This window comes from Janthinobacterium sp. HH106, assembly GCF_001758725.1.
Classification (GTDB): domain Bacteria; phylum Pseudomonadota; class Gammaproteobacteria; order Burkholderiales; family Burkholderiaceae_D; genus Janthinobacterium.
The window spans coordinates 1-52,881 of the sequence record NZ_LRIC01000014.1; the positions used below are offsets into that span (position 1 = coordinate 1).

At 62.9% G+C, this 52,881-nt stretch carries 57 protein-coding genes and 1 pseudogene; 14 read left to right on the forward strand and 44 right to left on the reverse strand.

The features are described from left to right. From JAB8_RS28905 to flgB, 13 genes and pseudogenes are all read right to left on the reverse strand, one after another. Nucleotides 1-111 (reverse strand): annotated as a pseudogene (locus JAB8_RS28905) (IS1595 family transposase); the annotation flags it as partial. Nucleotides 112-281: 170 nt separating this feature from the next. Further along, nucleotides 282-1,325 carry a hypothetical protein gene (locus JAB8_RS07320; RefSeq protein ID WP_070219884.1) on the reverse strand — a complete coding sequence of 348 codons (1,044 nt, stop codon included), beginning with the start codon at nt 1,323-1,325 and terminating at the stop codon, nt 282-284. 5 nt (nt 1,326-1,330) lie between these two features. After that, the gene (gene flgL, locus JAB8_RS07325) at nt 1,331-2,242 is read right to left on the reverse strand and encodes a flagellar hook-associated protein FlgL (protein ID WP_070219886.1); all 912 of its coding nucleotides are present in this window, start codon (nt 2,240-2,242) and stop codon (nt 1,331-1,333) included. Between the two features lie 10 nt (nt 2,243-2,252). Further along, nucleotides 2,253-3,614, reverse strand: coding sequence for a flagellar hook-associated protein FlgK (flgK, locus tag JAB8_RS07330; RefSeq protein WP_070289067.1), 1,362 nt, complete (start codon nt 3,612-3,614; stop codon nt 2,253-2,255). Between the two features lie 81 nt (nt 3,615-3,695). Then, the gene (locus tag JAB8_RS07335; protein ID WP_070219914.1) at nt 3,696-4,085 is read right to left on the reverse strand and encodes a rod-binding protein; all 390 of its coding nucleotides are present in this window, start codon (nt 4,083-4,085) and stop codon (nt 3,696-3,698) included. Beyond that, nucleotides 4,085-5,197 (reverse strand): flagellar basal body P-ring protein FlgI, encoded by a 1,113-nt coding sequence (locus JAB8_RS07340; RefSeq protein ID WP_070219890.1) that lies wholly within the window; start codon nt 5,195-5,197, stop codon nt 4,085-4,087. The genes JAB8_RS07335 and JAB8_RS07340 overlap by 1 nt, the downstream gene beginning before the upstream one ends. 9 nt (nt 5,198-5,206) lie before the next feature. Next, nucleotides 5,207-5,869 carry a flagellar basal body L-ring protein FlgH gene (gene flgH, locus JAB8_RS07345; RefSeq protein WP_046685514.1) on the reverse strand — a complete coding sequence of 221 codons (663 nt, stop codon included), beginning with the start codon at nt 5,867-5,869 and terminating at the stop codon, nt 5,207-5,209. Between the two features lie 11 nt (nt 5,870-5,880). Further along, nucleotides 5,881-6,669 carry a flagellar basal-body rod protein FlgG gene (flgG, locus tag JAB8_RS07350; protein WP_170909686.1) on the reverse strand — a complete coding sequence of 263 codons (789 nt, stop codon included), beginning with the start codon at nt 6,667-6,669 and terminating at the stop codon, nt 5,881-5,883. 32 nt (nt 6,670-6,701) lie between these two features. Continuing rightward, a complete protein-coding gene (locus JAB8_RS07355) occupies nt 6,702-7,430 on the reverse strand; it encodes a flagellar basal body rod protein FlgF (protein WP_070219896.1) in 729 nt (242 codons plus the stop codon). 26 nt (nt 7,431-7,456) lie between these two features. Further along, nucleotides 7,457-8,635, reverse strand: coding sequence for a flagellar hook-basal body complex protein (locus JAB8_RS07360; protein ID WP_070219903.1), 1,179 nt, complete (start codon nt 8,633-8,635; stop codon nt 7,457-7,459). Nucleotides 8,636-8,693: 58 nt separating this feature from the next. Beyond that, on the reverse strand, nt 8,694-9,344 hold the full coding sequence (locus tag JAB8_RS07365) for a flagellar hook capping FlgD N-terminal domain-containing protein (protein WP_070289068.1): 651 nt from the start codon (nt 9,342-9,344) through the stop codon (nt 8,694-8,696). 3 nt (nt 9,345-9,347) lie between these two features. Then, nucleotides 9,348-9,764: a flagellar basal body rod protein FlgC gene (gene flgC / locus JAB8_RS07370; RefSeq protein ID WP_034757795.1), complete on the reverse strand. Its 417-nt coding sequence runs from the start codon at nt 9,762-9,764 to the stop codon at nt 9,348-9,350. Nucleotides 9,765-9,772: 8 nt separating this feature from the next. Further along, a complete protein-coding gene (gene flgB / locus JAB8_RS07375; protein WP_034758109.1) occupies nt 9,773-10,135 on the reverse strand; it encodes a flagellar basal body rod protein FlgB in 363 nt (120 codons plus the stop codon). Between the two features lie 281 nt (nt 10,136-10,416). On the opposite strand from flgB, the gene flgA reads away from it, so the two are divergent. Further along, complete coding sequence (gene flgA / locus JAB8_RS07380; RefSeq protein ID WP_227742151.1) at nt 10,417-11,037, forward strand: flagellar basal body P-ring formation chaperone FlgA; 621 nt, start codon at nt 10,417-10,419, stop codon at nt 11,035-11,037. Between the two features lie 7 nt (nt 11,038-11,044). Here the strand turns inward: flgA and JAB8_RS07385 are convergent, their stop codons facing one another. The 17 genes from JAB8_RS07385 to JAB8_RS07465 form a co-directional block, all read right to left on the reverse strand. Next, entirely contained in the window at nt 11,045-11,797 is a 753-nt protein-coding gene (locus JAB8_RS07385) for a glucosaminidase domain-containing protein (protein ID WP_070219908.1), read from the reverse strand. Further along, complete coding sequence (gene flgN / locus JAB8_RS07390; protein WP_083287147.1) at nt 11,784-12,224, reverse strand: flagellar export chaperone FlgN; 441 nt, start codon at nt 12,222-12,224, stop codon at nt 11,784-11,786. Before flgN ends, JAB8_RS07385 begins: the two co-directional genes overlap by 14 nt. Continuing rightward, the gene (gene flgM / locus JAB8_RS07395; protein WP_034757812.1) at nt 12,221-12,511 is read right to left on the reverse strand and encodes a flagellar biosynthesis anti-sigma factor FlgM; all 291 of its coding nucleotides are present in this window, start codon (nt 12,509-12,511) and stop codon (nt 12,221-12,223) included. Before flgM ends, flgN begins: the two co-directional genes overlap by 4 nt. Before the next feature lie 16 nt (nt 12,512-12,527). Further along, the gene (locus JAB8_RS07400; protein ID WP_070219910.1) at nt 12,528-13,589 is read right to left on the reverse strand and encodes a flagellar motor protein MotB; all 1,062 of its coding nucleotides are present in this window, start codon (nt 13,587-13,589) and stop codon (nt 12,528-12,530) included. Beyond that, nucleotides 13,516-14,430 (reverse strand): flagellar motor stator protein MotA, encoded by a 915-nt coding sequence (motA, locus tag JAB8_RS07405; RefSeq protein ID WP_034757817.1) that lies wholly within the window; start codon nt 14,428-14,430, stop codon nt 13,516-13,518. The genes JAB8_RS07400 and motA overlap by 74 nt, the downstream gene beginning before the upstream one ends. Nucleotides 14,431-14,486: 56 nt before the next feature. After that, nucleotides 14,487-15,230: a FliA/WhiG family RNA polymerase sigma factor gene (locus JAB8_RS07410; protein ID WP_046684903.1), complete on the reverse strand. Its 744-nt coding sequence runs from the start codon at nt 15,228-15,230 to the stop codon at nt 14,487-14,489. Between the two features lie 33 nt (nt 15,231-15,263). Next, on the reverse strand, nt 15,264-15,728 hold the full coding sequence (locus tag JAB8_RS07415; protein ID WP_306798497.1) for a flagellar basal body-associated FliL family protein: 465 nt from the start codon (nt 15,726-15,728) through the stop codon (nt 15,264-15,266). Between the two features lie 11 nt (nt 15,729-15,739). Next, a complete protein-coding gene (locus JAB8_RS07420; RefSeq protein WP_070289070.1) occupies nt 15,740-16,903 on the reverse strand; it encodes a flagellar hook-length control protein FliK in 1,164 nt (387 codons plus the stop codon). After that, nucleotides 16,900-17,142 carry a hypothetical protein gene (locus JAB8_RS07425; protein ID WP_254679470.1) on the reverse strand — a complete coding sequence of 81 codons (243 nt, stop codon included), beginning with the start codon at nt 17,140-17,142 and terminating at the stop codon, nt 16,900-16,902. The genes JAB8_RS07420 and JAB8_RS07425 overlap by 4 nt, the downstream gene beginning before the upstream one ends. Nucleotides 17,143-17,209: 67 nt before the next feature. Next, nucleotides 17,210-17,599: a flagellar export chaperone FliS gene (gene fliS, locus JAB8_RS07430; protein WP_070219791.1), complete on the reverse strand. Its 390-nt coding sequence runs from the start codon at nt 17,597-17,599 to the stop codon at nt 17,210-17,212. A 51-nt stretch (nt 17,600-17,650) separates the two neighbouring features. Next, the gene (gene fliD, locus JAB8_RS07435) at nt 17,651-19,078 is read right to left on the reverse strand and encodes a flagellar filament capping protein FliD (protein WP_070219793.1); all 1,428 of its coding nucleotides are present in this window, start codon (nt 19,076-19,078) and stop codon (nt 17,651-17,653) included. An 89-nt stretch (nt 19,079-19,167) separates the two neighbouring features. Continuing rightward, nucleotides 19,168-19,605 (reverse strand): flagellar export protein FliJ, encoded by a 438-nt coding sequence (locus JAB8_RS07440; protein WP_070289072.1) that lies wholly within the window; start codon nt 19,603-19,605, stop codon nt 19,168-19,170. 8 nt (nt 19,606-19,613) lie between these two features. Then, the gene (fliI, locus tag JAB8_RS07445; RefSeq protein ID WP_070219797.1) at nt 19,614-20,924 is read right to left on the reverse strand and encodes a flagellar protein export ATPase FliI; all 1,311 of its coding nucleotides are present in this window, start codon (nt 20,922-20,924) and stop codon (nt 19,614-19,616) included. Next, a complete protein-coding gene (gene fliH / locus JAB8_RS07450) occupies nt 20,921-21,610 on the reverse strand; it encodes a flagellar assembly protein FliH (RefSeq protein ID WP_070219799.1) in 690 nt (229 codons plus the stop codon). Before fliH ends, fliI begins: the two co-directional genes overlap by 4 nt. Next, nucleotides 21,607-22,647, reverse strand: a complete 1,041-nt coding sequence (locus JAB8_RS07455; protein WP_070289073.1) for a flagellar motor switch protein FliG — start codon at nt 22,645-22,647, stop codon at nt 21,607-21,609. Before JAB8_RS07455 ends, fliH begins: the two co-directional genes overlap by 4 nt. After that, nucleotides 22,625-24,361: a flagellar basal-body MS-ring/collar protein FliF gene (gene fliF / locus JAB8_RS07460; protein ID WP_139142969.1), complete on the reverse strand. Its 1,737-nt coding sequence runs from the start codon at nt 24,359-24,361 to the stop codon at nt 22,625-22,627. The genes JAB8_RS07455 and fliF overlap by 23 nt, the downstream gene beginning before the upstream one ends. A gap of 60 nt (nt 24,362-24,421) precedes the next feature. Beyond that, nucleotides 24,422-24,760 carry a flagellar hook-basal body complex protein FliE gene (locus JAB8_RS07465; protein WP_070289075.1) on the reverse strand — a complete coding sequence of 113 codons (339 nt, stop codon included), beginning with the start codon at nt 24,758-24,760 and terminating at the stop codon, nt 24,422-24,424. 554 nt (nt 24,761-25,314) lie between these two features. Here JAB8_RS07465 and JAB8_RS07470 point away from each other — a divergent pair. The 7 genes from JAB8_RS07470 (at nt 25,315) to JAB8_RS07500 (ending at nt 31,773) form a co-directional block, all read left to right on the forward strand. Further along, nucleotides 25,315-26,193 carry a FliM/FliN family flagellar motor switch protein gene (locus JAB8_RS07470; RefSeq protein WP_070289076.1) on the forward strand — a complete coding sequence of 293 codons (879 nt, stop codon included), beginning with the start codon at nt 25,315-25,317 and terminating at the stop codon, nt 26,191-26,193. A gap of 1 nt (nt 26,194) precedes the next feature. Next, nucleotides 26,195-26,560: a FliM/FliN family flagellar motor switch protein gene (locus JAB8_RS07475; RefSeq protein ID WP_070220030.1), complete on the forward strand. Its 366-nt coding sequence runs from the start codon at nt 26,195-26,197 to the stop codon at nt 26,558-26,560. Continuing rightward, nucleotides 26,557-27,327, forward strand: coding sequence for a flagellar type III secretion system pore protein FliP (gene fliP, locus JAB8_RS07480; protein ID WP_070289077.1), 771 nt, complete (start codon nt 26,557-26,559; stop codon nt 27,325-27,327). The genes JAB8_RS07475 and fliP overlap by 4 nt, the downstream gene beginning before the upstream one ends. Nucleotides 27,328-27,330: 3 nt before the next feature. After that, nucleotides 27,331-27,603 carry a flagellar biosynthetic protein FliQ gene (locus JAB8_RS07485; RefSeq protein WP_034757874.1) on the forward strand — a complete coding sequence of 91 codons (273 nt, stop codon included), beginning with the start codon at nt 27,331-27,333 and terminating at the stop codon, nt 27,601-27,603. 11 nt (nt 27,604-27,614) lie between these two features. Next, the gene (locus tag JAB8_RS07490) at nt 27,615-28,412 is read left to right on the forward strand and encodes a flagellar biosynthetic protein FliR (protein ID WP_070220034.1); all 798 of its coding nucleotides are present in this window, start codon (nt 27,615-27,617) and stop codon (nt 28,410-28,412) included. A 137-nt stretch (nt 28,413-28,549) separates the two neighbouring features. Beyond that, nucleotides 28,550-29,689 (forward strand): flagellar type III secretion system protein FlhB, encoded by a 1,140-nt coding sequence (locus tag JAB8_RS07495; protein ID WP_070289078.1) that lies wholly within the window; start codon nt 28,550-28,552, stop codon nt 29,687-29,689. After that, nucleotides 29,686-31,773: a flagellar biosynthesis protein FlhA gene (locus JAB8_RS07500; RefSeq protein WP_070220038.1), complete on the forward strand. Its 2,088-nt coding sequence runs from the start codon at nt 29,686-29,688 to the stop codon at nt 31,771-31,773. Before JAB8_RS07495 ends, JAB8_RS07500 begins: the two co-directional genes overlap by 4 nt. Before the next feature lie 53 nt (nt 31,774-31,826). Here the strand turns inward: JAB8_RS07500 and JAB8_RS07505 are convergent, their stop codons facing one another. From JAB8_RS07505 to JAB8_RS07560, 12 genes are all read right to left on the reverse strand, one after another. Then, a complete protein-coding gene (locus tag JAB8_RS07505; RefSeq protein ID WP_070289079.1) occupies nt 31,827-32,921 on the reverse strand; it encodes a hypothetical protein in 1,095 nt (364 codons plus the stop codon). A 40-nt stretch (nt 32,922-32,961) separates the two neighbouring features. Next, a complete protein-coding gene (locus JAB8_RS07510) occupies nt 32,962-33,816 on the reverse strand; it encodes a flagellin (protein WP_070289080.1) in 855 nt (284 codons plus the stop codon). A 191-nt stretch (nt 33,817-34,007) separates the two neighbouring features. Continuing rightward, entirely contained in the window at nt 34,008-34,859 is an 852-nt protein-coding gene (locus tag JAB8_RS07515) for a flagellin (RefSeq protein WP_070220045.1), read from the reverse strand. Between the two features lie 164 nt (nt 34,860-35,023). Next, on the reverse strand, nt 35,024-36,043 hold the full coding sequence (locus JAB8_RS07520) for a Rieske 2Fe-2S domain-containing protein (RefSeq protein ID WP_070289081.1): 1,020 nt from the start codon (nt 36,041-36,043) through the stop codon (nt 35,024-35,026). Continuing rightward, complete coding sequence (locus JAB8_RS07525; protein WP_070289082.1) at nt 36,040-36,672, reverse strand: NeuD/PglB/VioB family sugar acetyltransferase; 633 nt, start codon at nt 36,670-36,672, stop codon at nt 36,040-36,042. Before JAB8_RS07525 ends, JAB8_RS07520 begins: the two co-directional genes overlap by 4 nt. Nucleotides 36,673-36,680: 8 nt before the next feature. Continuing rightward, complete coding sequence (locus JAB8_RS07530; RefSeq protein WP_070289083.1) at nt 36,681-37,439, reverse strand: SDR family oxidoreductase; 759 nt, start codon at nt 37,437-37,439, stop codon at nt 36,681-36,683. Nucleotides 37,440-37,442: 3 nt separating this feature from the next. Then, nucleotides 37,443-38,498 (reverse strand): ketoacyl-ACP synthase III, encoded by a 1,056-nt coding sequence (locus tag JAB8_RS07535; RefSeq protein ID WP_070289084.1) that lies wholly within the window; start codon nt 38,496-38,498, stop codon nt 37,443-37,445. A gap of 2 nt (nt 38,499-38,500) precedes the next feature. After that, nucleotides 38,501-38,719, reverse strand: a complete 219-nt coding sequence (locus tag JAB8_RS07540; RefSeq protein ID WP_070221569.1) for a phosphopantetheine-binding protein — start codon at nt 38,717-38,719, stop codon at nt 38,501-38,503. A 44-nt stretch (nt 38,720-38,763) separates the two neighbouring features. Beyond that, nucleotides 38,764-39,780: a ketoacyl-ACP synthase III gene (locus tag JAB8_RS07545; protein WP_070221568.1), complete on the reverse strand. Its 1,017-nt coding sequence runs from the start codon at nt 39,778-39,780 to the stop codon at nt 38,764-38,766. Nucleotides 39,781-39,823: 43 nt separating this feature from the next. Beyond that, nucleotides 39,824-40,939, reverse strand: a complete 1,116-nt coding sequence (locus JAB8_RS07550) for a DegT/DnrJ/EryC1/StrS family aminotransferase (RefSeq protein WP_070289085.1) — start codon at nt 40,937-40,939, stop codon at nt 39,824-39,826. Then, nucleotides 40,936-44,148 carry a tetratricopeptide repeat protein gene (locus JAB8_RS07555; RefSeq protein ID WP_070289086.1) on the reverse strand — a complete coding sequence of 1,071 codons (3,213 nt, stop codon included), beginning with the start codon at nt 44,146-44,148 and terminating at the stop codon, nt 40,936-40,938. The genes JAB8_RS07550 and JAB8_RS07555 overlap by 4 nt, the downstream gene beginning before the upstream one ends. Before the next feature lie 319 nt (nt 44,149-44,467). Next, complete coding sequence (locus tag JAB8_RS07560) at nt 44,468-46,144, reverse strand: electron transfer flavoprotein-ubiquinone oxidoreductase (RefSeq protein WP_175445164.1); 1,677 nt, start codon at nt 46,142-46,144, stop codon at nt 44,468-44,470. Nucleotides 46,145-46,408: 264 nt separating this feature from the next. On the opposite strand from JAB8_RS07560, the gene JAB8_RS07565 reads away from it, so the two are divergent. From JAB8_RS07565 to JAB8_RS07575, 3 genes are all read left to right on the forward strand, one after another. Next, entirely contained in the window at nt 46,409-47,185 is a 777-nt protein-coding gene (locus tag JAB8_RS07565; protein WP_070221564.1) for an SDR family oxidoreductase, read from the forward strand. Nucleotides 47,186-47,288: 103 nt separating this feature from the next. Then, a complete protein-coding gene (locus tag JAB8_RS07570) occupies nt 47,289-47,867 on the forward strand; it encodes a methyltransferase domain-containing protein (RefSeq protein ID WP_070221563.1) in 579 nt (192 codons plus the stop codon). Between the two features lie 8 nt (nt 47,868-47,875). Continuing rightward, a complete protein-coding gene (locus tag JAB8_RS07575; RefSeq protein WP_070289088.1) occupies nt 47,876-48,691 on the forward strand; it encodes a phytanoyl-CoA dioxygenase family protein in 816 nt (271 codons plus the stop codon). 9 nt (nt 48,692-48,700) lie between these two features. Here JAB8_RS07575 and JAB8_RS07580 read toward each other — a convergent pair whose 3' ends face one another. Next, entirely contained in the window at nt 48,701-49,267 is a 567-nt protein-coding gene (locus JAB8_RS07580; RefSeq protein ID WP_070221561.1) for a LuxR C-terminal-related transcriptional regulator, read from the reverse strand. Nucleotides 49,268-49,414: 147 nt separating this feature from the next. On the opposite strand from JAB8_RS07580, the gene JAB8_RS07585 reads away from it, so the two are divergent. From JAB8_RS07585 to JAB8_RS07595, 3 genes are all read left to right on the forward strand, one after another. Further along, nucleotides 49,415-50,113 (forward strand): CoA transferase subunit A, encoded by a 699-nt coding sequence (locus JAB8_RS07585; protein ID WP_070289089.1) that lies wholly within the window; start codon nt 49,415-49,417, stop codon nt 50,111-50,113. 21 nt (nt 50,114-50,134) lie between these two features. After that, nucleotides 50,135-50,785 carry a CoA transferase subunit B gene (locus JAB8_RS07590; RefSeq protein WP_070221586.1) on the forward strand — a complete coding sequence of 217 codons (651 nt, stop codon included), beginning with the start codon at nt 50,135-50,137 and terminating at the stop codon, nt 50,783-50,785. Nucleotides 50,786-50,991: 206 nt separating this feature from the next. Continuing rightward, nucleotides 50,992-52,149: a DUF2235 domain-containing protein gene (locus tag JAB8_RS07595; protein ID WP_175445165.1), complete on the forward strand. Its 1,158-nt coding sequence runs from the start codon at nt 50,992-50,994 to the stop codon at nt 52,147-52,149. Between the two features lie 9 nt (nt 52,150-52,158). Here the strand turns inward: JAB8_RS07595 and JAB8_RS07600 are convergent, their stop codons facing one another. Then, nucleotides 52,159-52,572 (reverse strand): DoxX family protein, encoded by a 414-nt coding sequence (locus tag JAB8_RS07600; RefSeq protein WP_070221585.1) that lies wholly within the window; start codon nt 52,570-52,572, stop codon nt 52,159-52,161. Nucleotides 52,573-52,881: the final 309 nt, after the last annotated feature.

Here is a 52,881-nt window from a genome sequence, read left to right on the forward strand (position 1 = left end):
GGCGGCGTTCTGCGATCCTGCCCCGCGCAGCAGAGCAGTGCTCGCCAAACGCTGGCGACGGCTCAGTGCGGCAAACTGGGTGATGAAGGTTTTCCATTCGGCTGGCTGCATGGATGGCTCCCGTTTGTCTGCGATGCACAGTCAGACAGCCGGGCCTGGGGAAGATTCCTTGAGTTCCCCTATTTGTCGGGGACAGAGCCTACGGATTTCCACCGTCCTGAGCTAGGGGGCGTGCCCCATTATTGCCGCGTGCGCCAGGGCGGCGCACGCGCGGGGAGCGATTATTCGAGGCCCAGCAGGGCGACGACTCTCTCGCGGCTGATGCCGACCAATGCCGAGCTGATCGCCAGCAGCGATTCATAGCCGGGCTCGCTGGCCTTTTGCGTGAAGTTTTCCGCCAGGGTATCCATGCTGACGTGCACCTGCACCGGTTGCGCGCGGGCAACTCGTCCCGTCGCTTGCGCCAGGGCCAGACTGACGGAGCTGCGCGCCGCCTGCAACTGCGCCAGCGCCTGCACCACTTGCTGCAAGGTGGCGCGCAGGGCTTCCACGTCGCCGGTATGCCATTCTTCCGGGGCGATGGCGGCCGGCTCCGCATCCGTGCGCACGCGGCTCATCTGGCCGGTCGGATAGCGGATGCCGCTGCCGCGCACGGACAGGCTGTCGCGCACGTTGGCCCAGGCCGCTTCCGACGTGCTGAACACCAGTTCGCCATTCTCGCCCAGTTTGACGCCGATACCCGATGGCATCAAGGCGCGGTCGAAGCGCGAGACGATTTCGTTCGCGCTCAGGCCAGGTTCGATATTGACCGAGCGCAATGCCTGGTTCGCGCCGCCGACGGAAAACGCCAGCACTTCCTGCGGGCCTTCCTGCAGGCTGGCCATGGTCAGGCCGCGGATGCTGAAGTTTTGCTGTGCCGCGCGCGGGCTGGTATAGCTGAGTTGTGCGTCGAGCGTGCCGCCCGAGGCGCTGGCGCGCTGGCGCCAGGTATTGCTGAACTGGCGTACTCTCGCTTCGACTTGCCCTTCGCGGCCTTGGCGCGCGGCCAGCTTGGCCGCCAGCTCGCTTTTCAGCGCTTGCAACTGGCTGCTGCTGCGTTCCAGGTAGTCGAGCGTTTGCTGCGCGTTGGAAATCTCCCCCTGCAGCTGGTGATCCCAGTTGCTCAGGCCGCGTTGCAGGCTCGCCGTCGACCTCTTCGCCGCCGGCGCATCGCTGCGCGCGCTGGCGCTGCCGTTGATGGCGGCGGACGCGTCATCAACGACGCGGGCTGTGCCGGCGCCTTTGGCATTGACGCCGGAAGAGGAGGGAGTCTGAACGATTTGCATGATGGTCAGAGAAGATCAAACAGGGAAATGGTGCCAACCTTGGCGTATGCCTTGTATGTTGCCTGCAGGGCTGTCTGGTAGCCGGTCAGTTCGATGGCCGCCGCGCCCATGTCGGTCTTTTTCAGGTCCAGCAGGGCCGAATCGTTCGACAGCGAGACATTGGCCAGGTTGCCGGACAAGGTGGACAGAATGTTCTGCGCGCCGCCGAAGATGGCGATCTTGCCCGAGAGCAGATCCATGCCGTCATCCGTGCCATTCAGACCTGCGCCCACCACGGCCCGCACGGCCGGGTCATTCGGGCTGACGCCCGGCGTGCCGAGGGTGGTGATGACCTGGTCGATCTTGTTGAGCCATACTTCCAGATTCTTCACGTCGACGTTGGCCGCCTGCGTCACGCCATTGCCCACCACCACGGTCTGCGTGTCGGTATTGCCGATGTAGCTGTAGCGCGAACCGGCAGCCGCCGTCGCGTCGTACTTGATCGCAGGCTGGTCGGTGGCGGTGCCGGAAAACATGTAGCGGCCTTCCTGGTCCTTCAGGTTGGCCGTGTACAGCACGCTGTCTCGCATGGCGACCAGCGATTGCGTCATCGCATTCAGGTCGTCGGGGGCGTTGCTGCCGTCGGCCGCCCACACGAGCAGGTCGCGCGCCTGGCCCATGTCGGTAACCATGCTCGACAGGTAGTTTTCGTTTTTCAGCAGGCGCACTTTGACTGTGGCGATATTGTCCTGGTACTGGGTGACCATGGCTTGCTCGCGCGTCAGGCGCGAAATGCGCACGTTGCCGATCGGGTCATCCGACGGCAGCTGGATGCGCAAGCCCGAGGCCATCTGCTGGGTCAGGTAATTGATGCGTTCTTGATTTTGCTGAAGAGAAATATTAATCAGCGATTGGTACTGGCTACTGGCAACACGCATGATCTTCTCCTTAACCCATCATTTGCAAAGTGGCGTCAAACAAGGTATTCGCCACGGAAATGACTTTCATGTTTGCCTGGTACATATTCTGAAATTCGACCAGGTTCATCGCTTCTTCGTCCTTGTTCACGCCGCTCGTGGATTTCCAGTCGTCGATCGCTTGCGCGCGCACCGTGCTGGCCGTCTTCAGCAAGGCCTGGTTCTGCTGGCTGTAGATCGCCAGCTTGCCGACCAGCTGCGTGTCCGCGTCGCTCATCAGGACGGAACCCACCCAGCTGACGTTGATCGGTTGATTCTTGATGTCGATCAATTTCTGCAAGTTGCCGCTGTCGCCGGCCTGGCCCGTCAGCGACAGGGCCAGGTCCTTGGCGTTGAAGCCAGGGGTAATGCTCAGCTTGCCATTCGCGTAGGCCAGCAGGGGACCGCCGGCCGTGCCGGCCATGGTTGTTCCCAGCGCCAGTTGCGCGTTGACCTTGCTGGTCAACTGGGTGGCCATGTCCTGCAGCGACTGCTGCAGCGGTTTCAGGGTATTTTTTTCGAATTCGCCCAGGCCGCCCATCTGGCCGCCGATGGCGACCAGATCTAGCGTGTACGAGGACTTGGCGAAATCGAGGCTCAGCGTCTGATCGCCCGTGTTCGTCATGGTGCTGCTCAGGGTGCCGGCCAGGCTGCCGATGACCAGCGGCTGGCCCGACTTCAGCGAGACATTGCGCGAGCCGTCCGGCTGGTCGAGCACATCGATGCCCATTTGCGAGGCCAGGCCATCGATCAGCTGGTCGCGCGCATCCATCAGCGACGACACGTTCGTGCCCGACGCCGTGGAGGTGCTGATACGCTGGTTCAACGCGGCGATATTGGCCAGGGTGGTATTCGCTTGCGGCACAATCGCCGCCCGTTGTTGCTGGACCGACAGCAACTGGTTGCCCATGACGGTGCTGATGCTGTTGAAGCGCTGCGCCATGGCATCGGCGGAAGTGACGATCTGCTGGCGCAGCGGCGTCGATGTCGGGTCGACGGCGGCCGCGTTCAGGGCCTTGAAGAAACCGTCGATGCCATTGCTGATGCTCGACGCATCGTCGCCCATCACGCGCTCGAGCTGGGTCAGGTAAGGCTGGGTCTGCGAGCGGGCGCCCTGGTCGGACGCGGCACGCCACATTTGCTGGCTCTTATAAGCATCGGCAAAACGCAGCAAGGCGGACACTTCCACGCCATTGCCGGCCGAACGCACGCCGGCGGTGGCGCCAAGCGATGACAGCAGCACACCCTGGCGCGTGTAGCCCGCCGTTTGCAGGTTGGCGATGTTCTGGCTGGCCGCATTGAGTGCGGCCTGGGCGGCGATGCTGCCTGACAATGCATTGCTGATGATGCTCATTGGGCAAGTTTCTTTCGTGAAGAGTGTGGCGCGTGCGGGTGGGCAGGCACTGAATCGTTGTTACCTTGTACAGGCGACGCTTCAGACGGATTTATTAAGCGGCGCCGCAATATTGTCGGTCTTGACAGCGCCACGGGCTGTCACCGGTGCGCCGGCAGGCGGCAGCAGTTGGCGCAGAATGGCGTCGGCGATGCCGAAGGCGCGCTGGCCGGCCATCTTGTCGGCCACCAGGTTATCAGCCATTTCCAGCATGTCGCTGTTGACCGGGTCCTTGAAGACGCTGTCTTCGCCCGCCATCTCGCGCGTGCCCGAACGCATCTGGCGCAGCATGTGCGAGATGAAGAAGGCTTCGAACTTGACGGCCGCCTCGGTGGCCTTGGCCGCATAACGGGGATCGGCCGGCGTGGCCGCGGCGGGCGTCTTGTCGTCGAGCGCCGAGGGCAGGGCGCCGCTGCTGTCGTTGATATTCATCATATGACCACCAGTTCGCCTTCGATGGCGCCGGCCTGGTCCAGGGCTTGCAAAATTGCCATGATGTCGTCGGGCGAGGCGCCCAGGCTGTTGACCACGTCGATAATCGACTGCAGCTTCGCACCGGCCGGCCATTTGAACATATTGCCATTGCCCTGGTCGACGGACACTTTCGACTGCGGCGTAACGGTGGTCTGGCCGCGGCCGAACGGCGCCGGCTGGCTGACGGCCGAACTTTCGGAAATGACGACCTTGAGCGAGCCGTGCGTGACGGCGGCCGCCTTGACGCGCAAGCCTTCGGCGATGACCACGGTGCCGGTGCGCGAATTGAAGACCACTTTCGGCGTATCGACGCCGACATCGACGGAGAGCGCTTCGAGCTTGGCCATGAAGGCCACGCGCTGGGTCGGGTTTTCCGGCGCCAGTACTTCCACGCTGGTGGCGTCGCGCGTGGTGGCGACGGCGCCAAAGCGGCGGTTGACGGCTTCGACGATATTGATGGCCGTCTCGAAATGCGGGTGGCGCAAGTTCAGGGTGACGGTCGGCTTGGTCGAGAAATCGCTGAGGATTTCGCGTTCGATGTTGGCGCCGTTGGGAATGCGGCCCGAGGTCGGCGTGTTGACGGTGACGGACGAGCCGCTCTTGCCGGTGGCGTTCAAGCCGCCGACGACGACGTTGCCTTGTGCCAGCGCATACGTTTCATTGTCGGCCGCGCGCAATTGCGTCAGCAACAAGGTGCCGCCGCGCAAGCTTTTCGCATCGCCCAGGGACGACACGGTGACATCGATGGCCTGGCCACGGCGGTATCCTGGGGGAAACACGGCACTGACCATGACGGTGGCGACGTTCTTGCTTTTTGCTTCGGCGCCGTCGGGCATCTTCACGCCGAATTGCTTGAGCATGTTGACCACGGACTGGCTGGAAAACTTCACCTGGGTGGTGTCGCCGCTGCCGTTCAGGCCCACGACGAGGCCGTAGCCGACCAGCGGGTTGTCGCGCACGCCCTCGATACTGACCAGGTTGCGCAGCACTTGCGCGGCGCTGGCGGGCAGGGCAAAGCCGGAGAGCGCGGCCAGCATGGCTGCCAGGGGCAGGGCGGAACGAAATTTCATGAGCTCACCTTAAAACGGCATCCATGGGCCGACGAAGAAGCGCGTCAGCCAGCCTGGTGTATTGGCTTCGGCCAGGGTGCCCTGGCCGGAATAGGCGATCTGTGCATTGGCGATGCGCAGGGACGAGACCTGGTTGTTCGAATCGATGTCGGCCGCGCGCAGGTAGCCGCGCAGGCGCACGAATTCCTCGCCCTGGTTCAGGGTCAGCGTTTTCTCGCCCTGCACGCGCAGCAAGCCGTTCGGCAGCACTTCCTGCACGATCACGGTGATTGCGCCGGATAGCGCATTTTGCTGCGTGCTGGTCGAGTCGCCGGCGAAGTTGCGGTCGGCCGACAGGTCGATGCCCGTCTTGGGGAAGGTCTTGCCGAGGATGTTGGCCGCATTCACGCCGACGGACGAACCCTTGTTGAACGAGGTGCCGGCCTTCTTGCTCGCTTGCGTGGTTTCCTGCAGGGCCACCGTGACGACGTCGCCGACGCGGAAGGCGCGGCTGTCCGAGATCAGGTCCAGGCCCGCGTCGGGATTGAAAACGCCGCCGCCCACGCCGCCGCGCGCAGCGCTGCGCGGCGCCACGGGCAGCGGCGTATCGGAAAAGCTGGGCGCCACCGGCGCGGCCGGCTGGCTGGCGCAACCGGCCATCAACACCAGCAGCATGGCTGCCGTGGCTTTCATGGCGATTGTCATCAGCGTGCCGCTTGCGCCAGGTATTGCAGCATATTGTCGGCGGCCGACAGCACCTTGGTGTTCATTTCATAGGTGCGCTGGGCAGCGATCATGTCGACCATCTCTTCGACCACCTGCACGTTCGAGCCTTCCAGCGCGAACTGTTTCAGCTTGCCCAGTGCGCCTTCGCCGGGACGGCCTTCCGTCGGCGTGCCGCTCGATGCCGTTTCCTGGAACAGGTTTTCGCCCAGTGCCAGCAGGCCCGTCGGGTTGACGAAGCTGGTCAGGTTCAGCTGGCCCAGCTGGGTGCCGTTGACATTGCCCGGCACGGTGGCCGTGACCATGCCGTTTTCACCGATGGTGATCGCCGTCGCATTGTTCGGCACGGTGATCTGCGGTACCAGCGGCAAGCCCTGGGCATTGACCATCACGCCGTTTTCATTGATGCCGAGCTGGCCGGCGCGCGTGTAGGCCGCTTCGCCGTTCGGGCGCAGCACTTGCAGGAAGCCGTTGCCGGTGATGGCGACGTCGAATTCGCGGCTCGTCGTTTGCAGGCTGCCGGTGGTAAACACCTTTTGCGTGCCGACCATGTGCGTACCGTTACCCAGCTGCACGCCCGATGGCGACAGGGTATTGTCGGCGCGCTGCGTGCCCGGCTGCTGCTCGACCTGGTAAAACAGGTCCTCAAAGACGACGCGGTCGCGCTTGAAGCCAACGGTATTGACGTTGGCCAGGTTGTTCGCGATGGCTTGCAGCTTGGCGTCTTGTGCCTGCACGCCGGTCTTGCTGATCCACATTGCTGGATTCATGATTTACTCCTGGTAATTGATTGGCGTTGGGCTCAGGCGCCCAGCAGGCGGTTGCCGGACTCGGTCATCGCGTCGCTGGCCTTGAAAATTTTCATTTGCATTTCGAAACTGCGGTTCAGGCTCATGGTGGCGACCATTTCCTCGACGGCCGACACGTTGCTGCCTTCCAGGTGACGGTCGCGCAGGCGCACCGCCGGGTCGGCCTGCAAGTCTTCGCCGCTGCGTGCCACGATCAGGCCCGCCTCGTTCTTCGTCAACTCGCCCGATTCCGCATTGACCAGCTTGAGCTTGTCGACGGTCTGCATTTGCGCAGTCCCTGGCACCTGGATGGAAATCGTGCCATCGGCGCCGATCGACAGGCTGGTGTGCTCGGGAATCGTGATCGGACCGCCTTCGCCCAGCACGGGCCGGCCGTTGATGGTCAGCGCGCCGGTTTCATCGAGGTCCATGGCGCCGGCGCGCGTGTAGGCTTCACCGTTTTGCCATTGCACAGCGAGAAAGCCGGGGCCCGTGACGGCCACGTCGAGTTCGCGTCCCGTTTCCTTGATGGCGCCCGTGCGCGTGCCGACGGCGCTCGACTGCGTCTGCGTCATGTGGCGGTCGTCGTAGCCATAGCCGTTTTGCAGCGGCTGGGCAGTGGACACTTCCAGGTTGGCGCGAAAGCCGCCCGTCTCGATATTGGCCAGGTTGTTGGCGTGTACCTGCTGTGCCCGCAGGGCACGGTCGGCCCCGCTCATGGCGGTATAAATCAGCGCATCCATTGCTTTTTACCTTTGCGTATCGTGGATTACAGCGCTTGCATCAGCGATTGCAGCATGGCGTTCTCGGTCGAGATGACCTTCGAGTTCGCCTGGTAGTTGCGCTGCGACGTCATCAGGCCCACCAGTTCGGAGGTGATGTCGACGTTCGACTGTTCCAGCGAGCTCGTCACCAGTTTGCCGGCCATGCCGACGCCCGGACGGTCATAGATGGCGGTGCCGGAGGTGGTCGAGGCGACCCAGCTGGTATCGTTGACGGCCGTCAGCCCGCCTTCGTCAGGGAAGGTGGCCAGGGCGATCACGCCGATGCTTTGCTTCTGGCCGTTCGTGTATTTCGCCACGACGGAGCCGTCGTCGGCCAGTTCCACGCCCGTGTAGGTGCCCGAGGCATAGCCGTCGGCGCGGTCGGTCGAGGTGGTCGCTTCACCGGCGAACTGGGTCGTGCCCGTGTAGTCGATGGCGATCGACAGCGCTGCGGCGCCAGGCGGCGTCGGGAACACCGGCGTGGCGGTCGTTCCGGTCACCAGCTTGCCGTTCGTGTCGAAGGTCATACTCGTCACCGGCGTCACATCGGTATTGTCAAAGGTGTAGTGCACGTCCACGCCCGTCGCCGTCTTGACGAAGTACTGGCCCAGCGAGTGCTTGGCGCCCAACGAATCGTAGACGATCGAGGACTTGGCGCTGTTGTAGCTCAGTTCGTTGGTCTTGTTGAAAGGCACGGCCTTGATGGTCCATTCGGACGACATGTTGGCGGCATATGCCAGCTTGGTCGATGCCACGGCGGGAATCTGGCCCGTCGGAATGTTCATGTCGCCCATGGTGCCCAGGGTGGTGCTGCCTTTGACGGCGGCATAGCCCTGTACCAGGCGGCCGTTCGAGTCGATCAGCTTGCCATCGCTGCTGGCCGAAAAGATGCCGACCCGGCTGTAGCTCATGGTGTTTTGCGCATCGCGCGCGACGAAAAAGCCGCGGCCGTCGATGGCCGCGTCGAGCGCGCGGCCCGTGTTCAGCACGCCGCCAGTGAGCGACATGCTTTGCGTGATCGAGCCGATTTCCGTGCCCGTGGCGCGCGAACCGGCATACATGGCCGAAAAGTTGGCGCGGCTGCTCTTGAAGCCGTAGGTGCCGGCATTGGCGATATTGTTACTGGTGCTGTTCAACTGTTGGTTGATGGACTGGATACCGGACAGCGCGATGTCGAAACTCATGTTGACTTCCTTTAGTGAAGGACGAGATTAGTGTTCAGGAAACGAAGGGGCGAGCGGATCAGGCCGTCTTGCCGTTGAAGCCGGTGATCGCGCCAGGGTTGACTTCGCCCAGGTTCGACACGCTCAAAATCATGCTGCCGCCGGACGACAGGCGCACGCTGTTGAGCTTGCCCGCGATGTCGACCGATGGTTTTTCGGTGCCATTGGTGGTGACCGCCATGGTGTACGTGCCTGCAGGCAAGCCCAAGGCGACGGGATCGATGGTGAACGGCACCGTGCCGGCCGACTTGGCGCCCAGTTCGATCTTGTATTCCTTGTCGTCGATGCCTTTCAGGGTCACGGTGGTCTTGGTGGTGCCGGCCGCCAGCGCGATGCTGCCGCTGACCTTGCTCTTGTCGAGCTGCACCGTTTCGCTGTTGACCATGACTTCGGAGCCTACCTGCGCGCCCAGGGCCAGCACCTGCATCGATTGCAGCACGCTGGCATTGGCGCTGGTCAGCGTAGACAGGTTTTGCATCGCTTCCGTCTGCGCCTGCTGCGTCAATTGATTGACGAACTGGCTCGGATCGGTCGGCGCCAGGGGATCCTGGTTCTTGATCTGCGCGACCAGCAACTTGGTGAACATATCCTGGGTGGCATTGTTTTGCGATTTGACGGCATTGTTGCTGCCGCTGCCATTGGTGTTGTTTGTAAAGAGATTGGTTTCCATGGATTATGCTTCACCTAATTTGAGGAGCGATTGCTGCATCGACTTGATGCGGCCCAGAACTTCGACATTGGTTTCAAACGCGCGCGAGGCCGACATCATGTCGGTCATCTCGGCTACCTGGTTGACGTTGGGGTAGAACACCATGCCGTCGGCATTGGCCATCGGGTGGCCCGGTTCATACACCTTGCGCAGCGGCTCATCGCTTTGCACCACGTCGAGCACCTGAACGCGTCCGCCGGCGCCGCTGGCGCCCGGGCCATCCATCACGGCCGCAAACACGGGTTTGCGCGCGCGGTAGGTTTCGCCTTCGGAACCGGCAACGGAATCGGCATTGGCCAGGTTGCTGGCGATGGTATTGAGGCGCACGGTCTGCGCCGCCATCGCCGAACCGGCGATCTTGGAAATATCCTGGAAGCTCATGCTGATCCTTATTGTCCGGAAATGGCCTTGGACAGACCCTTCAGTTTCATGTTGACGAAAGTGAGGCTGGTCTGGAAGTCGGTGGCATTCTGCGAGAACGCCGCCTGCTCGACGCCGATTTCGACGGTATTGCCGTCGCGGCTGGGGTGGTAGGGTACGCGGTACAGGGCACTGGCATCGTCATCGGTCGACAGCAGGCCGGCCTCGTTATCCTGCAATTGTTGCAGGGCGCTGCCGAAATCCATGTCCATGGCCTGGAAGCCGGGCGTGTTTTCATTGGCGATGTTGGCCGCCAGCACGCGTGTACGGTCGGCACGCAGTGCGAGTGCATCGGCATGCACGCCCAGCGCATCCTTGAAATTAATCCCCATGGTCATCCTTTGTGTTGAATTCGATCGTGCTTTTTGCGGTTTGGTCCAGAAAATAAGTGGTGCAGAGGTAAAATCCCAGCCAAGTCATGTTGACGCATGGTAAGGTCATGCCGCTTCAGTATCTTTGATTAAGGTTAGCAATGATTTACTTTGAGAACTATTCCGTGATGTGGAACAAGGCGCAATGTCGTCACATACTGCTGCCAAGCCTATTTTTACTGACCAGCCTATATAGTAGTGCAGGTCGCGCAGAATTGCCAGCCGACAATATATTTTCACGTGTGGAACAGCTAGCTCGCGAGCAATTGACACAGCAGGCGGCCACGGCGGGACTGCTGGAACCCCAGTTTCAGGTGACCGTCGTGAAAAGCACGCGCCCCATGCCGGCGTGCGCCGCGCCCGTTGCGCTGGAAACGGCGGACAGCCGCTCGGCGCAGCGCATGCGCTTTGTCGCAGTGTGTCCTGGAAGCAACGGATGGCGTTACGAAATGCTGGCGCGCGGCAGCATCACGGCGCAAGTGGCCGTCACCAGCGCCCCCGTCACGGCCAATACGCCGTTGCAATCGGGTGACGTGGTGCTGGCGCGGCGCGACGTGACGATGGTGCCGGACAGTATTTCTGCCTTGCCTGGCGCGATTGGCCTGTCGAGCCGGCGCAGCTTGCGTGCCGGCGAAGTGCTGCGCCAGGGACAGCTGGCCTCGCCCGTGCTGATCAAGCGGGGCAGTGCGGTCAACATCGTGGCGCGCAAGGAGCAGGTGGAAGTGAGCATGGCCGGCGAGGCGATGGATCCGGGCGCGCTTGGCGAGCTGATCCGCGTGCGCAACGCCACCAGCGGCACGGTGATACGCGCCAGGGTGGTCGATGCGGGCGTGGTGGAGCCGGCCGAACTTCCCGGCCGTTAAAGGGAACTTACTCGGCGGCGGCCGTGCGCTGCAGACGTGTCGCCAGCTGGGTCAGCTTGGCGGCATAGTTGGGGTCGGTGGCATAGCCGCCGCGCGCCAAACCCTGCGCGAAGGCGCCCGCGTCGGCGCCCGTGTTGAGGGCGGCGCGGTAGCGTGGATTGTCGAGCAGCACTTGCGCATAGTCGCGGAAGGCGCTGGCCTGGTCCGGGTAGCTGCGGAAGCGCTCGGTTTTCTTCAGCGCCGTGCCGCTGCCGGCCTCGTATTCGGTCGTCAGGTTGCTGGCCACGTCGCCCTGCCATTTGCCGCCGGCCTTGATGCCGAACAGATTATTGGTGTCCGCGCCCGTGCCCTGGCGCAGCGGACGCTGGCCCCAGCCCGATTCCAGCGCCGCGTGGGCGGCGACGATTTCCGGCGCCACGCCCAGGCGCGCGCCCGTTTCTTCCGTCCATGGCTTGATCGAGGCGAGGAATTGCTGCTGCGTTTCGCCGATCTCGCCGCCCTGGCTGATGGCGCCCAGCACATTGACGGGCTGGCTTTGCTCCAGGTAGGCGCGTCCTTGCGGGCTCAGGTTGGTGGCGTTGCCGCCGCCCTGTTCGATGAAGCGGGCCACTTCGCCCTGTACTTGCCGGAACACGCTGCCAAAGCCGCCGCTGGAGGCCGTGGATTCGGTGGCGCGCATATTGCTCTGCACGGCATGGGTCGCCGCCGTCGATGGCGTCGCCGCCGTGGCGCGGGTGGTCAGGAAATCAGCCTGGCGCATACGTATCTTCCTCGCCATGCAGCACGCGCTGCATGATGCTGTACTGCTCTGTTAATAAATCGCTGTTGCGGGCATTCAGGCGCTTGCATTCGAGCACCATCTGCTCGAGCGCGGCCCAGTCGCGCTGGGCGGTCGCACGCGCGTCTTCTTGCAACAGCGCAAACAATTGGGGCATGTCGCCTTGCGGGCCCAGCAGGGCGGTGACGAGACTGACACGCTGGCGGCGGCGTGCGTCGAGTGGCTCGACGGCAGCGACGACCTGGTCGGCCAGCGCCGTCAGCCGGGTGCTCTGGTGGTGCAAGGTGGCCTGAAATTGCTCTTCCAATAAGGTTTGCAGCGCGGCATAGCCGGCGCGGTCATCCGTCATGCCTTGCAGCACGCGGCGCACGGCTTCCTGGCGCGTGATGCCCTTGCGCGGCGCGGTCACGATTCGCCGCCGTGGAAACGCTGGATCAGGCCCGCCAGTTTCGATGGATCGAACGGCAACTCGCCCTTGGCCAGCGCATCGCGCAGCATGGCCACTCTTTCATGGTCGATCTCGGGCATGGCGCGCAGGGCGGCCATGGCCGGCTGCAGCACGGCCGATTGCAGTTCCGCCCCGGCCGACGAGCCGCCCATGGCGCCGGCGGCGCCCGCGTTTTCGGCGATCGCCTCGGCCGGCGCGACGGCGCTGCTGCGCACGGCAGCACCGGTGTTGCCGGAGGAGATTTTCATACGTTGTCCCTTGCCCTTAATTTGCATGCTCTTCCCGATCTTTCTTTGCGGGCAGGCCCAGTTTTTCGCGCAGGCGTTGCAGGGTGCCGGAGTCCGGTTCACCCACCTGCAGCTCGTCGCCTTGCGGCTTTTGTCCGGCCATGCCGAACATGGCGGCGATGCTGTCGGCCTGGCCACGCGTCAATATTAACAGTTCGATGCGGCGATTGATGCCGGCGCTGGCATTTTTCACGTCCAGCGGCGCGCGGTCGGCCATGCCGACCACTTGCAGCACGCTGTCCGGACTCATGCTGCCGATCAGCAATTGCGCGCGCGCCGACATGGCGCGGTTGGCCGACAGGGTCCAGTTCGAGAAGCCTTCATAGCCGGTATTGGCGTATTGCATCGAGTCCGTATGGCCGACGATCAGCATCTGGTTCTCCATTTGCGCAAACACGGGCCCCATCTGGCGCAGCAGCTTGCGGAAACGGTCGGTCGGCACGGCGCTGCCGCGCACGAACATGCCTTGCTTGTCCGTATCGTGCAGCATGACGCGCAAGCCGTATGGCGTGATCACCGATTGCAGGTTGCTCTTCAGTCCCGCTTCGTCGCTGAGCTTGTCGAGCGCGCGTGACAGGGACAGCAAATCTTCCGGCGACTGGTAGCTGACCTTGGTCTGGTTTTGCGGCGCCGCGCCAGCCTTGCCGTCCTGCGTTTGCTTGCCTTCCGTGCGCGTGTCGCCCGTGCCCTTGCGGGGCATGGGGAAGCGCTCGATCAGGCTGCCGCGCGGGCCGCCTTTCTGTTCCGGCATGACGCCCTGGCCTTCGCCCTGTCGGCTGCCTGCCGACGCGTCCATCATGATTTCCTTCATCGCCTGCTGCTCGCGCGCGGCCATCAGCCACAGCACGAGGAACAGCGACAGCAGGGCCAGGCAAAAGTCGGCGAACGCTACTTTCCAGGCGCCGCCATGGCCATCGTCGTCATGCTTGCGGCCGGCACGCTTGATGATGGCCTGTTCATGTTTCTCATGCGGCTTTAGCACGGCGGCCTCCCCGGCCTTGGCCTTGCTCTTGTTCGGCGCCGCCATCTTCCAGCGCATTGATCCAGCTTTCCAGCTGGGCGAAGCTCGGTTTGATGTTCAGCTGCACCAGGCGGCGGCCCGCATCGATGGCCAGCAGCGGCGGTTTGCCCGCCACGTGCGTGACCAGCACGACCTTCACGCATTCCATGGTCGAGCCTTCCTCGCCCACCAGCTGTTTCATCATGTTGCACATCGGATCGAGCACGCCGTAGCAAAAGAAGATGCCGATGAAGGTACCGACCATGGCAGCGCCCACTTTTTCCGAAATTTCCGCCGCGTCGGCGCCGTCGGCCACGGAATTCATGGCCATCACGATGCCGAGCACGGCGGCCAGAATACCGAAGCCGGGCATGGCTTCGGCGATCTTGTGCAGGGACTTCGACGGCTGCAGCAATTCGTCGTGGATGGCTTCCAGTTCCTGCTCCAGCACGCCTTCGAGTTCATGCGCGTTGATCTTGCCCATCGCCATCAAACGGAAGTTGTCGACGATAAAGGCCAGCAGCTTCGGCTCTTCCAGCACCAGCGGATAGCGCTGGAACAGGGCGCTTTCGCGCGGCGCCTCGACGTGGGCATCCAGCGCCTTCAGGCCGCCGGCGGCCGTTTGCAGCAGTTCATACATCAGCAGCAGCAACTGGCGCTGGAATTCCGAGCCTTGCTTCTTGTGCGTGACGATCTTGCGCATCTGGTGCAGCATTTCACCGAGTACATGCTTCGGGTTGCCCAGCACCAGGGCGCCGACGGCGGCGCCGATGATGATGATCAACTCGACCGGTTGCCAGATCGCGTGGACGGTGCCGCCCATCAGGGCGAAGCCTCCGAATACACACCCCATCACGATTAAGATACCGATAATTACCATGTCAACTGCCTTTCTGCGTCATTGTGCTGCGTCAATTTGATGGATAGTGCTGAAACTTATGCGTCTTGCAGCATGGCTTTCATCTTGCCCAGCGCCGTCTTGTTGAGCTGGCAGACGCGGGCGTCGCTCAGGTCCAGTACGGCGGCTATTTCCTTGTAGCTCAGTTCGAATTCGTAATACATCTGGATCACGCGCTGCTCGCGTTCGTCGAGCGCGCGCAGCGCCTGCTCCAGGCTGCGCCGCACCATCAATTGCTCTTCCGGGCTCGGTGCGCTGTCGGCCTGTCCCAGGCTTTCCTGCAGCACTTCATCGAAACTGGCGATCAGCTCGGCGTTTTCCGCCAACTGGTATTCCTGGAAAGCTTCCGGCGTCAGCTTCAGCGCCGCCATGATTTCCGCGTCCAGCGGCTCGCGTCCGAGGCGGCGGGTCAGGGCGCGCACGCTGTCGCGCAGTCGGTGGCTTTCCTGGCGCACGGCGCGCGGGCGCCAGTCCTGGCGTCGCAGTTCATCGAGGATGGCGCCACGGATGCGCAGGCTGGCATAGCTGCCGAAAGACTGGTCCGGCACGCCGTAGCGGCGCAAGGCTTCGAGCAGGCCCATCAGGCCGATCTGTTCCATGTCGTCGCGGTCGATGGCGCCCGACACCTGCGAATTGAGCTGGCGCACGATGCGTTTCACCAAAGGGGAGTACGCCACCAGATGTTGTTGCTCTTCAGCAACGCTGAGCACGGCCGCGCAAGCGCTGGCGGCGGCATATTCGCCGGCGCCATACGCTTCCTGGTATTGCTCTACATAGGCCAAGGGATCTCCCACTAGGTCGGCTGGCGTGTTGGCTTATTCAATGATCAGCTTGCCGACCATGACTTCGGTGAACGGTTTTTCCATCTGTTCACGCTCGTAGCTGACATTGAAGGCTTTGTTGATCTGCTCGGCATATTGTTCCACGGTCATGGTCTGCGCCTTGTCCAGCGGAAAACTCGACAGGGTGCTGACGGCGATCGAGCGCATCAGCGGCAAGTGATCCTTGGTCAGCTTTTCCTTTTCCTCGGTGGTGGCGATCACCAGGTCGGCCGACAGGTAATGCGTTTCGCCTTCGCCGGGGCCGCGGCGCAACATCACGATGACTTTGTCCAGCGTGAGGAACTTGCGCGCCTTCTTGCCCGTGGCGGGCGGTGGCGGGGCTTTCGCTTCGGCGACATCGGCATGGCCGGCGACCGGCTTGGCCAAATACCAGATGGCGCCGCCAGCGGCGCCGGCGGCCAGCACGGCCACGCCGACAAAGCCGGCTATCAGTTTCATTTTCATATTCATCAGGCGGTCTCTCGCTCGTGGCTGGCGTATGTGGTAGCGGCGGTGCTGCCGTCGGACAGGGCGCGTCCCGGCTCGGCGTCGTCCTGCTGGCGGCCCGGCTGACGCTGGCCGCGCGCATCGCCTTCGGCGAACGCCTGGGCAGCGGGGCTGCGCGGGGTGGCGCTGATATTGACGGCCACGTCGGTGTACTGGCGCTGCGCCAGGTCGCTGCGCATGTTCTCGCCGATGCCTTGCAACTGGCGCAACACTTCCGAATTCGACGCCGTGACGTTCACCTGCAGCGCGCCGGCCGTATGGCGGATGGAAATTTCAATGCGTCCCAGCATGGGCGGCTCGAGGCGGATCGTTGCGTGTTCGCTGTTGCGACCGATCTGCGTCTGCAGGCGTTCGCCCAGCGCTTCGCGCAGCGGTTCCTGCCATTGCTGGGCTGGGCCGTTGAGCTTGATGGTGTCGCCGGCCGGGGCCGCTGTGGCCGTATTGCCGACCGCGCCCGTCAGGCCCAGGTTGGGCGTGGCCGGTGCCGGCGTCGCGGCGCCACGTTCGCCTTCGCGCGCGGCAACGGCAGGCGCGGCGACGGCGGTTGCCGGAGCGCTTTGCTGCAGCAGCGATTCGAACGGCTGTGCCGGCGAGCCGCCCTTGGCGGCCGTCGCCGGGTTGGCGGCGGCCAGCGGCTCGCGCGTGTCGCGGCCTGGCGCTGGCGCCGTTGCCGGCGCGTTCAGGGTGACCGCCGACGGATGCAGGCTGATGTTGAGTGCCGGATTGGCTTGCGCCGCATTCGCCTGCACCTGTGTCTGCGCTTGTGTCTGTACTTGCGCCTGGGCGGCGGCACGCGCCTCGGCTGCGGCCGCGTCCGTTGGCGGCAGCATGCTCACCGGCAAGCCGATAACGGGGGCGGCCATGGCCGGCAGGCTGCTGTCGGCCTGGCTGTCGCTGTCGCTCTCCTTCGCGGGAGCGGGCGTGTCGGCGTCGGCCGTTTCCACGCCCGTCACGTCAAGCACCTGCGCAAACAGGGGCAGGGCGGAGGGCACGGCGCCAGTAGCGGCATAGCCTGGTGTGCCGGGCAAGGCGGCGGCCTGTGACGGCGCTGCCGCCGGTGCTGGTGCAGCTGCCGCAGGGCTCGCCGGTGCCGGAGCGGCCGGCGCCGTGTTGAAGTTCATGATCATGCTTGATTCCCGTCCGAGTCGTATTCGCCGAGCGCGGCGTAGGCGACCCAACCTTCCTTATTTGCCTGTAATGCACCCAGGTGTTGACCCAGGCGTTCTTTTTCCTCAGAGCAAATTTTAACCGCTTGCGCGTGATTTTTGCGCAATTGCAACAATTCTGTTTGTTCCAGCGCATTCCATGCGCCCCGTTCGGCCAGCAGGGGGATGTTTTTCGCCAGGCTGGCGGACAGTTTTCCCATGGCTTCCCAATCCGCTTGCGCGATGGCGGCGCTTAATTGCCGGTTCAGCTGTTGCAGGATGCCGCGCCTAGGCATTGTTGGCCTGGACGCCCACCCAGCCGCGCTTGATGGTGGTCATCAGGGTCGTCACTTCGTCGATCAGGGTCGGGTCGAGCTTGATGCCGGCCGTGTACAGGCGCGCCACGCAATAGTCGTACAGGCGGGCCAGGTTGACGACCACTTCGCCGCCATTGTCGAAATCGAGCGAGCTCGACAGACCGTTGATGATCTGCGTGCATTTATCCAGGCTGATGGCCTTTTGCTCGTAGCGCTTGCCTACGATATGCCCGCGCGCGCGCGCCAGTTCTTCCAGCAGGCCGTCCGTCAGCACCAGTACCAGCTCGACCGGTGTGGCGCGGGCGGTCTGGGCATCCAGGTTGACGGCATGGTAGTTGCCGTAAGCTTCATTGTTTAACATGTCTTATTTCTCACTGTCTAAACTTGCGGCGGCGCGGCAGGCACGCTCGCCTTAGGATTTGTCGTTGCCAAACATGGCGTCGAACATGTCGACCGTCTTGTACATCTGTTCCTGCATGACTTGCAGGCGCGTATATTGATCCAGGAAACGCTTGTAGGCCGTGTTGTACTGGCTCGTCAGCAGGTCGGTGCTTTTGCTCAGCGACTTCTGCAAGCTGGTATTCGCATCGAGACGCTGCACCAGCTGGCCCTTGGTGATATTGCTCCATTGGCCCAACGCCTTGTCCAGGCCGCCTAACACGCCCGATGGGGCCGACAGGCTGTTGTTGCCGAACAACTTGTCCAGGTCGCCAGGGTTCGATGCCAGCTTGGCGGTCAGCTTGGCCGTATTCAGGCTCAGCGTGCCGTCGCGGTTGGCGGTCACGCCGTAGGAGACCAGCGAGACGCCGCCGACGCTTTGGCGCAGCAGATTGTTCAAATTGCTGCGCAGGGCGTTCAGGCCGGAATCGTGGGCAAAGATGCCGGCCGCGACGTTCTTGTCCGGGTCGCCGGAACTGGCCAGGCCGTCCAGCACGCTTTTCAGCTTGTTGTAGGCATCGACGAATGCCTGCACATTGGTTGCCGTGCCGCCGCTGTCGGTTGCCACCGTGACCGTCACGGGCGCGTCGCCCGTGTTCATGGCCTTGGTGAAGGTCATTTTCACGCCCGTCACGTTGGTAAAGGTATTCGACGCCTGCGTGATTTGCGTGCCGGTGTCCTTTGCGCCCAGCCAGACGATGGCGTCCTGCGCCTTGACGACTTCCTTGATGTTGGTGGCCGCGTCCGTCACCAGGGCCTTGGTCAGCGCGGTATTCGTCACGCTCGACGCGTCCAGCGTGACGGCGTTTTCCTTGCCAGTCAGGTTCGATGTCAATACCAGCTGCGCCTGGTTGCCGATGGTGACGATGGAAGCCGTCACGCGCGAGTTGTTCTTGCTGTTGCCATTGATGGCGGCGGCGATTTCCTGCGGCGTCAGGTTGCCGTCGGCATCCTTGTCAGCGGCGCTCAGGTCGATGTCAAAGCTGTTGTCTGCGGTGACGGGGGCCAGCGGATCGCCGATCCGCACGGCCAGCGTGCCGCTGCCGGCGGCGGGGCTGCTGGCGAGGCCGCTGTACGAAGTCTGGCTGGCTGTGGCCAGTTGCTGTACGAAAAAGGAATAGCTGCCGGCAACTGCCGTGGCATCGGCCGTGCCGCTGCCATAGGCGGTATTGCTGAATGTGGCGGACTGGCTCAGCAGCGACTTGCTGCTGCTGCTCATGGTCGTCATCGTACTTTGGAAGGCGCTCATGGCCAGCTTCAGGTTGTTCAGCGCCGCGGCCGTGGTGTTGGCCAGTGCGGTTTGCTTAGTCAATTTGTCCTGCTGCGCCGCGACCGACTTGGTAGCCAGGTTTTTTGCAGTGACGAGCGGATCGTATTGCGGTGCAGTAATTACGTTTGCCATGCCAGACTCCTGAATAAAGGGATATACCGGTACAAGGCGACCCCCATTCCCGTTTTGTGAAGTTTTCCTGAAAGAAACTTACACCAACCTCATTTTACCTGTCCGCGGAACCAGAATTGCGTCGCCAGCTCGTCTTGCCGCTTGGCATCGACACGTTGTTGCTCATTTGCAACATGTTTTTGTTTTTGCGTCAGCACCTGGTCCAATACTTCGCGCTTGGCCCAGGCCGTATTGAGCGCGCGTTGCGAGACGGCCATGTTGGCCTCGTGCAAATGCAGGTCGGTACGGTGCTGGTCGGCCATCTGCATGACGGCTTGCTTGAAGTTGCCGCAATTGACGGACAGGGCCAGGGGCAGGGCGCCGCTGGGGCCGCTATCCGTGTACAGACCCGTCAGGCGCTCCAGGTTTTTCTGGTAGCGCTCGCGCACGGCCGTCTGCGCCGCCATTTCGCCTTGCAGGCGTTCGACTTCGGTGCTGCGCAGGCCGACCAGGGTGGTCAGGTTGCGGATAGTATGCGCGTCGCTCACGTATGCTCCTAGGCCATGATCTGTTCAAGTTGTTCGATGCACGGCCCCATCGGCGCCTCTTCCTTGGTGCCCTGGCACAGGAAGGCTTCGATGGGCGCGTGCAACTGCACGGCGCGGTCGGTGATCGGGTCGGCGCCGGGCACGTAGGCGCCCAGCGGGATCAGGTCGCGCACGCGCGCATGGCGCGCCATCGACGCTTTCAGCGCGCGCGCCGCCTGCATGTGGGGGGGCGTGATCACCTGCGCCATGCAGCGGCTGATCGAGGCGGCGATATCGATGGCGGGGTAGTGGCCCCGCTCGGCCAGTTCGCGCGTGAGCACGATGTGGCCGTCGAGAATCGCGCGCGCCGTATCGACCACGGGGTCCTGCTGGTCGTCGCCTTCGGCCAGCACCGTGTAGATGGCGCTCATGCTGCCTTCCGGGTGGGCGCCGTTGCCGGCGCTTTCCACCAGTTGCGGCAGGTTCGAAAACACGGACGGCGGGTAGCCGCGCGTGGCCGGCGGTTCGCCCAGGGCCAGCGCCACTTCGCGCAAGGCCATCGCATAGCGCGTGAGCGAGTCGACCAGCAGCAGCACGTGCTTGCCCTGGTCGCGGTAATGGGCGGCGATCGAATGGCACAGTTCGGTGGCCATGATGCGCATCAAGGGCGATTCGTCGGCCGGCGCGATCACCAGCACGGCTTTTTTCAAGCCTTCGGCGCCCAGCGATTTTTCCACGAATTCGCGCACTTCGCGGCCCCGCTCGCCGATCAGGCCGACGACGACGACATCGGCCACGGTCTGGCGCGTGATCAGGCCCAGCAGCACGCTCTTGCCCACGCCGGAGCCGGCCATCAGGCCCACGCGCTGGCCCTTGCCCAGGGTCAGCATGCTGTTAATCGCCCGCACGCCCACGTCCAGCGGTTCGACCACCGGTTGTTTCTTCAGGGGATTGATCTTCGGCGGCGTCACTTCCAGGATGTGTTCGCCGCCGAGGCGGCCCAGGTCGTCGATCGGCTCGCCCAGGCCATTGACCATGCGGCCCAGCCACGACGGGCCGATCTGCAGGCTGGCCTTGTCGGGCAGGGGCAGGACTCTGGCGCCCGTGGTCAGGCCCGTGGCCTTCTTGAACGGCATTAAATACGACAGTTTTTCGCGGAAGCCGACGACTTGCGCATCGAGCCATTCGCCATTGACTGTTTCAATTTGACAACGCTGGCCCGTGTGCAGGCGGCAGCCGGCGCTTTCCAGCAGCAGGCCGGAGGCGCCGACCAGGCGGCCGGTGGGGGTCGCGACCGGGATGTCGCCGATCTCGAAGCTGCGCAGCGTGTCGGCGATCATGCAGGCGCGCCGTGGTCTGCGTGTTCGGCGGCCAGCGCCAGGTGGCTGCTGACCTGCTCCATGCAGGCCGACAGGCGCTGATGGCAGCCCGCGTCGACTTCATTGTCGCCGGCCTTGATGCGGCATTCGCCCGCGTCGAGGCGCGCGTCGGCGATCAGGTTCCAGCGCTTGGCGCGCTTCGGATCGAGTTCGCTGATGCGTTTGAGTTCTTCCGGATTGAGGAAGACGTCGATTTCCTCGCGCGTGGGCGGCATCGAGGCCAAGGTCTCGTCGACCAGGGCCAGCAATTGCACCGGCTGCAGCGCCAGTTCCGCGCGGATCACCTGGCGCGCCACCTTGGCCACCAGGTCGACCACTTCCTTGCGCTGCGCTTCGCGGTAATCGGCGCGCACTTTCTTCAGGTCGCGCAAGATGGCGTCGACGGGGCGCGCCAGGCGGTCCAGCGCCACCAAGGTTTCATTGCGGCCTTCTTCGCGGCCCTGCGCCATGCCATCGCTGCGCCCGGCGTCGTAGCCATCCTGCTGGCCTTGCACCAGGCCCACTTCGTAGCCGTCGCGCTGGCCCTGCTCGAAACCTTCCGAGACGGACGCCTGCCACTGGCCATCCGTGTCCTCGTTGGAGGCACGCTGGCCGGCGGCGATGAATTGCGACAGCGGCGGGAAACGATACGAGCGGAAGTGTTTCATTCGATCACCGCTTCGGCAAACAGTTGCACTTCGATCTCGCCCGCATCGGCGAGGCCTTTGACGGTGGCCATGATTTCCTGACGCGTCTGTTCGATGCGCGACAGGGGCACGGGGCCGGAGCGGCGCATCATGTCTTCGAAACTCTGCGCCTGGCGGCGCGGCATGGTTTTCAGCACGGCGTCGCGGATCGACGGTTCCGCGCCCTTCAGTGCAATCGCCCACTGTTCCATCGGCACGTCTTCCAGGATGCGCGTGAGCGTGACATCGCTCTGCGTGGCCAGGATCAGGAAGTCGTACATGCTCAGTTCGATTTCCGACACGACGTCCGGGTCGTGCGCGCGCAGCAGTTCGACCAGCGCGGCGCGGTTGCCCGGCATGCGGTTGAGAATCTCGGCCGCCTGGCGGATGCCCTCGACGCTGGTGCTTTGCGTGTCGAGCGCGCCCAGGCAGCGGCCCACCAGTTCGTCGAGCTCGACCAGCAGGTCGCGGTCGATCTCGTCCAGGCGCGCCAGGTTCAGCAAGACCAGGTCGCGGCCTTCGGCGGGCAGGGCGTCGAGGATCTGGCCGGCCAGCGCGGGCGGCAGGAAGGCCAGGAACACGGCTTGCATCTGCACGTGCTCGTTGACGATGTATTCGGCCAGCCATTTTGGCGAGGCCCATTGCAGGCGCGCCATTTTGGGGCGGATGGCGTCGCCGTAAATGTTGTTGAGCACGCTATTTGCGATATCGCTGCCCAGCGCCATGTCCAGCGAGCGCTTCAGGTAGCTGCGCGAGGCGCCGTGCACGCCGCTTTGCTGGCGGTAGTCGTCGAAGAAGGTCTGCATGGCCGTTTTCACGGATTCGACCTTGATGCCGCTCATGCGCGACATCACTTGCGTGACTTCCAGCAATTCTTCGCGCGACAGGCAGCGCAGCACATTGGCGGCCTGTTCTTCGCCGATGCTCAGCAGCACGATGGCGGCCTGTTCCACTGGGTTCAGGCTGGCGCTTTCGTATTCGGCGCCGTCGGAGGGATTACTGTTGTTGAGTTCGGCCATTTTTCTGCATCCATTGTTTGACGACTTCGGCGACACGCTCGGGTTCTTTTTCCGCCAGCACTTTCAGGTGGTCGACCATCACGTCGACCGCCGAGCCTGGTGGCGGCAAGTCATAATTTTCCAGCAGCGGCACGACCGGCATGGCGTTGCCGGCGGCGGCTTCGCCCTCGAGCGCCAGCGGGCTGCCATTCACGCCCAAGGCCGGCGCGCCGGCGGCGGTCACGCCATTGGCGCCGGCGGCGGCGTTGCTGCCGCCCAGCGCCAGGGCCGGATCGAGCTGTTTCAGTGCCGGCGGCGCCAGGCGCGTGGTCAGCAGGCGCAGCAGCGGACGCAGGATCAGGAAGTAGCCGAGCACGGCACCCAGGGCGTACAGCAGCCAGCTGCTGAAATCGACGACGGTGTCGCGCTCTTCCCACCATTGCGCCACGGGCGGCTTGGCAGGGAAGGCCAGCGCCGTCAGGCTCAGGCTGTCGCCGCGCTGGGCGTTGATGCCCAGGCCGCTGTTGAGCATTTTTTCGATATTGCCCAGTTCGGCTGGTGTCCAGCCCGTTTTCGGGTTCGGTGCGGCGGCGCTGTTGAGGACGACGGCGACGCTGAGTTTTTCCAGGCGGCCACGGCTGCGCTTGATCTGCGTGATGCTGCGGTCATACGCGTACTGGCGTGTGGTGGCGTTCTTGCGGGCCGTGCCGTCGTCGGACGGCTTCGGCGCGCCATCGGCGGGTGCGGCACCGGCGGCGTCGGCCGGTGCCGGCACGGCGGCCGCTGGCGGACGGTTCGACAGGCTGCCGGGAATGCCGGCCACGGTGCGGTTGCGTTCCTGCTCTTCGCGCATCGCTTCGCTCGTCACTTTCGGCGCTTCGCCGTATTTTTCCAGCGTTTCGTCCACGCGGTCGTTGTTCACGGCGGCCGTCACGCTGAGCTTGAAGTTGTCTTCGCCGATGACGGGACCGAGCAAGCCCGTGACGTTGCGGCGGATTTCATCCTGAAAGCGTTTCGCGCCTTCATTGCCGGCGGCCGACGCATCGAAACCGTCCGTCAGGTCGACGTGCGAGGACAGCAGGTTGCCGCCCTGGTCGACCAGGCTCACGCGCGTGGGCGCCAGGCTGGCGACGCTGCCGGCCACCATGTTGATGACGGCGGCGATCTGTTCCGGCGCCAGGGTGCGGCCCGGTTTCAGCGCCACGACGATGGAAGCCGACGATTTGTCGCCGTCGCTGGCGACGAACGACGTCGACTTGGCAATCGACAGATGGACGCGCGCCGAAGCGATCGCGTCCATCGTCATGATGCTTTGCGCCAGCTCGCCTTCCAGGCCGCGGCGGAAGCGCACGTCCTGCACGAATTGCGATACGCCCAGCGGGTCATTCTTGTCCATCAGTTCCAGGCCGGCCGGCAGCTGCGCCGTCACGCCCTTCGAGGCGAGCAGCATGCGTACCTTGCCCAGCATGGCGTCGGGCACCAGCACCTGGCCGCTGTCCGGATGCAAACGGTAGGGGATGTGCTCGGCGTCCAGGGTGGCCATCATGTCCGTCACGGCCACTTTTTCGCGCGCGCCAAACACCGGCTTGTAGTTGGCCTGGTCGCGCCAGGCATACATGGTCACCATGGCGGTGATGCCGATGGCCAGCACGACGATGGGAACCAGGTTTTTCAGCAGGGCGGGCGGGATGGCGGGCTGGGCGCCTGGGCGCCAGCGCGCAAATGCGGACTTCATGGTGGTAATCACTTGGGGTAACTTTCGCTGGGAGGCTGGGCGTGGATCAGGACGTGAAGATTACAGAGGCAGTTTGATGAGTTCGTCGACCGCGCCCATGACCTTGTTGCGCACTTGCATCAACATGGAAAAGGACAGGCTCGCTTCCTGGCTGGCCAGCATGGCGCCGACCATGTCGTCGCTCTTGCCGCTGTCGACGTCGCTCATTTTTTGTGCAGCCATGCGGTCGTCGCCGTTGACCTTGCCGATGGCGTCTTTCATGCTTTGCGCAAACGAGAAGCTGGATTGTTCCGGTGCGCCGAACTGGGCGGCCGGCGCGATGCTGGCGCCCAGGGCGCGCGCGTCATTGCTCAGTGCTGCCAGATCGGCCTTGATCAGACCTGCGAGTTCGTTGCTCATCTTGCCCTCTACTTTCAATATGCGGTGACGTATCAATCAGAAATTACTGGTGTTGCCATTCCGGCAGGCATTACATCCAATGCCATCTTGCCTGGCCCAATTGACAGGGCCCATCAGTTTTATCAGTTGCCACACCATCCGCTCAAGCAGATTCAACAAACCCGGCAGAATCGCGCCGAATGATTTACATGGCCATGATAACTAATAATTATCTGATAAAAGTTTCTTCTGGTGGCAATAAGAGGGACTGGAAACTGCCATAAAAACCGGAATCAGGTAAGCGGAATGGCGCACTGCAAATCACTTTTTTCTCGCTATAAGCTTACCTCGAGGCAACTATAAAGTAAAGAGAGGATTGCCTCAAGGAATATTGATACATGGCAATATTTTGCTTTTTCATGTATTGTTCAGCACCGTAGTCATCCAGCATGCGATACGATGCGCAATCGTTTGCTCGCCGGCCGGCCGGTTGGCAAGGCCAAGATGATGCTGTATTTAATTTCGGGCGATCCGTATAATTTGTTCTGCCACCGCAATACCGACATGACCACTACATGACAATCATTACCAAGACAGATCAAACTGCGCGCCATCAAGTCCTCGATTCCTGTCTGCTTGGACGTCCTGTCCATTTGCTGCATGTATTCGGCGCCCAGCTGCGCGACGACCTGGCCGTGGCCCTGCGCCAGCCGATGAGCCGGCGCTACTGGGGCAATTTCCAGATCGATGCCGTGACCTTGTCGCGCGTGGAGAACGAGGACAGCGCGAATCGCTGGCTGAGTTTTTCCACGCCGGCCGGTCAGCCGGGCTTTGCGCTCGAACGGCAGATCCTCTTGAGCGTGCTGAACTATCGCTACGGTAGTGCCGGCGCCAAGGGCGCGCTGCCCGATCCGGCGCAAGTGCGCGTGACGGCCACGGAAGAGCGCCTCGCTGTGGTGCTGGGACAACAGTTGGTGAACAGTTTGTTCACGCGCATCCACAAGAATCTGCAAACCCTGGGCAAGAGCAGCGACATCGACACCAGTGCCGAGGTGGCCGTGCAGTCCGGCGTGCACCCGGCGCGCGGCAGCTGGATCGTCACCGTGTCGCTCAGCGACGTCGAAGCGGGGCAGAGCGGCCAGTTCTGGTTCTCGCTGGACAAGCGCCTGATGGCCGATGTGTTGCGCGGCCTGTTGCCCGAACGCGCGCAAGCGAAGAAAGCCTTGCGCGGCAGCGTGCGCCCGCTCGCGTCGCGCCTGCAAGTGACCCTGGAAGGCCGGCTCGTCAGCAAGCAGATGCAGCTGGGCGCCTTGTTCGACCTGCGCGTGGGCGACGTGATTCCCGTCAGTCTGAGCCGTACTGACGTCATGCTGGACGACTCCCGTTTATTTACAGCGGCTGTTTCCGAACACAAGGGCAAGCTCTGTTTAACCTCATTTGAAGATGTCGAATAATATGAATATGACCGATACCAACCAGAGCGAAACCCTGCTGGAAGACCTGGGCGATGACATGATCATCGACCAGGGCGACGTTGCCGACGTGGCCAGCACCCGCGCGCGCCGCGACATTCCGCAGATGATGCGCAAGATTCCCGTCACCCTGACCTTGGAAGTGGGCTCGGCCCGCATTTCACTGGAAGAGTTGATGGCCATCGGCCCGGAAAGCGTGATCGAACTCGACATGCTGGCCGGCGAACCGCTGGTGATCAAGGTCAATGGCACGCCGATCGGCCGTGCCGAAGTGGTGGTGGCCGGCGAGAACTATGGCCTGAAAGTCATCGACCTCGACGGCCTCAACCTCGACCTGATGACAGCATGAAGCTGGCGGTACCCGGCTTGAGCCGGCGCCGCGGCGCGCTGGCTGCCGCGCTGGCTGTCCCTGTTCTGATGCTGTGCTGCAGCGCCGCCGGCGCGCAGGACCTGCTCGCCGGCGTGGTGCCGGGCGCGAAGACCGACTTGTCGGTGAAGATGCAGATCCTCGTCGTCATGACCCTGCTCGGGCTGCTGCCCGTGATGGTCATGATGATGACCAGCTTTACCCGCTTCGTCATCGTGCTGTCCCTGCTGCGCCAGGCCCTGGGCCTGCAGCAGGGCTTGCCCAACCGTATCGTCACCGGCATCGCCCTGATTCTCACCTTGCTGGTCATGCGCCCCATCGGCGACCAGATATGGAAGGACGCGTTCGTGCCTTACGACCGCGACCAGATCGGCATGCAGGAAGCCCTGAAGATCGCCGAAGTGCCGATTTCGCGCTTCATGCTGGCGCAGACGAGCAAGGCCGCGCTGGCGCAGATCGCGCACCTGGCCGGCGAACCGTCGACCATGCGCCCGCAAGACCACAGTTTCACGGTCAAGCTGGCCGCGTTCGTGCTGTCCGAACTCAAGACAGCGTTCCAGATCGGCTGCATGCTGTTCATTCCCTTCCTCATCATCGACCTGGTGGTGGCGTCCGTGCTGATGGCCATGGGCATGATGATGCTCTCGCCGCTCGTCATCTCGCTGCCGTTCAAGCTGCTGCTGTTCGTGCTGGTCGACGGCTGGACGCTGACCGTCAACACCTTAGTTACCAGCATACAGGGCTATTGACCGATGTTTACCCCTGAAGTCGCCGTCGACCTGATCATCGAAGCGCTGCATGTCGTCATGCTGCTGGTGGTGATTCTGGTCGTGCCGGGTTTGCTCATGGGCTTGCTGGTCGCGCTGGTGCAGGCGGCCACCTCGATCAATGAACAGACCATGAGTTTCCTGCCGCGCCTGCTGGTCACCCTGCTGGCCCTGATCCTGGCCGGACGCTGGATGGCCGGTTACCTGATGGATTATTGCGTGTCCATTTTTCAGCGCGCCGCCACGCTGGTCGGATAGCGCCGCGCGCCATGGATCAGATTTTCAATCAGGTGCTGCCGTTTCTGCTGGCCGTGTGGTGGCCGTTCTGCCGCATCCTGGCCATGCTCAGCGCTTCGCCCGTCATCGGCGACGCCATGGTGCCCGTCCCCGTGCGGGTGCTGCTGTCGCTGGTGCTGGCGATCCTGATGCTGCCCGTCATGCAGGCGTCGGGCGTGTCGCAGGACTTGTTGAAGATCGATCCGTTCTCCCTGCACGCCCTCGTCGCCACCCTGGAGCAGGCAATCATCGGCTTCGTCCTGGGCCTGGCCTTCCACTTCGCCATGTCCGTCATGTCGGTGCTCGGTTACCTCGTGTCGAGCCAGGTGGGTTTTTCCATGGCCGTCATGAACGATCCGCTCAACGGCACCTCGTCGGACGTGATCACGGGGATGCTCACCATCATGTGTATGATCGTGTTTTTCGCCATCGACGGCCACCTCGTGCTGACGGGCGTGATCGGCGCCAGTTTCAAGGCCTGGCCCGTGGGGCAGGGCTACGGGCCGCTGCTGCTGCAGACGGTGGCGTATAACGTGGCCTGGATTTTCGCCGCCGCCATGCTGCTGGCCTTGCCCATCGTCTTTTCCACCATGGTGGTGCAACTGGGCTTTGGCTTCCTGAACCGCGTGGCGCCGTCGCTGAACCTGTTTTCGCTGGGCTTTTCCATGATCACCATGTTCGGCCTGCTGATGCTGGGACAGATCGTGCGCTTTATCCCGGAGCACTACATCGCCATGACGAACCGCGTGCTCGACATGATCGCCGAACAGATGCGGGTGGCCCATGGATAGCGCACGTGCCAACAAGCTGCTGCGCAGTCCACTTCCGGGCATCCGTTGCTCGCTGTACCTCCGTACAGCTGCGCTACTCAACCCGGCATTGAACTTGCTCGCTACGCTTGTAGGGCACGTGCGGAAAGGTGTGACGCATGGCGGATAGCAGCACGGGCGACAAGACAGAAAAGGCGTCAGCACAGAAGCTGAAGAAATCGCGCCAGGAAGGGCAGGTGGTGCGTTCGCGCGACCTGTCGACGGCGCTGGGCATTCTGATCAGCATGAAGGTCTTCATTTACCTGCTGCCCGGCTATCTGGTGAGCTTTCGCGAGCTGTTCGCCATGGCCTTCATGCCGCTCGACAGCAAGGGCGCGCTGGACAATGCCATGTCGATGGCGTTTACCACGTCCGTGGGTTTGCTGATCAAGATGATCGTGCCGCTGTTCTGCGTGCCCTTGTTTGTTGTGCTCGGCTCATTGGTCCCTGGCGGCTGGGTCATCAGCACGAAGAACTGGATGCCGAAGATGGAGCGCCTGAGCCCGGCCAAGAACCTGGGCCGCCTGGTGTCGCCCAAGCATGGCTTTGAATTCGGCTTGTCGATCGCCAAGGCCGCCGTGCTGGGCATGGTGCTCGTGCACGTGAGCCGCTCCAGCCTGACGCAGTACGTGGACTTGCAACACCGGCCCCTGCAGCAAGCCATGCTCGACGGCTCGGCGCTGATGCTCGACGGCCTGATGGCACTCATTTCCGTCTTCGTCCTGTTTGCCATCATCGACGTGCCGGCGCAGGCGTTTTTCTTTGCCCGCAACCAGCGCATGAGCAAGCAGGATGTCAAGGAAGAACATAAAAGCAGCGAAGGGCGGCCCGAAGTGCGCCAGCGCATCCGCCAGCTGCAGCAGCAGATCGGCCGACGCAGCGTGCGCAAGACCGTGCCCGACGCCGACGTGGTGATCGTCAATCCCGAGCATTACGCCGTCGCGCTCAAGTATGACCAGGACCGCGCCGAGGCGCCGTTCGTCGTTGCCAAGGGCGTCGACGAGATGGCGCTGTATATCCGGCAAGTGGCGAAGGAACACAACATCGAAACGCTGGAGTTGCCGCCGCTGGCGCGCGCCATCTACAACACCAGCCAGGTGCAGCAGCAGATTCCCGTGCAGCTGTACCAGGCCGTGTCGCAGGTGCTCAACTACATCCTGCAGCTGAAAGCATTCCGTACTGGGCAGCGCGCCGCCCAGCCCCCATTTCCCACCGAGGTGGTCGTGCCATCTCATTTGAGCGAGGTAGTACCTTCATGAATTTCCTGAACCGGTTGGTTGCCGAAATGCGCCGCCACAAGTTCGCCACGCCGCTGTTCCTGCTGGTGATCCTGGCGATGATCATCCTGCCGCTGCCGCCCGTGCTGCTCGATATCTTGTTCACTTTCAATATCGTGCTGGCACTGATCGTCATCCTCGTCAGCGTGTCGGCCAAGCGGCCGCTCGACTTCTCCGTCTTCCCGACGGTGATTCTGGCCACCACCATGCTCAGGCTCACCCTGAACGTGGCGTCCACGCGCGTGGTGCTGCTGCACGGCCATACGGGTGCGGATGCTGCCGGTAAGGTGATCGAGGCCTTCGGTAACGTGGTCATCGGCGGTAACTTCGTCGTCGGTATCGTCGTCTTCGTGATTTTGATGATCATCAACTTCGCCGTCGTCACCAAGGGCGCCGAGCGCATCTCGGAAGTGTCCGCGCGCTTCACCCTCGATGCCTTGCCGGGCAAGCAGATGGCGATCGACGCCGACCTGAACGCCGGCCTGATCAACCAGGAAAAAGCCCAGATCCGCCGCAAGGACGTGGCCGCCGAAGCCGACTTCTACGGCGCCATGGATGGCGCGTCGAAGTTCGTGCGCGGCGATGCCGTCGCCAGTATCCTGATTTTGATCATCAATATGGTCGGCGGCGTGGCCATCGGCTCGCTGATGCACGACCTGTCGTTCGGCGACGCTTTCCGCCAGTACGCACTGCTGACCATCGGCGATGGCCTGGTGGCGCAGATTCCGGCGCTGCTGCTGTCGGCCGCGGCCGCCATCCTGGTGACCCGCATCAGCGATTCGGGCGATTTCGAGCAGCAAGTGGCGGGCCAGGTGCTGACCTCGCCAACGGTGATCTACAGCGCGGCCGGCATGATGGTGGCGCTGGCCCTGATCCCGGGCATGCCGTGGTTCATGTTCATGACCTTTGCCGCCGTGCTGGCCTTTGTTGCCTGGCGTTTGACCAAGCGCGTGAAGGGGCCCGACGCGGCCGGCATGGCGGCCATCGAGGCGGCCTTGCGCGACGACAAGCCCGCCGAACTGGAGTGGCAGCAACTGCCCGCCGTGCAGCCATTGATGGTGATGCTCGGCTATAAACTGGTCGGCATGGTGGATAAAACGCAAGGGGAACCGTTGACCAAGCGCGTCAAGGGCGTGCGCCAGAGTTTGTCCGAGGCGATGGGCTTGCTGCTGCCGAATATCGGCGTGCGCGACGACCTGGCCCTGAAGCCGTCGCAATACGCGATCGTGCTGTCGGGCACCGTGGTGGCGCAGGCTGAAGTGCAGGCCGACCGGCTGATGGCGATCCCGTCGCCGAACGTGTATGGCCAGCTGGACGGCATTCCCGGCATCGAACCGGCCTACGGCATGCCCGTCACGTGGATCGAGCCGAGTGAAAAGGCGCATGCGCTGGGCCTCGGCTACCAGGTCATCGAGGCGCCCAGCGTGATCGCCACGCACTTGTCGAAAATGGTGCGCGAATACCTGCCGGAACTGTTCCGCCACGAAGACGTGTCGAACCTGATGGAGCGCCTGACGGCCCTGTCGCCGAAGCTGGCCGGTGCGCTGGACAAGGCCCTGACGCACACGCAGATGCTGCGCGTGTTCCGTGTCTTGTTGGCGGAAAATGTGTCCTTGAAGGATATCGTGCCCATCGCCACCACCTTGCTCGACAGTTCGGAAACGACCAAGGACCCGATCCTGCTGGCGGCCGAGGTGCGTTGCGCGCTGCGGCGCCAGATCGTCAGCGGCCTGTTCGGCCAGAAGATGGAAATGCAGGCGTTTAATCTGGGTGGCGAACTGGAAAACATGCTGCTCGGTTCCTTGAACCAGGCGCGCCAGTCGGGCAAGGTGACGCTCGATAACTATCCGATCGACCCGCATCTGCTGTCGCAGCTGCAAGTGAACATGCCGGTGGCGCGCGAGCAGATGAAGCAGCAAGCCACGCCGCCGCTGCTGCTGGTGCTGCCGCAGATCCGTCCGCTGCTGGCCCGCTACGCGCGCCTGTTCGCGCCGGGCCTGCACGTGCTGTCATACAATGAAATTCCGGAAAACCGCGAAGTGAGCATCATCGGCACGGTGGGCTAGTACGGTGAATTGAAAGAAAAACGGCGCCGCGGGCGCCGTTTTTTTGTGCTGTATCAATCCTGCTCGTCGATCGGCGGCAGCAGGTCGTGCTCCTGGCCGTCGGCCAGCAGCAGCACGGTGCCGCCCTGCGCCGCGTCTTCCGCGTCGCCATAGTCGTAGCCGAGCGGCGCCGCCACTTCCTTCGAGACAAAGATAGCCTCCTCCTCGGCATCGGCCGCCGCGGGCGCATCGGGATCGGCCGCCGCTTCCGCTTCCGGCTGCGTCAGCAGCAGGGCCACTTCGGCCATGGCGCGGAACAGGGGCAGCGACAGCGAGGCGGCGCCCGCCTGCATCGGGTAATTGCCGTGCATGCGCTGTGCATGCAGCTGGCGATTCAGGCGGCAGCGCACCAGGCGCAGGCCCGCGCGCCGCACGGCGTCGGCGATCTCGGGCAGGGCCAGGCGCAGATGGCGCAGCGCGGCTTCCTCGTCGGCGGCCAGTTCCAGCAGCACGCCGTCGCCGGACGGCTCCATCTGGATCACCACCCGGCCGATGCCGATGATGATCAGCTCGACGCGCAGCGCCACCTTGCCGCGCCGCCTCGGCGTTGCCTCGTCGTCTACGTCGCTGGCCAGCACGCGCAGCAGCAGGCGCTGGCCGCCCCAGCCATACACGGCAAAGCGCCACGCTTCGCTGTCGACCGTCAGGGGCGGACGGGCGCCTTCGCGCAGCAGGGCCGGTTGCTGCTCGGCCATGAAGAGGTTGCCCGGCACGTGCTGGCCGCGCGCCTGTTCCTGCAGGGCCGCATATTGTTCGCCATAGGTCCTGACCATCACGCGCCACGAGGCGGCCAGCTGCGCCGCGTCGGGCGGCTGCCAGACGAGCTGGCGCGTGAAGAACAGCTGATTGACCTGCATGGCGCTGCTGTCGCGCGGCAAGGCGCCGCCCGTGCCGTCGGCATTGGGCTTGATGAGGGACGCCAGGCTGTCCTGGCCCTGCTGCTGCAGCTGGGCGGGCAGGGTGCCGGCGTCGGGCGCGGGCGCCATGTAGGGGCCGATCGGCACCAGCGGCTGCACCACGCCCGGCACCATCGGCGTCGCGGGGCTGACGTCGAAGCGCTGGGTAATCAGGGGCACCGGATTGCCCGATGAAATGCGGTCTATCGCCATGCCACTATGTCCAGATCTGGTTCCATCAAAAAGCCTGCCGTCATGGCTGCAACAGGGAGAGTATCATTTTGTGCATGCTCTGGCTTTGCTTGAGCATTGCCGTGCTCGCTTGCAGCAACATTTGCGCCGACGTCATGTTCGCGCTTTCGGCCGCGTAGTCGACATCCATGATGCGGCCGATGGCAGCCTTGGTGTTGGTGACCATGTTCGACAGGTTGGTGTGCACGTGGTCCAGGCGGTTGCCGGCGGCGCCCAGGGCCGAGCGCACGCCGCCCACATCGTCGATGGTCGCTTCCAGCAGGGCGATGCTGGCATTCGCGCTGCCCGTCAATTCGTTGCCGGTGGCGGGCGCGCCGAAGTTGGCGCTGGCCGCGCCGAGCGAGGCCAGCACGCCGGCCATCTTGCCCGAGATGTCGAACACCATCGTTTCGCTCTGGCTGGCGCCGATCTGGAAGGTCATCGACGACGCCAGCGTGCCGCCGGCCAGCAGTTTGTTGCCGCCATAGCTGGTGTTTTTCATGACGTTGGCCAGTTCCAGCCCCAGGGCGTCGTATTCGGCCTGCATGGCGACCTTGTCCTTGGCGCCCGACGATGCATCGGCGGCCTGGGTGGCCAGGTCTTTCATGCGGATCAGCATGGTGTTCACTTCGTCGAACGCGCCTTCGGCCGTCTGCAGCATCGAGGTGCTGTTTTGCGTGTTGCGCATGGCGACGGCCATGCCGCTCGCCTGTGCCCGCAGCCGGGTCGCGATTTGCAGGCCGGCGGCGTCATCCATGGCCGAATTGATGCGAAAGCCGGTGGAGAGCCGCGTCATCGAGGTCGACAGCAGCGATTGCGCGCGTGCGGCGGCATTTTGTGCGGCCAGTGCTGCGATATTCGTATGGAGACTGAGCACTCGGCGATTCCTGTGGATGACGGCTGTTGGGCGGGCTTGCCCATCAAACAGGCGACCATGCGTGCCGCATCGTTAAAGATTGCCAGCAAATAGTTACTCTTGCGTGCAAAGGCGAGATACCGGGGGCGAAAAAAAACCAGGCCAAGGCCTGGTTTTCAGCGACTGGCCGCGAACGGCCAGGCAGGGACATATTATTGCAGCAGGGACATGACCATCGAGGACATGCTGTTGCTTTGTTTCAACATTGCGGTGCCAGCTTGCAGCAGCATTTGCGACGACGTCATGTTCGAGCTTTCGGTAGCGAAGTCGACGTCCATGATGCGGCCGGTAGCGGCTTTGGTGTTGGTGGCGATGTTGGACAAGTTGGTGTTGACGTGGTCCAGACGGTTTGCAGCAGCACCCAGTGCCGAGCGAACGGTGCCGACGTCGCCGATTGCCGTTTCCAGCAGGGCGATGGTGGCATTGGCGGAGCTGGTCAGCTCGGTGCCGGTCGCAGCCGAAGCGTAGTTGGCGGTAGCCGAACCCAGCGATGCCGTCAGGCTGGTCATTTTGGCCGAAACGTCAAATGCCATCGTTTCGGTTTGGCTTGCGCCGATCTGGAACGTCATCGACGAGGCCAGCGTGCCGCCTACCAGCAGCTTGTTGCCGCCGAAGGTGGTGTTTTTCATCACGTTCGACAGTTCCAGGCCCAGTGCATCGAATTCCGACTGCATGGCGGTCTTGTCTTTGGCGCCCGACGAAGCATCGGCTGCCTGGGTTGCCAGATCCTTCATGCGGATCAGCATGTTGGTGACTTCGTCAAACGCGCCTTCAGCCGTTTGCAGCATCGAGGTGCTGTTCTGGGTGTTCGACATTGCAACGGTCATGCCGCTGGTTTGTGCTTTCAGGCGGGTTGCGATTTGCAAGCCTGCTGCGTCATCCATTGCCGAGTTGATGCGGAAGCCGGTGCTCAGGCGCGTCATCGAGGTCGACAGTTGGTTTTGGGTGCGGGTGATCGAATTTTGTGCGGACAGTGCAGCGTTGTTAGTGTGAAGGCTCAGCATGGTGTAACTCCTGGTTTGGTGGGTTCAGTCCGGAGCAACGGTTCTTTGTGCTCTCCCAAGTACAAGACGACCATCCGCATAAGCTTATTAAATGCTTTGTGGAAATTTTTTAAAATTCTTTTTAAAAAAGTTTCACATCGGCCGACGAGGCCGCCGCCAGCCCCCTAAGACTGGCTTGCCGCCGCGAGGCAGGCCCGGAAATGCGCGATCTTTGCCTCGTCGCTGGAAAGGATCTTGAAGCGCGCGCTGTCGGCCGCCTGGACGGCTATGCGCTTGCAGATGGCATGGTCTTCCTCGAATACCTGGCGATTCATCTGCGCGCTCGAGTCGAAAAAGCCCTGCAGCGTAGCGCTGGCGGCGGGCTTGGTTGCGGCCATGAGCAGACGGCTGGAGAAATGCGTGCGCTGCGCTTGCGTTGACGGAAAGAAATGCTGCAGCGAATACGAATATGAAAACGTCGACGAGAGCATGGTAAACGGGAACAGGTACAGGCTCTGGTAGCCCTCGAACTGGCTGTCGAGCTGGAACAGGCGTTTGACGGAGCGCAGTTTCCTGGCCATGCCGGCGTTGCCCAGGCCCGCTTCCCATGTCGACGTCCAGTCGGTGAAACGGTTTTCGCCGTCGTCCAGTTGCAGTTGCGCCAGCGATTCCGGGTGCACGAACGGCACGTGCAGCGGTTCGAGCGCATTTTCCAGCGCGATGCGCCAGTCGCACTCATAGTCATAGGCGTTGAAATCGCCCAGGCCGGCGACGTTGAAGGAAATGTTTTCCAAGGTGGCCTGGGTCTCGCCCAGCTGCGCTTCGAGCGGCATGCGCGGCTGTGGCGAGGCGAACAGGAAATCGGCGCACCAGTCCAGCTGCAGCACCTGCAGTCGGGCATTGTCCAGCTCGGCCGGCGCGTAGCGTTCGCGGCAGGGGATGTGCATGGCGCCGGCCCGGTAGGCCCAGCCATGGTAGGGACAGGCCAGCGGCGCATTGCCGCGTTTTTCGGTGAAGAAGCGTGTGCCGCGGTGCGGACACAGATTGTCGAAGGCGATCAGCTCGCCCTGGTCGTTGTAGACGACCACTTCCTCGCCCAGCCAGTCGAGTTTCAGATAGTCGCCGCTGGCCGGCAATTCGCTGCGGTGGCACAGCAAGTGCCAGAACTGGTCGCGCAGCTGCCGCGTCTCGGAGATGGTGCTCATAATGTCTTTGCCGGTGGCGTGTAAACGGTGGCGCCGGCGGCCACGCGGCGCATGACGACGGCGCCGGCGCCGACCGTGGCGCCGGCGCCGACGCTCACGCGTGGCAGGATGGATGCGCCCGAGCCGACCATGACGGCCTGGCCCAGATGCACGCCGCCCGTGATGTCGACGTGCGAGCTGAGCGTGCAGCCCCGTTCCAGCACCGCGTCATGGCCGACGCTGGCGTAGCTGTTGATGGTGACATAGTCGCCCAGCTCGCTGCCCGCCGAGACGAGGGCGAACGGGCAGACGACGGCGCCCAGGCCGATGCGGGCCGTGCGCGCGACCACGGCGCTGGGATGGATCAGCGTATGGAAACGGGCGCCGCGCGCGGCCAGCGCCAGCGCCACTTCCAGCCGGGCTTTCGGTGCGCCGATGGCCAGCAGCAGCGCCTCGCCGGCCGCCGGCCGGTAGTCGCTGATGCTGCCCAGCACGGGGTAAGGGTAGTCGGCGTCGAGCATGGGCGCGGGCGGCAGCGTGTCGTCGAGCAAGCCGCCGATGCGGGCCGTGGCCGGGTCGAGGCTGTCTTCCAGCCAGCACAGCAATTCTCGGGCGAAGCGTCCGGCGCCGATGATGAGGATGGTTTGCATGAATACTCCTAACGGGCCAGGTAGCCGCCGTCGACGGCCCAGGTGGCGCCGCTGACCCAGCGCGCCGCCGGCGACAGCAAAAAGGCCGCCGTCTGCGCGATGTCGCTGCTGCGGCCGAAGCCGAGCGGATGGCGCTCCGCGTAGGCGCGCATGGCCTCGTCAGGCAAGCCACGGCTCAGGCGCGCGTGCATTTCCGTTTCGACGGCGCCGGCGGCAATGCTGTTGACGCGCATGCCGCGCGGCGCCAGTTCCACGGCCAGGGCGCGCACCAGGCCGTCAATGGCGGCCTTGGCCGCCGAATACACGCTCATGCCGGACTGGCCGCTCTGGCCCGCCACGGATGACATGAAGAGCAGGGCCGCGCCATCGCTGAGCACGCCGCGCAGAGCGGCGCCGCGCGCCAGCGCCAGCGCCGTCTTGACGCTGGAGGCGAAGACGTCGTCAAACTGTTGCGCCTTGGACAATTTGACCGGGCGCAATAACTCGATGCCGGCCGCATGGAAGATGCCGTTCAGGGGCGCCTCAAGCGTGGCTTGCCTGAGGAAGTCGACGATGTGGTCGCCGCCGTCGAGTTCGAGCACTTCGGCCCGGTGGCCGCTGCCGTCGAGGGCCTGCAGGGTTTGCTCCAGGCGAGCCGGGTCGCGTCCGCTGATCAGCAGTTGCGCGCCGCAGCGCGCCAGCAGCAGGGCCGTGTCGCGGCCGATGCCGGACGAGGCGCCGGTGACGAGGATGCGCTGGCCGGCCAGCATGTCGGGTTGAAAGATCATGGTTCAGACTTCGATAAGGCGGTTGACGGTCAGCGATTGCAGGCCCAGCACGGCCGCCGACCAGGAATAGCCGACGCCAAAGCCGAACATGGCGATGGTCTGGCCCTGTGCCGCCGCTCCCAGGCTGTCGGCGATCAGCAGGGGGATGGAGGCGCTGGACGTGTTGCCATAGCGGTCCATGTTGATCGGTGCGCGCCCGGCTGGCAATTTGGCTTTTTTGATAATGTGCTTGAGCATGAAGGTATTTGCCTGGTGAAACAGGAAGGCATCGATTTCGTCGCTCGTGCGGTTTGCCAGGCGCAGCAGGTCCGCCACCAGCGGCGGAATGCTCTTCAGCGTGAAATTGAAGATTTCGCCGCCGTCCATGTACAGCTTGGCGGGATCGCGCTGCGCCAGGCGCGCATCGTCGCCGGCGTAGGGCCGGCAGGCGCTGGCAGCCATCATCAGGTGCCGTTCGCCGCCGCCGTCGCTGCCGACGATGAAATGGGCGGGCGCCGCCGCCGCATCGAATTCCAGCGCCGTGGCCGTGCCGGCGTCGCCAAACAGCAGCGCGGTGGCGCGGTCGGTCTCATCGACGGTCTTGCTGATGGTGTCGCCCACCAGCAGCAGGATGCGGCACATGGCCTGGCCGTCGAGCATCTTCGCCGCCAGCCACAGGCCGTACGCGTAGGCCGAGCAGCCGAGGTTGATGTCGAAGGCGGCGCAAGCCTTGTGCAGGCCCAGCCGTCCATGCAGGGCGCAGGCGGTAGCCGGCAGCACGTAATCGGGGGTTTGCGAGATGAAGATCAGGGCGTCGATGCTGTCGCGCTCCCAGCCCAGATCGTCGAGCAGGGTTTGTGCCGCCGCCTTGCACAGGTCGGCCGTCGTCTGGCCATCGGCGGCGCGGCGGCGCGACTGCACGCCGATCATCTTGCTCACGTCGGCCACCGCCTCGGCGCCGAAGCGCTCGGCCAGGTCGGCATTGTGGACTTGCGTGCGCGGCAGCGCGCACACCACGCCGCGCATGGCCAGATGGGCGGTGCTGAAGGGCAGTCCCGATTCCAGGCGCTGGCTGGACATGGTCAGACCTTGACGGCGATCAATGCCAGCACGTCGGCCAGGGTCTCGCAATTGGCCAGGGCCTGGCCTTCGAGCATCTGATCGAACAGCTCATCGGCCAGGGCGATGGTGGAAATGATGGCCAGCGAATCCCAGGCGTAATCGCCCAGTTTCAGGGACGGCACGACTTTGTCGGCGTCGATTTCCAGGATGTCGGCCATGCCGTTGAAAAATTCTTGCATTGTGTTTCCTTTCAAAGAAGTTCAGTACGCAGATGCGCGGGCGCCTACAGGCGCGCCAGCGTGCCGGCCCAGGAATAGCCGACGCCAAAGCCCAGCAGCAGGGCCGTGTCGCCCGGCATGATGCGTCCCGAGGCGCGCGCGCGGGCAATGGCGATGGGAATGGTCGAGGAGACGGTATTGCCGACAGTATCGATTTCAATCACAAATTTGTCTTCCGGAATGCGTATTTTGCGGCGCAAGGCGTCAAGCATGAATTTGTTTGCCTGATGGAAGATCACATGATCGATGTCATCGAGGGTCTTGCCGGCCGTGTCCAGCAGCTCCTGCATTGTACGCGGCACGGCGCCCAAGGTGAACTGGACGATCTGCGCGCCATCCATGAACAGGTCGTCCTGGCTGCGCCAGTTGCCGGACGCGTCTTCGACGGGCATGGCGGTGGCCGCGCTGCGGGCCGTGCGCATGCCGCCGGCCGGCACGATCAGGTTGTTCGCGCCGCTGCCATCCGTGCCCAGGACGAAAGGCCCCAGCGCCAGTTCGGGCGCGCCGCCGGCGATCACGCTGGCGGCGGCGCCGTCGCCGAACAGCGTGCGTACGCTGCGGTCGCGCGCGTTGATGTACTTGGAATAGGTGTCTGCCGTCAGCAGCAGCACTTTCTTGCGGATGCCGCTCTCGATCAGGCCCTTGGCCATGGCCAGCGCGTAGACGTAGCCGGAACAGCCGAGGTTGATGTCGAGCGCGCCGCAGGAGGTCGGCAAGCCAAGCCGTTGCTGCAGCACGCAGGCGCTGCTGGGCAGCAGGTAGTCGGGCGCCTGCGTGCACAGGATCAGGAAATCGATGTCGCCGCGCGCGACGTCATGCGTGGCGAACAGCTTTTCCGCGGCATGGAAGGCCAGGTCGCTGGCCGTTTCATGTTCCGCGGCGATATGCCGTTGCGCAATGCCCGTCTTGTCGAGGATTTTTTGCGCCGGCCAGTCGATGAACTCCTGTTCCAGCGCGGCATTCGTCAGGATCGCCTGCGGCAGGTGGTAGGCGATCGCGGTAAGGTGGGCGTAGTGGGGCATGCGGTGGCCGTTCGGTCTGGGTCAATAGGGAAGGGCGGGGCGCTCAGGCGGCCCCGGCGATCAGGGCGGTGATCGCGTCCACGCTCGACAGCTCGAGGGCCGGGTAGATCGGCAGGCAGATCACCTGGGATGCGGCCTGGCGCGCGACCGGCAGATTGGCATGCGCGGCGGACGGCATGCCGCGGTACATGGGGAAATCGCTGATGAGCGGGTAGAAATAGCGCCGCGCGTAGATTTCGTGATCGCGCAGCCGCTGGAACAGCGCGTCGCGCGCCAGCGGATAGTCGGGCCCGACGAGGATGGGAAAGTAGGCGTGATTGGCCGCTTCGGCGTCGGCCGCTTCCAGGCAGGTGATGCCCGCGACGCCGGCCAGACGCTCGCGGTAGTGGGCGTCGATGCTGCGCCGCTGTTGCCGCGCCTGGTCGATGCCCTTCAGCTGCAGCAGGCCGAAGGCGGCATTGATTTCGCTCATCTTGCCATTGATGCCGGCGGCGACGACGGTGACTTCGTCGACAAAGCCGAAATTTTTCAGATGGTCGATGCGCTGCTTGGTCTTGGCGTCCGGGCAGACGATGGCGCCGCCTTCGAAGGTGTTGAAGATCTTCGTCGCATGAAAGCTGATCACGGACAGGTCGCCGTAATTGAGGACGCTGGTGCCCCCGTGGCGCACGCCGAATGCATGCGCGGCGTCATAGATGACCTTCAGATCGTAATTGTCGGCAATCTTCTGGATGGCGTCGACATCGCAGGGCTGGCCGTAGCAGTGCACGGGCATGATGGCCGTGGTCTGCGCCGTGATGGCTGCCTCGATGCGCGCCGGATCGAGGTTCAGCGTGCGCGCATCGATGTCGGCGAAGACGGGCTTGATGTCATTCCACAGCAGCGAATGGGCCGTGGCAACGAAGGAATACGGCGTCGTGATGACTTCGCCCTTCACGCGCAAGGCTTGCAAGGCCGTCATCAATGCCAGCGTTCCATTGGTAAACAGGCAGATATGCCGCACGCCCAGGTAGTCGCACAGCGCTTTTTCCAGCTGCTGGTGGAAGGGGCCGCCATTGGTGAGGATCTTGTTTTCCCAGATGCTTTCCAGGTAGGGCAGGAAATCCTGCAGGTCCGGCAGCAGCGGCTGGGTGACGTAGATGGGTTTGGCGTCGCTCATGCCGCTATCTCCCCGGGCAACTGACTGTCGAGCGGCGCGTCGAAGCTGACTGGCGGCAAGTCTTTGCACCAGCGCTGCCAGGCCAGGCGCAGGCTGTTGGCCAGGCCTTCCGCAATCAACTTCGGCTGGCCCAGCGCCGTTTGCGCCAGGCGGTGCCGGGTGCTGAAGCGGTAGGCGCCCAGCAGCATGGGGTTGGCCGCCATGTACAGGGCCTTGCTGACAAATTCCTCGTCATCGCGGGCGATGAATTCCTCCAGCTGCACGTGGCGCAGAATCGAGGTGCCGGCGCGGCTCGGTACGGTCGGTCCGGCAACGGTGAGGGTGGGCACGCCCATCCACAAGCCGTGGAAGGTGGTGGTGCCGCCACCGTATGGCGCCGTATCGAGGCACATGTCGACGCGGTGATGCATGGCCAGGAAGTTGGCCATGTTGGCGCGCGGTTCAAAAATTAGCCGGTCGGCGCTGATGCCTTCTTCGGCGAACCACGCCGTCAGCCCGGGGTGGGGACCGGGCGCCGGCATGGCGGCCAGCAGCATCCTGGCGTCCGGGATGGCGCGCAAGACCCTGGCCCAGCGCGCGATGGTTTGGCGGTTGAGCTTGTTAGGGCGGTTGAAGCTGCCGAAAGTCAGGTATTTGTTCTTCAGCACGGGCGCCGGCAGGATGCCGTCCGCATTTTCGGATGGCAGGAATGGGGCGATGGTCGGCAGGAAGATCAGTTTTTCCGTGAAATGGCTGGCGAATGTCTCCGGCGGCGAGAAATGACGGTCGCTCAGGTAGTAATCCATGGCCTGCAGGCCCGTGGTCAGCGGATAGCCGATCCAGCTCATCTGTATGGGCGCCGGCTTGCGGGCAAAGGCCAGCAGGCAATTCTTGGCCGTATGCCCGGACAGGTCGATCAGGATGTCGATGCCGTCGGCGCGGATGCGCTCGGCCAGCTTTTCCTGGCTCAGGTGGGTCACTGGCAGCCAGTTGGGCAGCAGTTGCGCGATACGCATGGTGACATTGTCGACGCGGCTATTGTTGTAGTACGCATACAGCGAAAACTGCGGCATCGCCACCAGTTCCTCGAGCAGGGGCGTAATGAAATGCGCCACGGCATGGTTGCAGAAGTCGCCCGAGACCAGGCCGATCTTCAACTGGCGCTGCGGGTCGCGCTCGTTTGCATGCGGCTGCCACGCGGCGCGCAGCGGCGTTTCGTAGCGCTCGCCGAAGCCGAAATGCTCGGCCACCATGGCGGCAGGGTCGTCGGCATGCATGTGCGACAGGCCGAACAGCATGTTGCTGTAGACCTCATCGTACTGCGGATACCTGGCCAGAGCCGTGCGGCATGCCTGGACGGCGTCGTCGGTGCGGCCCATCTCGCTGTAGGTCGCGCAGGTATTCAAGTGGGAACCGATGAAGTCGTCCTGGATTTCCAGCGAGCGCGCATAGCTGGCCAGCGCTTCGTCGTAGCGCTTCAGCGAGCGCAGGCAATTGCCCATCGTAAAGTGAACGCGGCTGGAGTCGGGCGCGATGTCGCGTGCGCGCTGCAGATACTCGAGCGCCTGTTCCGACTGGCCGCTATCCTCGAACGCCACGCTCAGGTTGCAATGGATCAGCGATGAGCGCGGGTCCAGTTCCAGCGCGTGCTGGTAGATGCGGATCGCCTGGGGATAATCGCCGGCGTCCTGCACGGCGATGGCCAGGTCATTGTGCAGGTTGGCGACATCGGGCGCCAGGGCGAGCGCTTGCCGGTAAGCGACTTGCGCTTCCTCAAAGCGGCGCATTTGCTTGAGGCAATGTCCGAGGCAGGTGTGCGCCTGCAGCTTGTCTGGCGCCAGCTGTACCGCACGCTGGTGCAGGGCCAGCGCTTCGTCGAGTTCGCCGACCGATTGCAGGCCCAGGCCCAGCTGGGTGTGCGCGTCGGCGCTGTCCGGCTGGAGCTCCAGGGCGCGGCGATAGCTGGCGATCGCCGCATCGAATTCGCCCAGGCTCACCAGCACGCCGCCCAGGTTGGAGTGGGCCTGGGAATAGTCGGGCTGCACTGCCAGCGCCTGACGATAGGCATCGGCGGCGTCGTCGAGCCGCTGCTGCGACTGCAGGCTGTTGCCCAGGCCATTCCACAGGTCCGCATGGCGCGGCGCCAGCGACAAGGCCGTGCGGTAGCTCGCTTCCGACTGCGCGTACTGCTCCAGATTCTGTAGCGCGGCGCCGAGGTTGCTGTGCGCCATCACCAGCCGGGGCTCGAGCGCCAGCGCGCGGCGATAGCTGTCGGCCGCTTCCTCATTGCGCTCCAGCGCCTGCAGGGCATTGCCCAGGTTGCAGAGCACTTCGGCGTCGCCGGGCATGCTTGCCAGGGCGGCATTGTAGGCGCCGACGGCACCGTCGAGGTCGCCACGCGCCTTGCGCGTATTGCCCAGGTTAAAGTGCGCCATGCCATAGTCGGGCCGCAGGGCAATGGCCTGCAGGTAGGCGTCTTCCGCTTCCGCCAGGGCGCCGAGCGCCAGCAGGGCGCCGCCCAGGTTGCTGTGCGCTTCGGCGAATGCCGGATTGAACTGCAACGCCTGCTGGTAGGACTGGACCGCTTGCGCATGTTCCCCGCGTGCCTGCCACGCATTGGCCAGATTGCAATGGGCTTCGGCGTCATACGGGGTGAGCTGGACAGTGGTTTGCAGCGCGTCGAGGGCATCCTTGCCCTGCGCCTGCAGGACGGTGCCGAGTACGCTCCAGGCAAAATCGGAGGTGGGGTAGCGCGCAATCAGCGCCCGGGTGGCCGTTTCCATTTCCACATACCGTGCCGCCTGGTACAGCTCCACCACGTGCTGGCATTCGTCGGCCGTGGGCGCGGCAGCAATCGCCGCGGCGATACGTGCGCGCAAGGTTTGCGCCTGGTCGTTATCGAGGCCGCGGCCGATGGCCGTATCGATGATGTCGAGCGCTTCGTCCCGTTCGCCCGCCTTGAGCAAGCCGTCGGCAAGCGATAGCCAGAACTGGCCTTCATCGGGATTGACCGACAGCGCCTTGCGCAGATACGGCAGTCCTGCCCGGAACTGGCCTACCTGGCCGGCCAGCAAACCCATATTGTGGTTGGCGATGGCATGGTAGGGCTGGGCTTGCAGGATGGCGACATACAGGTCTTCCGCCTCTTCCAGGTGGCCCGCCTGATGCGCTTTCAGCGCCAGCGCCAGTTGGGTGTCGAGTTGCGTTTCCAGGGTGGCGTCAGCGTTCATGAGAGGGAAGAAAAGTGTACCAGCGGCAATTGTAACTGCTGGGAGTGGCGAATAGAAAATTTCCCCACGGAATTTTGCCCTAGTGCATCATTGAACAAATTTTGGTGTTCCTGGCAGGCCACAGCGGCAAGAAAGATTGCAATAAAAGTAAAAGATTCCGGCATCGGCAAGTGGTGGGGGGATGCCGGAATCTTGCCTGGGCTGGGCTGTCTGACGCTGCAGTGACATCGCCAGATAAAAAAAAGCGCGGCCACCCGAGGGTGCCGCGCTGTTGTCCAGCTACGCGTGATGACGCGATGATGCGATGACGCGATGACAATTACATATTCGGATAGTTCGGGCCGCCGCCGCCTTCCGGTGTCACCCACACGATGTTCTGCGTCGGGTCCTTGATGTCGCAGGTTTTGCAGTGCACGCAGTTTTGCGCATTGATCTGCAGGCGTTCGGCGCCGTCGTCGTTCTTCACGAATTCGTACACGCCGGCGGGACAGTAACGCGCTTCCGGACCCGCATACGTGGCCAGGTTGACATCGACGGGCACGCTGGCGTTCTTCAACGTCAGGTGGATGGGCTGGTCTTCCGCGTGGTTCGTGTTCGAGATGAACACGGACGACATCTTGTCGAAGGTCAGCTTGCCATCGGGTTTCGGATACACGATCGGTTTCGACTGGGCCGCCGGTTTCAGGCATTCGTGGTCGCCATGCGAGTGGTGCAGGGTCCACGGCGCCTTGCCGCGGAAGATTAGCTGGTCGATGCCCGTCATCAGGCTGCCCAGGTACAAACCTTTCGACAGCCATGGCTTGACGTTGCGCGCCACGTGCAGCTCTTCATGCAGCCAGGATTTCTCGAACGCGACAGGGTAGCTCGTCAGTTCGTCGTGCTGGCGCTGTTCGCCCAGCGCGCCGAAGGCCGCGTCCGCCGCCAGCATGCCGCTCTTGATGGCCGCGTGGCTGCCCTTGATGCGGCTCATGTTCAAAAAGCCCGCATCGCAGCCGATCAGCGCGCCGCCGGCAAATACCAGCTTCGGCAGCGATTGCAGGCCGCCGGCCGCAATCGCCCGCGCGCCGTACGAGATGCGCTTGCCGCCTTCGAAGAACTTGCGGATTTCCGGATGCGTTTTATAGCGCTGGAATTCCTCGTACGGCGACAGGTAGGGGTTTTCGTAGTTCAGGCCCACCACGTAGCCGACCATCACCTGGTTGTTTTCCAGGTGGTACAGGAAGGAACCGCCATAGGTTTTCGTGTCCAGCGGCCAGCCGCTCGAGTGGATCACCAGGCCCGGCTTGTGCTGGGCCGGGTCGATTTCCCACAATTCCTTGATGCCGATGCCGTACGATTGCGGGTCCTTGCCGGCGTTCAAGTCATACTTGGCCATCAATTGCTTGCCCAGGTGGCCGCGCGCGCCTTCGGCGAACAGGGTGTATTTGGCGTGCAATTCCATGCCCAGCTGGAAGTCGGGACCCGGCTCGCCGTCGCGCTTGACGCCCATGTTGCCGGTCGCCACGCCTTTCACGGAGCCGTCGTCGTTGTAGAGGATTTCCGCGGCAGGGAAGCCGGGGAAGATTTCCACGCCCAGGTTTTCCGCCTGCTGGCCCATCCAGCGCACCACATTGCCCAAGGAGACGATGTAGTTGCCGTGGTTTTCAAAGCAGGCCGGCACGGCGAAGCCTGGCGTCTTGTACGCTTTCGTTTCGGTCAAGAACAGGATGCGGTCTTCCGTTACTTCGGTGTTCAGGGGCGCGCCCAGTTCTTTCCAGTTCGGAATCAATTCCGTCAGCGCTTTCGGGTCCATGATGGCGCCCGACAGGATATGCGCGCCCAGTTCGCCGCCTTTTTCCAGCACGCAGACGGACACTTCCTGGCTCTTATCAGCGGCCAGCTGCTTCAGGCGGATCGCCGCGGCCAAGCCTGCGGGGCCGCCGCCGACGATCACCACGTCATACTCCATGGTTTCGCGCGGTCCGTACTGTTCAACTAAGTTATTAGGCTGTGTCATGGTCTCGATTTATAGTCACTCAATTAGGTAGCAAGGATAGGGAATAAAGCATCATCGGGGAAATTTAAGCACGAGTGTGCTTGTTTTTGACGAGGATTGCAACTTTGGCGCCATTTTGCGTGACATTGCCCCTCGCCGCAATCTAAATCCGGCCATTTTGTGTAATGATGGCGTTTACTTTTGCTCGAGTGCGCGGCGGGGGAATTTGCCCGATTGCCATGGGCATGGCGTAAAGTGTTGTTTAAAATAAAACAGGAGTAGCTCGTGGGCATAGAAGTCAATTTCGAGGGCAAGATTGCCCTGATTACCGGCGCATCGAGCGGCCTCGGCGCGCGCTTTGCGAAAGTGCTGGCCCAGGCGGGCGCGCAGGTCGTGCTGGCGTCGCGCCGCACCGAACGCCTGAAGGAATTGCGCGCCGAGATCGAAGCGGACGGCGGTGCCGCGCACGTGGTGTCGCTCGACGTGACCGACTTTGCCAGCATCAAGTCGGCCATCGCCCATGCGGAAACGGAAGCGGGTCCCATCGATATCCTCGTCAACAATTCAGGTGTCTCCACCACGCAACGTCTGGTCGACGTCACGCCCGAAGATTACTCGTTCGTGATGGACACCAATCTGCGCGGTTCGTTCTTCGTGGCCCAGCAGACGGCCAAGCGCATGATCGCGCGCGCCAAGGGCGACCCGAAGAAACAGCACCGCATCATCAATATCGCCTCGATGGCCGGCTTGCAGGTGCTGCCGCAGATCGGCGTGTACTGCATGAGCAAGGCGGGCATGGTGCACATGACGCGTGCCATGGCTGTCGAATGGGGTAAATATGGCATCAACACCAACGCCATCTGCCCCGGCTACATTTCCACGGAAATCAACGAGGATTACTTTGCCACCGAGCAGGGCAAGAAGCTGATCGAAATGCTGCCGAACAAGCGCCCGGGCAAGCCGGAGGACCTCGACGGCCTGCTGCTGTTGCTGGCGGGTGAAGATTCGCACTTCATCAACGGTGCGATTATCTCCGCCGATGGCGGCATGGCCAGCATGTAAGCGGCAGAGGGAAGGTATTGTTGCCACAGGGAAAATTAGCGGCTATGATGTTTTTGCTTGCGGCATAGCGTCCGGGCATAACCACTATACGAGAATTTTTACGATGGCAACTCCTTCGAAGTTTGACAATGACACGTTTCAGCTGGCACGCGATCACTTGAACGCTTTTGTGGCAAGAACGGCCGCCAAGCTTGCCGGTGAGACGGGCAAGCTGCTGGAAGTGGGGCCGCAGGACCGCTCCACCGTGCGCGAAAACTTCAGCAATTTCAGCGTCGACACCTTTGATATCGTCGACACTTACAGCCCCACGCTGGTGGGCGACATCACCAAGGTCAATTCGGCGATCGCCGACAGCGCGTATGATTGCGTCGTCTGTTTGGAAGTGATCGAACATACGCTCAATCCCTTCGACACCGTCAAGGAAATCCGCCGCATCCTCAAGCATGAAGGCTATCTGCTCATTTCCGCCCCCTTGAACTGGCGCATCCATGGTCCGATTCCGGACTGCTGGCGCATTACCGAGCATGGCTGGAGCGCCTTGCTGCGCGATTTCGACATCATTGAAATTGATATTCTGGAAACGCCTGACCGCGAGCTGTTTCCTATCAAATATAACGTGCTGGCGAAGTGCAATAAGTTCAAAAACACGCAAGACAATGAACTGACGTTCCGCTTTATCTAGGAGTGGCGATGACACTGGCTGTAGTCAATGAGCAGACCCAAGACGTCTTGCAGCGCATCAGTGGGGAGCAGTTCCTGCCGGAGGTTTTCCGGGAGACAGGCGTTTTTGTCGTGCGTAATGCGATTGCACCGGATCTGCTGGCGCAATGGCAGCATGAGTGGGATATTTTTTATGATGCCAAGCTACGTGCCGGCCGCAATGTCAGCCAGGCCAATCCCGTTTCGCTGACCGAGGAATTGCCGCAGAAACTGCTGGAAATGTACCGCGCGCCGGTGTATGCCGCAACGCTGTCGCGCATATTCGGTCCCGACGTGGCGCTATACAATCACCGCTTCGTCATCAAGGATGCATTCAGTCCGAACAAGGTATTCCTGCACCAGGATAGCTGTTACCACCTGGGTAACTTGAACAAATGCAGCATTTTTACCGCATTGAGCCGTGTGGACGAGGATAACGGTGCGATGAGTTTTTATGTCGGCTCGCATAAACTCGGTTATCTCGGCGATGCCGGCGAAATCAACCCTGACAGTTTCAACATCCAGTTCGTCAAAGTCACGCCTATCCTCAATCCCGGCGATTTCGTGGTCATGCACAGTTCGACGTGGCATGAGTCGGGACCGAATGTGTCGGGTGTCCATCGCATTCTGGCCGATACGATTTTCCAGCCTGCGGACGACCCGACAGGCAAGGAATTGATCGCGGGCGAATGGAAGACCGATATTTTCTATTCGCCGCTCAATTGCATCCAGTATTTCGCCAACTCCAGGGTACTGAAAATCATCAAGTACGAAAAAGTAATGCGGGAGCAGGCCGGCACGCCGTAAACGTCCGCCTCAGCGCTGCAGCTGCAAGCCCACCAGCTTGTGCACCAGCTCCGACGACGTCGAGGCGGCAAATTTGCGCATCAGCTTGGCGCGGTGCATTTCCACCGTGCGGGGGCTGAGGTCGATCTGGCGGGCGATGACCTTGCTGGTCTTGCCTTCCACCAGCAGGGCGGCGATTTCGCGCTCGCGCGGGGTCAGTTCCGCCGTTACGGGGCGTTTCTCGCTGACATCTTCGAACGTCCAGATGCCCGCTCCCAGCGGTTGGTTCGGCAGCATGGCGTGGCCCGTCACGTGGCACCAGAACAATTCTCCATTGCTGCGGCGCATGATGCGCTCGTCCGAATAGCGGCCCCTGGCGTTCATGATGGGGATGATGCGGTCACCGGTGCGCAGGAATTCGTCGTGCGTGGGGTAAAGTACTTCGAAGGACTGGTCGTCGAGCTGGGCGCGCGCATAGCCGAACATGGCCGCCAGCGCTTCGTTGCAGCTGCGCATGATGCGGTTTTCCGACATGCACATGCCCACGGGCGCGTGCAGGAAGATGCTTTCATAATCGATGGCTGACGCGGCGTTCATCTGATACGTATCACTCTCACAGGGGGATTGCCGGCACGGCGCCGGTAGTTCTACGGTATTGTACTTTCCACTCGCGTATTTTATGCTGAGACGCTGCCTGAGTCATGGACTCAAGACCAAAGCTTAACAAAAGATAGAGGGACACCCATGAATAAAGTTTATCCTGACGCCGCCTCGGCGCTGGCCGGTATCGTCCAAGATGGCCAGACCATCGCCGTCGGCGGCTTCGGCCTGTGCGGCATTCCCGAAGCCCTGATCGGCGCCTTGCGCGATTCGGGCGTGACGGGCCTGACGGCCATTTCCAACAACGCGGGCGTGGACGGCTTCGGCCTGGGCCAGTTGCTGACCACGCGCCAGATCAAGAAAATGATCGCCTCCTATGTGGGTGAAAACAAGGAATTCGCGCGCCAGTACCTGGCCGGCGAACTGGAGCTGGAATTCACGCCGCAAGGCACCTTGGCCGAGAAACTGCGCGCCGGCGGCGCCGGCATCCCCGCCTTCTTCACCAAGACGGGCGTGGGCACCATCGTTGCCGACGGCAAGGAACTGCGCGAATTCGACGGCGAACAATACGTGATGGAACGCAGCCTCGTGGCCGACGTGGCTCTGGTCAAAGCCTACATGGCCGACCGCGCCGGCAACCTGATCTACCGCAAGACGGCGCGCAACTTCAACCCGAACGTGGCCATGGCGGGCAAGATCACCATCGTCGAAGTGGAAAAACTGGTCGAAGTGGGCGAGATCGACCCGGACCAGGTCCACACGCCGAGCATCTTCGTGCATCGCATCGTGGTCAACGCGAACCCGGAAAAACGCATCGAGCAGCGCACCGTGCGCGCCGACTAAATACAAGATTGGGAGATGATCATGGCTTGGACAAGAGATGAAATGGCCGCGCGCGCGGCAAAAGAATTGCAGGATGGCTTTTATGTGAACCTGGGCATCGGCTTGCCGACCCTGGTGGCCAACTATGTGCCGGACAATATCGAAGTGTTTTTGCAGTCGGAAAACGGCTTGCTGGGCATCGGCCCGTTTCCCACCGAAGATGAGGTTGATGCCGACCTGATCAACGCTGGCAAGCAGACGGTGACGGCCTTGCCCGGCGCCGCTTACTTCAGCTCGGCCGATTCGTTCGGCATGATTCGCGGCGGCAAGATCAACCTGGCCATCCTGGGCGCCATGCAAGTATCGGAAAAGGGCGACCTGGCGAACTGGATGATTCCAGGCAAAATGGTCAAGGGCATGGGCGGCGCGATGGACCTCGTCGCCGGCGTCAAGCGCGTCGTTGTGCTGATGGAGCACGTGGCCACGGCCAAGGATGGCACGACGTCGCACAAGTTGCTCAAGCAGTGCGACCTGCCGCTGACGGGCGTGGGCGTGGTCGACGTCATCATCAGCGACCTGGGCGTCATCGACGTGACGGAAAACGGTTTGAAACTGGTGGAACTGGCGCCGGGCGTGACCAAGGAGCAGGTGCAGGCGGCCACGGGCGCGGAACTGGACGTTTCCGCCGTATAAACGGATCGTTGCATGCATAAAAAAAGCGGACAGCGATGTCCGCTTTTTTTTCGCCGCGCACGCACTACGTCTGCGCCATGTCTAAGGCTGTCCCTGGAGTGTGCCTATGCTGGAACGGTGCAGGGCAGACGAAGTCACGACAAGGAGCAGTCATGAAGGCAAACTGGTACGCATCGCCACTACTAAGGCGCATGGCAGGGAGTGTGTTGGCAGCGGGCTTGGCGGCGTTGCTGTCCGCCTGTGCTGCCGCCGGCGGCGAGCACGTCAACCCAGTGGTGACGGAGAAAGTATTCACGGGCGATCCCGCCCTGGCAAAAAACATCTTTGTCTTTCTGGATGGGACGCGCAATGACAGCGCCTCCGGGACCAATGTGCGCCGGGTCTTTGATGCGGTGCTCCATGCCGACGAGGCGCAGACCAGCGCCATCTATATCGAAGGCGTGGGCAGCGTCGAAAGTCCCGTGCTGGGCGCCAGTCTCGGCCTTGGCATGGAGCCGCGTATCCTGCGCGGCTATGACTTCGTCGCGCAGGCGTTTCGCCCCGGTGACAAGCTCTACATTTTGGGCTTCAGCCGTGGCGCCCACCAGGCCCGCGCACTGGCTGGCCTGATCGCCTATGCGGGCGTGCCGGCCAGGTCGGAAGACGATATCGAACAACGGCTTCGGCGCGATAACGCCATCCTCGAAGTGGTCAAGCGCAAGAACGATGAAGCCTATGTGGATGCGTGGAAGGCGTGGCGGCCGGGACAGGAGCCGATCGCCGGTAAAGAACTGCGCGAACGTTTCAAGGTTGCCGTGGTGCCGGTGGAAATCCAATTTCTCGGCCTGTGGGATACCGTGCCCGGTTCCCTGTTCAAGGACTTCGGTGTGTGCAAGGAAATGAGCGACGGCAGGGACGGCGACCGCTACAAGTCCGATTCCTATCCGCCGATCCGCCGCATCCTGCACGCCGTGTCGCGCGATGAAAAGCGCAGCCGCTTCCATCCCATCTTGCTGTGTCCGCCCATTAATGCGGACTACACGAGCGTCAGCGAACTCTGGTTTCCCGGATCGCATGCCGATATCGGTGGTGGTTACGCCGATTCACGGTCGTTGTCCGACCTGTCGCTGGCGTGGATGATGACGGGCCTGGCGCAAGATTATGCGCTCCCGCCGTTGCAGCTGGCTGGCGATCCGCTGGGCCTGGCGCATTGGTCGATCGGCGACCGGCCGGCCAATTTGTTCAGCCATTGCGAGGACAGGGTATTGCCCGACGGCGCCATGCAGGCCCCGGCCCTGCAAGTGAGGACCGTTGCCGGCAGCGCGCCGTTGCGCATGCAGGGTGTGATCGAGCAACGGCCCTATCCGTTGGAGTGCTCGCGCTAGCCCGGTCGTTTATGCGGCGCCAGCCTTGCCGCGCAAGCCGTCCAGGCTGTAGGCGCCAGCGCCAGCAACTGCGAAGTACAGGAAGGTGAAGCAGTACATCACGGCCATTTCGCCGCCGTTCAGGATCGGTAAAAAGCCGGCAGGCGCATGCGCGATGAAATAGGCGGCTGCCATCTGGCCCGACAGGATGAAGGCGACGGGGCGCGTGAACAGGCCGACCAGCAGCAAGCTGCCGCCCACCAGCTCGATGACCCCGGCCGCGCCCATCAGGGAAAACAGTTGCAAGCCGTCGAACATGGCCACGTGCGGCGCACCGAACAGTTTTGCCGTGCCATGCTGCAGGAAAAGAAAGCCGAGGATGATGCGCAGCAAGCCCAGCAAGCGTGGGGACCAGGTGGCGTAGAGGGCGGGCGAGAGGGACATGGCGTACTCCATTCAAAGGTGGATGGTTCGGTGTCTGGCTTGCATTAACGCAATGTCATTATGCGGGAGCCTGGCGGCGAACAATAGACAGCACTGTAATGGTTTTTCATTCATTGATCATCCGATGAAATATTGATGCATGATTTACCATATGTTGATGATGCAATAAAAAACCCCTCGCGCATGCAAAAAGCCCCGCAGATCGCTCTGCGGGGCTTTTCAATGGAGAGTACAGCTTGCTTGGCGGGCTTACTTGACGATATTGACGGTCGGTGCAACGTAGGCGTCGTCGGTCGGGTGGGTGGGATG

What these genes read in the sequence shown, in the direction of transcription:
- JAB8_RS07570 (WP_070221563.1), top strand. Translation starts at nt 47,289, where the DNA reads ATGGCAACTCCTTCGAAGTTTGACAATGACACGTTTCAGCTGGCACGC.
- flgC (WP_034757795.1), bottom strand. Translation starts at nt 9,764, where the DNA reads ATGAGCTTCCAGGATATTTCCAAGATCGCCGGTTCGGCGATGGCGGCG.
- JAB8_RS07485 (WP_034757874.1), top strand. Translation starts at nt 27,331, where the DNA reads ATGTTTACCCCTGAAGTCGCCGTCGACCTGATCATCGAAGCGCTGCAT.
- JAB8_RS07475 (WP_070220030.1), top strand. Translation starts at nt 26,195, where the DNA reads ATGAATATGACCGATACCAACCAGAGCGAAACCCTGCTGGAAGACCTG.
- flgK (WP_070289067.1), bottom strand. Translation starts at nt 3,614, where the DNA reads ATGAGCATCATCAGCAATGCATTGTCAGGCAGCATCGCCGCCCAGGCC.
- JAB8_RS07335 (WP_070219914.1), bottom strand. Translation starts at nt 4,085, where the DNA reads ATGAATATCAACGACAGCAGCGGCGCCCTGCCCTCGGCGCTCGACGAC.
- fliH (WP_070219799.1), bottom strand. Translation starts at nt 21,610, where the DNA reads ATGAAACACTTCCGCTCGTATCGTTTCCCGCCGCTGTCGCAATTCATC.
- JAB8_RS07580 (WP_070221561.1), bottom strand. Translation starts at nt 49,267, where the DNA reads ATGAACGCCGCGTCAGCCATCGATTATGAAAGCATCTTCCTGCACGCG.
- JAB8_RS07500 (WP_070220038.1), top strand. Translation starts at nt 29,686, where the DNA reads ATGAATTTCCTGAACCGGTTGGTTGCCGAAATGCGCCGCCACAAGTTC.
- JAB8_RS07600 (WP_070221585.1), bottom strand. Translation starts at nt 52,572, where the DNA reads ATGTCCCTCTCGCCCGCCCTCTACGCCACCTGGTCCCCACGCTTGCTG.
- fliF (WP_139142969.1), bottom strand. Translation starts at nt 24,361, where the DNA reads ATGAAGTCCGCATTTGCGCGCTGGCGCCCAGGCGCCCAGCCCGCCATC.
- JAB8_RS07400 (WP_070219910.1), bottom strand. Translation starts at nt 13,589, where the DNA reads ATGCGCTGGAAGATGGCGGCGCCGAACAAGAGCAAGGCCAAGGCCGGG.
- JAB8_RS07520 (WP_070289081.1), bottom strand. Translation starts at nt 36,043, where the DNA reads ATGAGCACCATCTCCGAGACGCGGCAGCTGCGCGACCAGTTCTGGCAC.
- JAB8_RS07505 (WP_070289079.1), bottom strand. Translation starts at nt 32,921, where the DNA reads ATGGCGATAGACCGCATTTCATCGGGCAATCCGGTGCCCCTGATTACC.
- fliS (WP_070219791.1), bottom strand. Translation starts at nt 17,599, where the DNA reads ATGTTAAACAATGAAGCTTACGGCAACTACCATGCCGTCAACCTGGAT.
- JAB8_RS07420 (WP_070289070.1), bottom strand. Translation starts at nt 16,903, where the DNA reads ATGATCATGAACTTCAACACGGCGCCGGCCGCTCCGGCACCGGCGAGC.
- JAB8_RS07415 (WP_306798497.1), bottom strand. Translation starts at nt 15,728, where the DNA reads ATGAAACTGATAGCCGGCTTTGTCGGCGTGGCCGTGCTGGCCGCCGGC.
- flgB (WP_034758109.1), bottom strand. Translation starts at nt 10,135, where the DNA reads ATGGGGATTAATTTCAAGGATGCGCTGGGCGTGCATGCCGATGCACTC.
- JAB8_RS07550 (WP_070289085.1), bottom strand. Translation starts at nt 40,939, where the DNA reads ATGAGCGACGCCAAACCCATCTACGTCACCCAGCCGCTGCTGCCGGAC.
- JAB8_RS07365 (WP_070289068.1), bottom strand. Translation starts at nt 9,344, where the DNA reads ATGGAAACCAATCTCTTTACAAACAACACCAATGGCAGCGGCAGCAAC.
- flgG (WP_170909686.1), bottom strand. Translation starts at nt 6,669, where the DNA reads ATGAATCCAGCAATGTGGATCAGCAAGACCGGCGTGCAGGCACAAGAC.
- JAB8_RS07540 (WP_070221569.1), bottom strand. Translation starts at nt 38,719, where the DNA reads ATGCAAGAATTTTTCAACGGCATGGCCGACATCCTGGAAATCGACGCC.
- JAB8_RS07470 (WP_070289076.1), top strand. Translation starts at nt 25,315, where the DNA reads ATGACAATCATTACCAAGACAGATCAAACTGCGCGCCATCAAGTCCTC.
- fliD (WP_070219793.1), bottom strand. Translation starts at nt 19,078, where the DNA reads ATGGCAAACGTAATTACTGCACCGCAATACGATCCGCTCGTCACTGCA.
- JAB8_RS07340 (WP_070219890.1), bottom strand. Translation starts at nt 5,197, where the DNA reads ATGAAATTTCGTTCCGCCCTGCCCCTGGCAGCCATGCTGGCCGCGCTC.
- JAB8_RS07575 (WP_070289088.1), top strand. Translation starts at nt 47,876, where the DNA reads ATGACACTGGCTGTAGTCAATGAGCAGACCCAAGACGTCTTGCAGCGC.
- JAB8_RS07320 (WP_070219884.1), bottom strand. Translation starts at nt 1,325, where the DNA reads ATGCAAATCGTTCAGACTCCCTCCTCTTCCGGCGTCAATGCCAAAGGC.
- fliP (WP_070289077.1), top strand. Translation starts at nt 26,557, where the DNA reads ATGAAGCTGGCGGTACCCGGCTTGAGCCGGCGCCGCGGCGCGCTGGCT.
- JAB8_RS07590 (WP_070221586.1), top strand. Translation starts at nt 50,135, where the DNA reads ATGGCTTGGACAAGAGATGAAATGGCCGCGCGCGCGGCAAAAGAATTG.
- JAB8_RS07560 (WP_175445164.1), bottom strand. Translation starts at nt 46,144, where the DNA reads ATGACACAGCCTAATAACTTAGTTGAACAGTACGGACCGCGCGAAACC.
- fliI (WP_070219797.1), bottom strand. Translation starts at nt 20,924, where the DNA reads ATGATCGCCGACACGCTGCGCAGCTTCGAGATCGGCGACATCCCGGTC.
- flgL (WP_070219886.1), bottom strand. Translation starts at nt 2,242, where the DNA reads ATGCGTGTTGCCAGTAGCCAGTACCAATCGCTGATTAATATTTCTCTT.
- JAB8_RS07495 (WP_070289078.1), top strand. Translation starts at nt 28,550, where the DNA reads ATGGCGGATAGCAGCACGGGCGACAAGACAGAAAAGGCGTCAGCACAG.
- JAB8_RS07425 (WP_254679470.1), bottom strand. Translation starts at nt 17,142, where the DNA reads ATGGGAAAACTGTCCGCCAGCCTGGCGAAAAACATCCCCCTGCTGGCC.
- JAB8_RS07535 (WP_070289084.1), bottom strand. Translation starts at nt 38,498, where the DNA reads ATGTCCAGCCAGCGCCTGGAATCGGGACTGCCCTTCAGCACCGCCCAT.
- JAB8_RS07360 (WP_070219903.1), bottom strand. Translation starts at nt 8,635, where the DNA reads ATGAGTTTCGACATCGCGCTGTCCGGTATCCAGTCCATCAACCAACAG.
- JAB8_RS07490 (WP_070220034.1), top strand. Translation starts at nt 27,615, where the DNA reads ATGGATCAGATTTTCAATCAGGTGCTGCCGTTTCTGCTGGCCGTGTGG.
- flgM (WP_034757812.1), bottom strand. Translation starts at nt 12,511, where the DNA reads ATGAAAATCTCCTCCGGCAACACCGGTGCTGCCGTGCGCAGCAGCGCC.
- JAB8_RS07355 (WP_070219896.1), bottom strand. Translation starts at nt 7,430, where the DNA reads ATGGATGCGCTGATTTATACCGCCATGAGCGGGGCCGACCGTGCCCTG.
- JAB8_RS07530 (WP_070289083.1), bottom strand. Translation starts at nt 37,439, where the DNA reads ATGATCTTTCAACCCGACATGCTGGCCGGCCAGCGCATCCTCGTCACC.
- flgH (WP_046685514.1), bottom strand. Translation starts at nt 5,869, where the DNA reads ATGAAAGCCACGGCAGCCATGCTGCTGGTGTTGATGGCCGGTTGCGCC.
- JAB8_RS07525 (WP_070289082.1), bottom strand. Translation starts at nt 36,672, where the DNA reads ATGCAAACCATCCTCATCATCGGCGCCGGACGCTTCGCCCGAGAATTG.
- JAB8_RS07465 (WP_070289075.1), bottom strand. Translation starts at nt 24,760, where the DNA reads ATGAGCAACGAACTCGCAGGTCTGATCAAGGCCGATCTGGCAGCACTG.
- JAB8_RS07455 (WP_070289073.1), bottom strand. Translation starts at nt 22,647, where the DNA reads ATGGCCGAACTCAACAACAGTAATCCCTCCGACGGCGCCGAATACGAA.
- motA (WP_034757817.1), bottom strand. Translation starts at nt 14,430, where the DNA reads ATGGTAATTATCGGTATCTTAATCGTGATGGGGTGTGTATTCGGAGGC.
- JAB8_RS07545 (WP_070221568.1), bottom strand. Translation starts at nt 39,780, where the DNA reads ATGCCCCACTACGCCCACCTTACCGCGATCGCCTACCACCTGCCGCAG.
- JAB8_RS07515 (WP_070220045.1), bottom strand. Translation starts at nt 34,859, where the DNA reads ATGCTGAGCCTTCACACTAACAACGCTGCACTGTCCGCACAAAATTCG.
- JAB8_RS07385 (WP_070219908.1), bottom strand. Translation starts at nt 11,797, where the DNA reads ATGCGCCAGGCTGATTTCCTGACCACCCGCGCCACGGCGGCGACGCCA.
- JAB8_RS07555 (WP_070289086.1), bottom strand. Translation starts at nt 44,148, where the DNA reads ATGAACGCTGACGCCACCCTGGAAACGCAACTCGACACCCAACTGGCG.
- JAB8_RS07585 (WP_070289089.1), top strand. Translation starts at nt 49,415, where the DNA reads ATGAATAAAGTTTATCCTGACGCCGCCTCGGCGCTGGCCGGTATCGTC.